The following is a 57,359-nucleotide window of genomic DNA, read 5'->3' as shown; positions in this document are numbered from 1 at the left end:
GGACGGTGCCACCTTTGATTGGACTTTGACTTTTTGGCAAAAATTACGGGAATAGTACTTACTGAACATTTTGACTATATTTATGCAATGCTAGTGAAATGGATAAATCATACATTTTGACGTTAATTAAGGTGAAATTTTATTCAGTGGGGAGACCCCCACCGAATGAAGTTTCACTTTATTGTCTCCTGCAGGTTTTTCCGTAATATTTTACCTGTTGTATTTTTCGGAAGTTCATCCAAAAATTCAATTTTTGCAGGTACTTTATATTTTGCTAAATGAGCCTTACAAAATTCACGAAGGTCATCTTCCGCAATTGCCGGATCATTTGCAACAACAAAGCTTACGACCGCTTCACCTGAATCCGGATCCGGCATCCCAACAACCACCACTTCTGCAACACCCGGATGTTCGTATAATACTTCTTCAACTTCCCGTGGATATACATTATAGCCACCAACCAGAATCAGATCTTTTTTACGATCGACAATATAAAAATAGCCTTCGTCGTCCATTCTTGCCAGATCCCCGGTGTATAACCAGCCATTCTTTAAGGTAGCGGCTGTTTCCTCCGGCATTTTATAATACCCTTTCATAACATTTGGACCGCGAACAATTAACTCGCCAACTTCGCCCGTTTCCACTTCTTCGCCAAATTCGTCAACAACTTTATTTTCAACGTTGACAATGTTTGCCCCAATTGAACCGGGTTTTCTTGGCCGATCTAACGGATTAAAGCATGTAACAGGGGAAGCTTCCGATAATCCGTACCCTTCTGAAACAATGACATCAAATTTCTTTTCAAATTCCTTCAGTAGTGCAACCGGCATTGCTGAGCCCCCGGATATGCATAGACGGATTCCTTGCAAATCGTTGTCCTTGTCATTTGCACTTTGTAACAAATAATTGTACATCGTCGGCACACCTGCAAAAATTGTCGGGGTATGTGCCCTCGTTATCCGAAACACTTCTTTTGGCGAAAATTTCGGCATAATAATAACAGTTCCACCATTCATAAGTGGTGCATTCAATGCAACGGTTAAACAAAATACATGGAACATGGGCAATGCTGCAATGACACGATCATCCCCATTAATTGTCAAATAATCGGCCACATCCTTTGCATTTGAATATAAATTTTTATGTGTCAGCATTGCCCCTTTTGGTTTTCCAGTCGTGCCAGATGTGTATAAAACAACCGCAACGTCTTCCTCATCAAGTACTGGAGAAATAAACTCCAGGTTTCCTCCCTGGAGAATTTCTGTAAACGATTTCAATTTTGTCGATAAAGGATGAGCTGTTAATTTAAGTTCTGCACCGGTTTCGCACGATATGTAATGATTGACCCCAGGAAGTTTTTCCGCTATTGCTGCAAACTTTTCTACTAAAACATCCATTGTTAGAATTGCCTTTACATCACCATTTTTTAAAATATACTCCATTTCATATGGCGTATACATCGGATTTATTGGTATAACAACTGCACCAATACGGAGTGCACCATACAGTCCAATTACAAAATATGGACTGTTTCCGGCAACCAACGCTATATGATCCCCTTTTCGATAGCCCAGCTGGTGCAAAGCCGATGCAAACTTTGTTACAGCTCCCTCCAATTCCTGGTAGCTTGTATGGTTGTCCTGAAATACAAACGCTGTTTTGTTTGGATGATTTTTAGCAGTAATCGATAATTGACTACTTAAATTCATTTTCAAGCCCCCTCGAGTAATGAATGAACAATCATTCATCATGAAGTAGAATTCATATTAATTATAAAATACAGATAGCCAATTTTCAAATGTAAGCGTTCACAGTAGATAGCGGATGACTTCGAACAAACAATATTGGTCGATATTTCTGCTCTCAGGTTGATGGTTCTGCTCTCGCGTTGATGTTCCAGCTCCCGGGTATATGTTCAGAGTATTTATATTCATTACAGTAAACTATTCACAGATTGTAAGATAAAAAAATTAGGCTGCCCTACTACTAGAGCAGCCTTAAAATACAGAAAGTTCACACGCGCATCAATACAATAAGTCAATAAACCCTTCTTTAGGAATTTTCCCCAAATAGTGTGGTACATCAACGTTGGCAAGTGCTTCCTCAATTGCTTTTCGTTCATGGCGAACACCGATTAATTTTTCCTCCAAATCGGCGACCGCCCCAACACCAAAGAAATCGCCATAAATTTTGCAGTTTTCGATAATCCCCTTTTTAACATTCAAACGTACATCGACAAGACCCGCATCAAATTTGTGGGATGCCTGCACATTAAACGATGGTGACTTACCATAATTCCATTCCCATTTTTGGTAGCGTTCTTTGGAAATTTTATGGACGTTCTCCCAGTCTTCATCCGTTAGTTCATATCTAGGGATATCTTTTACATCGTCTACATCAAAAATATAACGCAAAATAAGCGTTTTAAACTCGTCCATCGTAATTTTTTTGTCAAGAAATTCAGAGATGTTGGCAACACGGCTGCGAATCGATTTAATTCCTTTTGACTCAATTTTCTCCTGTTTAACATTTAACGCCGCAACAACATTTTCAATTTCCGAGTCGAGCATCAATGTGCCATGGCTGAACAGACGTCCTTTTGTTGAAAACATGGCATTCCCGGATATTTTCCGTCCAGCAGCAGCTAAATCGTTTCTGCCTTTTAGTTCAGCAGGTACCCCCAATTTGTTCAGCGCCTCAACGATTGGCTTAGTGAATTTAGCAAAGTTCTGAAAACTGTTTCCGTCATCTTTCGTAATAAAGCTGAAATTTAAATTCCCTTCATCATGATAAACAGCTCCACCACCGGAAAGCCGGCGAACTACTTTTATTCCGTTTTCCTCAACATAATTCGTATTTATTTCCTCAACTGAATTTTGATTTCGACCAATAATAATCGATGGTTTGTTAATATAAAATAGTAAATATGTATCGTTTTCACCGAAATTTTCCAATACATATTCTTCAAGTGCCAAGTTAATCATCGGATCCGTGATTCCTTTGTTATCGATAAATTTCATCTGAAAGCCCCTCTCTAGTATATTAGTCCCTTATCTATTGTAATCGAAGGCAGACAGGCAATCAAAGAATTGGTCCGTTTATTTCTCCCAAACAAGCCCTTCCCGCGCAAGCCGAATTTTCCCATTGAAAACTGTTGCAGCTTCTTCGACTAGTTTGTTTGGATCACCATATTGCGGTAAATGACTCAGAATTAGTTCAGTAACGTTTGCCTGCTTTGCTATTCGAGCTCCTTCTTTGCTTGTCATATGTCCTGCCGCCGCCCCATTCTGATCCGCATAAAAGTTGCAATCTGTAATCAGTAAATCGGCATCGTTAGCAAAATCACTCCATTCCTTTTTAAAAGACGAATCAGCAGTATAGACGATTACACTATCACCATCCGAAATACGCATTCCGTAACAGGTAACAGGATGTTTTGTTTGCAAAAAATTGATCAGGAACGGACCAACCTTCAGTTCACCACTTGGATCATAGGGAATTCCTTCCGTACACTCATGTGTCAGGGTAGCAAAACCTTCCTCATCCTCGGTATGACCGTAAATCGGTAAAATTTCCTTCACCTCACGCAAATAGGACTGGACAAGCCAGGCATACTGCAGAACGCCAATATCAGCAACATGATCATGATGGTAATGAGATAGAATGACCGCATCAAGATCCATGAGATGTTGATAATTTTGCAACTTGGCAAGCGCACCACTTCCCGCATCAATTAGTAATGTAAAATCATCTTTTTCAACCAAATAGGCGGACGTAGCACCATTTGCAGCTGGATAGCCGCCCCAGAAACCAATTACCGTTAACTTCATAAAAATCTCCCCTAATTTATCAAATTTGTTGTAACACACTATTGACAACCGGCATACTGTTATAATACAATACAGTTACGATAACAAAGGAGGATGAACATGGAGAGCATCGTTGAATTTTATAAAAAATTACCAAAGAAGAAATGCCAAAGTTGTGGTCAGGTTATTGAAGAAAAAGCAGATTGCTATGGTAATATTTGTGACGAATGTGATCATCCCGCTCGATAAAAACTGTATGATAACTGTACTATAACATGATAAACCGATCATTAAACAGCTATACATCTAGCTGTTTATTTTTTGTAATTCAAGTTAGAAAACTCATATCATTCTTTTTCACTTTGTATTATACTACTATTTAGAGTAGCGAAATAATAGTTTGAAAGGGGAATTATAATGGCAACTGGAGCAAACGCTAAGCGATTGCAGCGTTCAGAAGTACCGCTTAAACAAACATGGGATTTACGCGATTTATTTACCACAAATAAAGAATGGGAAAACGAATTAGCTGCAATCCAGTTAGAAGTTAGTGTAGTGACCGAATACAAAGGGAAACTGGGAACGGATGCCGAAACACTATTAAACTGTCTTGCAACTTTAGAAAAATTTCAGCAGCGGATCATCCGTGCTGCGACATATGCAAGTTTGCGTGCCAGTGCAGATGGAGCTGATCCAAAGAACCAGGCAGACGCTTCCAAGGTTTCAGCCACGCTGGCAAAAATCGGTGCCGAACTATCATTTGTCGATTCAGAGCTATTAACATTATCGAGCGAAACAATTAATCGATTTTTACAGGAAAAGCCGGAGCTACGAACATATCAAAAAATGCTTGATGATTTATTAGAAAGAAAAGCATATACCCTTACCCCGGAAATCGAGGAAACATTGGCAGCACTTAGTGAAGTACATAATGCACCGCAGACGATTTATGAGCGAAGCAAAGCATCTGATATGCAATTTTCACCGGTACATGATCAAGATGGTAATGAATTGCCAATGTCAGCAGCACTCTATGAAGACCGCTATGAAATAACTGCTGATACCGCTATTCGTCGGCAAGCGTATAATTCGTTCATTAATACACTTAATCAATATAAAAATACGTATGCCGCAACATATGCTACAGAAGTAACCAAACAAGTTACCATGTCACGCCTGCGTGGCTATGATTCGGTTACAGACATGCTGCTTCACAGTCAGCAGGTTACAAAAGAAATGTATCTTAATCAACTGGATGTTATTCAAGAGGAGCTGGCCCCACACATGCGCAGATTCGCCAAGCTGAAGCAAAAGGATCTGGGACTTGCGGAAATGCGTTTTTGTGATTTAAAAGCACCAATCGATCCAGAATTTAATCCGAAAACAAACTACGAAGAAGCAACAGCCACTATTCTGGATGCACTGCAGGTCATGGGGCCGGAATACGTTGAAATCATGAAGAAGGGTGTCCATGACCGCTGGGTTGACCGTTCTGATAATATCGGCAAGGCAACAGGCGCTTTCTGTTCCAGCCCATATGGTGTACATCCATATATTCTCATTACATGGACCGACACAATGCGCGGAGCCTTCGTACTTGCCCATGAATTAGGGCACGCCGGGCATTTCTATCTTGCTGGTAAAAATCAATCATTGGTCAATACTCGTCCATCAACTTATTTTATTGAGGCGCCATCAACATTAAATGAACTACTGCTGGCGAACCACCTGATCGAAAAAACTGATGATAAGCGAATGAAACGCTGGGTTATCGGCCAATTGCTTGGAACATATTACCATAATTTTGTTACCCATTTATTAGAAGGGGAATACCAACGCCGTGTCTATACACTCGCTGAAACTGGTACACCATTAACTGCAAGTGTTTTATGCGAACAAAAAAAGCAAGCAATCGAAAACTTCTGGGGTGATACGGTTACAATTGACGATGGTGCAGGCCTGACTTGGATGCGGCAGCCACATCATTACATGGGACTTTATCCATGCACGTATTCAGCGGGATTAACTGTTTCTACTGCAGTAGCACAAATGATCCAGCAAGAAGGGAAACCGGCAGTCGATCGCTGGTTAAACGTCCTAAAATCGGGTGGCACACTAAAACCGCTTGATCTAATAAAACAGGCTGGTGTTGATATGTCGAAGCCAGATGCAATCCGAACTGCGGTAGCATATGTTGGAGGGCTTGTTGATGAACTGGAGAAAAGCTATGAATAGATGGTAGAATGTTCTTATTACCCTAGTCAGGCAGTCCTGATTAGGGTTATGGTGTTGGGATAAGACTACTCCAGCCGTACATTAATTGGAAGGGGAAGCCTAATTAGAAGGGAACATCGGCATTAATAGTGAACCAATCTGTATCAACAGTAAATCGCTACACATCGACAGTAGATTGCTATACATCAACAGTGAACCGCTACATATCGACAGTAGATTGCTATACATCAACAGTGAACCGCTACACATCGACAGTAGATTGCGGGACATCAACAGTAATGCAGCAACTACACCAAGTGGCAAGTTTTTCTACTTAAAAAAGGACAAGGAGCATACTCTGCCCTTGTCCCATTTACTCTCTTAAAAACGCCAACACCTCCGCTACTGCTTTCTCTCCTTGCTTTATACAATCTGGCAAACCAATTCCTTCATACGAGCTACCAGTTAAGAACAGACCAGGCAACCGATTACTAACTTCGCCACGCACCTTGGCAATTCGCTCCAAATGCCCAACTGTATACTGTGGCATGGCATTTTTCCATCGTGAGACTACACAAAATTCCGGTTTTTGCGTAATATCCATCGTTTTATTTAAATCGTTCAACACGATATCAACAATTTCCTCATCAGACAGATCAACAACACTTTGATCATCAGGACGGCCGACATAGCAGCGTAATAACACTTTCCCATCAGGCGTTGTGGCTGGCCACTTTTTGTGTGTCCAAGTGCAGGCGGTAATCCGAAAATCACTATTTCGTGATACGACGAAGCCGGTACCGTCGATATCTTTTTTGATTGCCGATTGATCAAAAGCAAGTGCGACATTCGCAACTGAAGTAGCTGGAATTTCATTAAAAGTGGTAAAGAAGTCGTATTGGCTGAACATTTTAGGTACAGTATAATGCGGTGTTGCTATAACAACTGCATCTGCCTTATACACTTCGCCACTGTCCAGCAATACGTGATACCCATGGTCCTTCTTCTCAATATGGTCAACCGCGGTATTTAACAGGACCGTATCCCCTAATTGCGTTTCAAGCGCATCAATTAATACTTGTAATCCACCAGCAAACGATAAAAACATTCCGGGCTTTTTCTTCTTTTTCTTTGCTGGCTTCGGCATTGTTTCGCTCAAACCTTTAATTAAACTGCCATACTTTTGCTCCACTTGATAAAAGTTGGGGAATGTTGCCATTAAACTCATTTGATCAATATCTCCAGCGTAAATTCCGGACAGAAGTGGTTCAATTAAATTTTCCACTAATTCATTGCCAAACCGGTGCCGGAAAAATCCGCCAAGCGATTGATCTGTCTGCTGTTTTCCCTTTGGCAGGGCTAAATCAAATCCAGCCCGAACCTTCCCCTTCAAAGAAAAGATTCCCGAGAATAAAAATGGACGGACTTGTGTTGGTATCCCCATAAACGACCCGCTTGGCATTTTGTGGAGCTTGTTACCGACTAAAATATAGGATTGGCCTGTTCCATTACGCACAAGCTGATCACGTAAACCGAGGTTCTTTATAAGTTTAACCGCAGGCTTCTTCCGCTCCAAAAATGAGTCAGGGCCCTGTTCAATTGTAAAGCCATCACGTCTGTACGTCTTTACTTTGCCGCCTAACCGGTGACTTGCTTCAACCAGCTTTACATCGTATGGCAGCTGGTTCGCTTTAATCTCTTTTTGCAAATAGTATGCAGCAGTTAATCCTGTTATCCCGCCACCTACAATGACAATCTGTTTTTTTTCCCCCATTATGCTTCACTTCTAACTTTTTTTAGCACGATAGTTGCAAGCGTCTTGATAAATTTCGGATGTACATTTGGCATTTCTGGGCGATAATAGTTGGCTCCTAACTCTTCACAAACAACTTTACATTCATAATCATTATCATATAAAACCTCTAAGTGATCAGCAATAAATCCCACCGGTGCGTACACGAAGGAACGATAGCCTTTCTGTTTATAAAGATCGCGCGTCAAATCCTGTACATCAGGTCCGAGCCAGGGATCAGGGGTGTTTCCTTCACTTTGCCAGCCAATTGCATAATTGGTAATCCCGGTTTTTTCGGAAATTAGCCTTGCTGTTTCCTTTAATTGGTCTGGGTAGGGATCGCCATTTTGTAAAATCTTTTCTGGCAAACTATGTGCGGAAATGACCAATACTGCCTTTTCTTTTTCAGCCTCAGGCATTTTTTCGTAAACAGCATTAATTTGTTCTGCCCAAAAGCCGATAAAGCCTGGTTCATCATACCAGCTTTCAACAGCGTAAATATTCGGTTTACCATACTTTTCCGCTGCTTCGCTGGCTCTTGTGTTGTATGATTTGACACTGAAAGTCGAATAATGTGGTGCAAGAACAATAGATACGGCTTGTTCAATCCCGTCATTAGCCATTTGCTCCACTGCATCCTCGATAAATGGTTCAATATGTTTTAAACCAATATATACATGAAATTCATACTCTTCCTGTGAATCGTTTAAGGTTGTTTCTAATGCTTTTGCCTGTTCTTCGGTAATTCTTGCAAGTGGCGAAATGCCGCCAATTGCTTTGTATCTATCTTTCAAATCCTTAAGCATCTCATCCGTTGGTTTTCTGCCATGACGAATATCCGTATAATAGCGCTCCACATCTTCCTCTTTATATGGTGTTCCATAAGCCATGACAAGTAACCCCATTTTCTTTCTATCCATTTCCAACATCCTTCCTTATCCATTGCCTATCTTGTTTTTATTACGCTTGAATACGTTTGAACCAGCTCAGTTAGTTTCTTTAATGTTGCAGGAGTAATCTCCGGTGTCACACCATGACCAAGGTTAAAAACATGACGACATTCACTTTTTCCTTCATCAAGAATCGCTTTTGTCCGCTCCTCAATCGTTTGCCAATCAGACAGCAGAATAGCAGGATCCAAGTTCCCCTGCAGCACTTTCGTTACGCCCATTTGCCTTGCTTCCGTAATGGAGGTGCGCCAGTCTAGGCCAATAACATCAACCGGCAAATCGTTCCATTCCATAAGTAAGTGTCTGGCACCGATACCGAACAGAATTAACGGGACATTTTCTTTTTTTAATTCCGTAAAAATCTGCTTCATAACAGGTTTAATAAATGCCTGATAATCAGCTCGATTAAGCGCCCCTACCCAGGAATCAAACAGTTGGATTGCTTTTGCTCCAGCATTAATTTGTGCTTTGACATAGGTGATAATCATGGTAGCCAGCTTATCCATTAAGGGAAACCAAACCTCAGGGTGCCGGTACATAAAGGCCTTCGTCTGATTGTAATTTTTCGAAGGACCCCCTTCAATCATATAGCTTGCCAAAGTAAAGGGTGCACCGCTAAAACCAATTAACGGAACGCTTAGCTGTTCTTCTGTTAAGAGGCGAATGGTGTCTAACACGTATGGCACATCCGCTTCCGGGTTAATCACACCTAAATTATCCACATCATGGGAGTTTTGGATGGGATTATGAATAACCGGGCCAACATTTTTTTTGATTTCCACGTCGACTCCAATAGCTGGTAGTGGTGACATAATATCCTTGTACAATATCGCAGCATCCACCCCATAATGTTCAACAGGTAAACGTGTTACATATGCACACAATTCCGGCTGGTGGGTTATTTCAAATAATGAATATTTCTTTTTTAATTCCCGGTATTCTTTTTGTGACCTGCCGGCTTGCCGCATAAACCAGACAGGCGTATAATCCGTTTTTTCTCCCCTGTACGCTCTGATGATCGTGTCATTGATCTGTTTTGCCATTTTATTCACCCTTTTTCACACGTTAACTTACTTCAATTAAATAATAGAACTAGCCTATTGTGATCTTTTGAACTTCACCATTTACTATAACGATTTCCATACCAACTGTATAGCATTGCCCGTTAATTGTCATTAATTCGCCGTAAATTGACGGCTGCTCAGAGCAAAAACAGAGCATAGTAGCCGCTGCAGCTGGACGTAGCTTACGCTGCCATAAGCTGAATAGGTTCTTAATTTATATACTTTTGTATCTCATAAAGAAAGCTCAACGGAATTAGATCGTTTTCCTTCCATCTTTGTTAAGGGATTATATGGAACTACATAGTAATGATATGATGAAAAAAACGGTACGTCATCAACAATAAACTCGTTGGCATCTTCTACCGTGCCAATTCGTTTGTCCAATCCATCGTCATTTTCCTGATAAATATGATATACGACACGATCATCCTGCGCCCTGTTCCAAGTTATTTTCCCTTTGACAATCGAGAAACCGCCAAATATATGAGTGGCTTCTGCTTTAATGGATTCCGGAAGTGTAATCGGCTCCGGTACAGCTTTTACATTTTCAGGCTTTTTAAACGTTCCTTGTAGTGAAGATCGCTTATCCAATTCGGTTAAAATTGCTTTCGTCAGCTTCGTTGGATATTCACTGCCAACAGTCAAATAGTGATTTTCATCCGATTTGTCGTATCCCATCCATAATGCACTAACATACTGTGGTGTATACCCGACGAACCAGGCATCTTTATAATACTCTTCGGCGTACGGATGCTGGGTTGACCCAGTTTTCCCTGCCAATGCTTTTTGGTATTCACCCGCTTGTGCAGTTCCATTGTTAACTGCTGTCTGCAAAATTTCCGTCATGCTCCAGGCAACTTGTGGACTAAATACTTCCTCAGATGGGGGATCCGCCTGAAAAATAAGGTCATTATCCTGATTATAAATCCGATCAATTGTATGGGCATCGGTAACTTGTCCATTGTGAGTAAATGTACGATAGCTTTGTACCATGTCAAGCGGGGTTAACCCCTGCTTTAACCCGCCAAGGGCAATCGCCAAACCATCATCAGGCAAGGATATACCCATTTTTTCCAGATATCCTTTTGCATCGGAAATACCAATATTCTCTAACAGCCAGACAGCTGGGGCATTTTTTGATTCGACAAGCGCCTGATAAAGTGAAACGGCTCCATCATACTGACCATCATAATTTGTCGCAGTATACCCATCATAGGCGACTTTTTGATCTGGTATTAGTGAATACGGCTGATATTTTTCACGCATCATTGCTGGAGCATACACAGCAATTGGTTTCATTGTCGAACCAGGCTGACGCTTCACGGTTACCCGATTCAGTTCACCAGGTTCATAGTCTCTTCCACCAATCGCAGCGACAATGGCACCGTTTTGTTGATCCATCATGACAAAGGCACCTTGAACCCCTTTTGTATTGCCCGGGAAATAGTCCTCCTTTTCAAATTGTTCATAGGCAATTCGTTGGGCTGTTTCGTCCATATTTACTACGATTCGATACCCACCGCGCTTTAATTCATCAATCGACAATTGGTGCTCTTTAGCAGCTTCTTTCATTACCAAATCAACATAACTGTCAACTGAAGGGGTACTTTTTTTATCTTTCACATGCAATCCCAATGTTTTTCCCTGCTCGGCCACCCTTTGTTTGGTGGAAATTATCCCGGCATCATCCATCGCTCGTAGTACAACATTTCTTCTCGTTAATGCCTTTTCCGGGTGATTAATCGGGGAATAGCCATTTGGCGCCTTGGCAAGTCCCGCTAAAAGGGCCCCCTCTGACAATGTTAATTCACTTGCCGATTTAGAGAAAAACAGTTGTGATGCAGTTTCAATACCGTAGACACCGCGGCCAAAGTACATTTGATTTACATATAGTTCAAGTAGCTTCTTTTTTGAAAAATGACGTTCCAAGTAGATTGCTGCCATTACTTCCTTTGTTTTGCGCATCCATGTTTTATCATTGTGCAAAAACAAATTTTTAGCAAGCTGCTGGGTAATCGTACTCGCTCCCTCCACTTTTTCCATGGCAAGAATATCTTTATAAACAGCTCGAAAAGCCGACTTGAAATCAACACCAGCATGCTCGTAAAAACGTCGATCCTCGATGGCGATAAAGGCATTTTTCACATGTTCCGGAACGTCCTCAATCGCAATTGGATCCCTGTTTTCATGATATAATGACGCGATAACTTCCCCGTCTTGTGTTTCAAACGTTGTTGTCGCATCCAACAGTAAATCCTGTTCATCAACAACCAGGCTCCCACCATATACGATGACACCATAACCAATTAATGCTAAAATCAAAATAAACCCGGCGATTAGGATTGGCCATTTAATCCGATTCGGTATTGCTTTCCATTGTTTCTTTATTGAATTCTTTTTTTCCATGGTTCACCTCTAAGCACTAACGAATATATTATACGACAGAATACAACAATCCGAAAGTAATAACATTTATTACTTTATAATAATTATAATTCCACTAGATTAATATGTATCTGAACAGGGTACAACTAAACTATATGTTTTTACCTGAGAGGAGTTAATCGAACATGAACGCATACATGACCAATGGAACGTATGACTTTTTACGTAAACTGGAGGAAAAATACCCGGATATACCGTTTTATTTTATGGCAGGATCTTCAGGTACTCTAGCTTATTATGAAGGGCGCCATAAAAATGTTTTTGCCGCCGGCCGTGCGTATGAGGTATTAGAGCAGGGCGGCGATATGAGAGAAACAGGGTTTGTTGTGATGAACAATATCCCGGTAACGGACGATGGAACGGCAATGTTTGAAGAACGGTTCAGACAGCGAAAAAGCGAATTGGACAGCATGCCCGGCTTCCAAGCGTTCCGGCTGCTTCGTCCCAAAAAAGGGAATACGTACGTCGTTATAACACAATGGGCTTCGGAAGCAAATTTCAATAACTGGAAGGATTCTGACGCTTTTAAAAACCAGCACCAGCACGGATTGGCAAAACCACCAGCGTTTTTTGCAGACAAACCATTTATTACAAGCTATCAGATGATTAAAGAGGAAAAATAGGAAGGGCAGGCATAACAAGAGATTTGTTATGCCTGCCTGCTATGTTCATTTATGTGGAGGATCTTTATTTGCCAGTATGCTTGTCTAGGAATTTCTGGTACATTTCTTCCGTTTGTTCTTCATTCTTACCTTCCCCGCTTATTCTGTCCACTTCTTTTCCATCTTTATAATAGACAAGTGTTGGAGTTCCTTCAATACCGAACCTGTCCCAGTCATGTTCAAACTCCCAAAGGTTTAATTTCTTCATATCAACTCCAAAATCCTCTGTCATCGGAACAAGGATTGGTGTTACTCGCTTGCAGTGTGGACAAGTAGGGCTGTAAAAATAAACGAAAACATCTTCCTCATTTGTTAATTTCTCGTCTAATTTGTCAGGTGTTATCTGATTTTGGTATAACGGGTCATCCAATTGATCGATTGTTTCCTGTTTTAAATTTTCTTTTCCGTACGGGTTGTCACTTTCATCAACTGCCTGCTTATTTTTAAACACCGTTACGAAATAAAGTGCAGCAAACAAAACAACAATGACAACTGCAAAAATAACCATTTTCTTCTTCATCGAGATTATTTCCCCCTTTGCTGTTTAAGTAGAATCATATGGAGTACGAAAATGACAATAAACGCTACTCCCGCTAAAAATGGTATCGTAATAAAGCCAAGGTAATTCACATATTCGGTATTACAAGGGATGACTCCGCATGACCCGCCGGTTTCCTGTAGTGCGGGCAGTTTTTGAATCAGATAATGATAGATGGAAACAAATATGCCAATCCCGCTCAAAATAAGACCTGGCAAAGCAATAGAAAGATCCTTTTTGATTGCAGCAGCACCATAAATAATCACTAATGGATACATCAGAATTCGCTGGTACCAGCAGAATTCACAAGGGACATACCCCATCACTTCAGAATAAAACAAACTTCCGGCAAGCGCAATAACGGCCTGTCCCCATATAATGAGCAAAATCGTCTCACTAGATTTGGAATTTTCCATTTATGTATTCTCCTCAAATTCAATATACATAGGTATTATACAAGCGATAGATGAAAAAGACAAAAATGAGGATTTTTTAGGAAATTTTAGGACTGTAACTAAAACTTTAAAAGCAACCCTTTTTCCAATACATAAAGGATATGGCTGGACTTTTCCATATCCACCTTTTCGTTTCGAATTGCATACAGGTCCCAAATTAACGTATCAGCTTATTCCGATGAACATAAACCGCTGCCTGTGTCCGGTCATTTACACCTAGCTTCCCTAATATATTACTGACATGCGTTTTGACGGTTTTAATTCCGATATACAATTTTTCACTAATTTCCTGGTTGGTCATCCCATTACCAATGCAGAGAAGTACTTCCAGCTCCCTATCCGTCAGATCCTCATGGGCTTTTTTCTGTATCGAGCGAATATTAGTCATCATTTTGCCGGCAACCTTAGATTCGATCACGGTTTCCCCTTTAGCCGCCTTTTTGATGGCGTCGGTAATTTCCTCAGCAGAAGATGTTTTTAAAATATAGCTGAACGCCCCCGCTTCAATTGCCGGGAAAACTTGTTCGTCATCATAATAGCTTGTCAGAATAATAACCTTACAATTCGGTAACGCCTTCATAATTTGTTGTGTTGCTTCAATTCCTGTACCATTTTCCATCATTAAATCCATTAGTACAACGTCCGGTTTTTTCTCCAGTACGAGTTTTGCCCCTTCATTTCCGCTTGCTGCTTCTCCAACTACATCAAGCTCCTCATCTGTTCGCAAGTAGGCAATTATCCCTTTGCGAACAATTTCATGGTCGTCAACTACCGCTACACGGATCATATTTTCTGCCCCCTTAAATCATGCTTAAACAGCGCATGTTCAAAAGCCGCCGCTAATCATTTGGTGACTTTTTGAACATCCTCAACAAGGAATGCGAATATCAATATACGTTCCCTCACCCTTGTTTGATCGTATAATAAATGTTCCACCTAATTCCTCAGCACGTTCCTTCATCGTTTTTAACCCATAGGATGTTTTTCGATTAGTATCCCGTTCAATATCAAAGCCGTTACCATTATCGCTAATATGCAAAAACAATTCATTATCCCGTTTTTTTAACCGTAATGTAACTTCGGTCGCATTCGCGTGGCGTAATGTATTGGAAAGCGATTCCTGAATCGTCCGGAATACATGCTCCTCTGTCGTTTCGGAAAGCTTAAGATCATCATCAATGAATAGATGAAAATCAAGTGAACTTTTCTGTTTTAATTCGGTGATCAATTTTTTGACTCCCGTAGACAGCGCCTCCCCTGATAAATGTACAGGACGAAGGTGCAGCAATAATGCCCGCATTTCGGTTTGCGCTTTTAATGCTGCAGTTGCCACTTCCTGCATTTGTTCTTTGGCAATTTCCGGCTTTTTCTCCAGTTGCCTAACTGCAGCCTCTGACATCATCGTCAAAGCAAACAGCTGCTGGCTAACCGCATCATGCAGGTCACGTGCTAATCGCTGCCGTTCTTCAATTACAGCAGCCTTATGTGCTGACCTGGCAAAATCTGCTTTTTCATCCGCCATTCGCTGTAATGATTTTACTTGATTTTGCAGTTTTTCACCTAACGCATTCAGCTCATTCGCAATCCTCGTAAATTCATCGTCTTCGGTAAAATAAACACGGGAATGATAGTCACCGTTAGCAAATTGAGTAATCAGCACCGATAAATAATCCAAACGCTCTTTTAGATCACCGCTTGATTTAAACCCAGCGTAAAAGGAAATAATGGTACCTAAAAACCCTGATAACAACACATAAACAAATATACTGGCAGCATTCAGCCACGCTGGTTCAAACAATACGTAAATGGACAATAGCAGAGATAGAAGTGTTACTGTTGTTAAAAACAAACCGTATAAATGAGAGCGAATATAGCTGAAGCGTATACTGCTAAATCGTTTAATCATAACTCCTCCCCCTTTACACCGTATCTACACGGATTGATCCTGCTTTAAGTTTTACCGTTATATCCAGTTTTCGGTCCGCAATATCATAATCAACTGACTCATAGAAAATGCTGTGATTAATAACGCCATCAGCAGTTTGATCAATTATTTTAATTTCGCCCGCCTTCACCGATGCATCAATGCGAAAGGCCACATGCTCCGGCAGCAATATTTGCACATCACCGGCCCAGCTATTAATGGTGATTGGAATTTCCTTTTCCGGAATGAACGCTTTCGTGAAATCAATATAATAGCTTCCTGCAGCAGTCCATAAATTCATCGGCTCGACCTTCCAATTAGGCTGTTTAAATTCATGGTCTCCTACAGATAGACGGCGTACCTTTTTATCATAAAATTTCTTTTCTTTATCATCTTTTTCACTTACAAACGTCTTGTGCCTTCTTCCTGGCTTTATAATACTGTATCCGACATAAATAATTAATAATGGCCAAAGCTTCACAATATCGGAAAAGGTAAACTCAATGATTCCTAATTCGCCTAAAAGCAAAAGGCTGCCAAAAATAACAAGTAATGAACCAAAGATCCAGCTGCCGCCCTTATACTTAAACTCATCGATAAATAATTTCAAACCAAGAAGCATAATAACAAGCGGGATAATCAGACCCCAATATTCATCTATCTGGAAATCAATAATCCCGATATTGGCCAAAACAAGGACTGCGCCAAGAATTATTAACCCAAGTGCTAATATATAACGAAACATCATCTCACCCTCTCTTTTTCTGTTCTTGCTCAAAAAGTTGCCCAAATTGGAAACAAGCCAACGAAGAGCAGAGATTCATAGCTTAATATTTGGTAACGTTTTTGAACATCCTTTTAACACGCATTAACGGGCTGTAATACCTCCACTGATTGAAGTCTAACTTTATTGTTGATAACCGAGAATCCGTTTATTTCGCAGGCTCCCCAGTGCAAGTAACGTAACAACAACTCCGCCAACAATGATGATCATTTGTATCCTTGCACCGGCTGCAAGCAAGAAGGATGTTAAAACGTAAGAAACGGGAACTAAACCCGTTGATACGGTCATTAAAAAACTCATCATTCTGCCCAGCATTTTTTTATCCGTCGTTTGTTGCAATATCGTGAGAATAGGAATGTTAACTACCTGCATGAAAAATCCCAGCAAAGCAACGAAAACAGCGGTAACCACAAGATGAACGAAAAACCCGGTCAGCATATAGAGAACACCTAGCAAGACGAGACCTGTCAGCATTACAGCACCTGTTTTCCGGATTGTGATCGCTGCCAGTGCAACCGCTCCAAGTAACGATCCAACACCCATTGATGCTTCCACTAATGCCAAACCAGCTGCATCTCCAGCAAAAACATCTTTCACCATAATCGGCATTCCCATCGAGTATGGCCCGGTAAAGAAAAGGTTTAAAAATAATGCCAAGAACACAATGGAGATAATCAGCTCATTTTTTCTAGCATAGTGAAACCCCTCCTTTAAATCCTGCCACGGTGAAACCTTTTTAGCGGCTACTTCCCTATCAGGCACCCGGATAAAGAGTACAGCAATGGAGGATAAAAGCAGCATAACCAACGCCAGCGAAAAAACACCGCTAAAACCTAAAATCGCAATCATGCTGCCACCTAATGCAGGTCCTAATATTGGACTAACCTGGCTGGTCATCTGAATAAACGAATTGCCACGCTGAAGTTGATCGTCATGAAGAAGAATTGGTGTCAACGAATTCAATGCGGGGTAACTGAATGCATCCGATATCCCGAACAATGCGGCCAAAACAATTAAATGAACAACACCTGCAGCGTCAAACCAAACAAAGCCTAACAATACTGCAATTAATATGGCTCTCGAACTATCAGATAAAAACAAAATGGTGCGTTTATTAAAGCGATCGGCAATTAGTCCTCCGACCATAAGCAAAAGCAGTCTTGGAATAGAAGCTTCCAGAAACAGCATACCAGAGCAAAGGCGCAAGCGCCCGGTTAGCGGCGTATATGCTGGACTGAGCCGTAGGAGATAAAGGAAACACGACGACCGGAGGGAGTCGATGTTGACTTATCGTACGAAGGTGAAGGAAGCATACTAGCCGCTGGGCGCTGGAGCCGGACGTGGCCTACTCTGATATGAGCGGAATAGAGCCCAGACGCTCTATACTTTCTTACCTATAAATAAAAACGATTGTCCGTGATTGTCAGCATCAACCACTCCGCACCGATTAAATAAACATAATACCCTGGTGCAGAAAATAGTGCTGCCAGAAACAGAAATAGAAAATTACGATTTTTTAGAACAGGAACCTTTGCTTCATTTATACGTTCCACATGTCCGGATTCCATTATTATTTTGCCCCCTCGATTGTATCTTGCTTCAATCATATCGGAAGGAGCAATAGCAAGTAACGACCTGCAGATTGGATTAGCCTCAGCCTTAAGACGGAGTTGTCCGTGTTCGTAACTGCTTTAGATATTCATACAACTTTATCCATATTAAGACGAATAATAAACCAAACCCAAAGCCCGCTAAAACATCAGTCAAATAATGAACACGGATCATATAGCGGCTGATTCCGATTACGATAATCAGGATTGGCAAACCAGTTTTCACCGTAATGACAGCTTTTTTAGACTTCAACTTTCGGGTTATAAAATAAAGCAAAAGTCCATAGCACACCATGGAAATCATCGCATGCCCTGACGGAAAGCTGTACCCCTCCGCCTCAGCTGCTGCAAAAATACGCGGACGTTCCCTTGCTACCATTACCTTAATCGCAATATTAATGACATAACTAAGCAATGTCCCGCCGGCAAACATCATTCCCGTGAACCAATCACGATACATCCGCCACAACACTGCACCCATGATGATCGTTAACGGGGTTAAGAATGTCCCTGATCCAAGCTCTGTCAACCACCGGCAGAGGAAATAAAATTTGGTGCCAGCCAAGTTTTCAACAAAATCTCTTGACCATTGATCAAGATACGGAACCGTACCATGATCTATTTTTATGATCCAAAGGGTTGTTGTGCATAATAATAATACCAAAAGAAAAAGATAAAAGTAGCGTCTTTTTTTGTGCATTAAATTATTCCTCCCTGTTTTATACTACCGTAAAAAAGAGGTTTAAACTATTACTTTTGGGGAATTTATGAATATAGGCCAAATAACAAATAAGGTTGGGATAAAAATGAAGGAAGAATTAAAACAATTAATTGATGGATTAAACGTAGATCTGGCACATGAATATGGTGCAGCAATTCAATATACGTACAGTGCATCTGTCGTATCAGGGTTATATCGTTCTGCACTAAAACCATTTTTCGAAAGTGAAATAGATGATGAAATGGGACACGCCTCATACTTATCAGAAAAAATCAGCGCTTTAGGTGGAACACCAACAACAAAAGCTGCTGAAGTCGAACAGCCAACAGAAGTAAAAGCCTTATTGGAGGCAACATTAAAAGCGGAAAGTGAAACCATTGAACGCTATGAACAACGGAAAAAACAGGCCGCAGATTTAGGTTATACGGAACTTGTAGTGAAGCTGGAAGATTTAATTGCTGATGAAACACATCATAAAGAAGAAGTGGAGCGATTACTAGCTGATCCGAGATTTTCCTAATATAGACCACTCCCTTTTTACGGATGGCAAAATATGCCGTCCTTTTTTCTTTTTTTGCGGTAAATAAATTTGGTGTGCTGTTTATAACGATATTACGGGATTAGTCAGAACTGGCTTTGATTCTTAAATTATACCAGCGCCTGCCTTTTGGAGTTTATCGGCGATTTTTACACATTTTATCGGCGATTTCCTGATTTACCGGCGCATTGAATTTTGTATGAGCGCTCCAGCAGAAACATGCTTTTAACAATTTTTCGTTTCGAATGGTATACTAATTGAAAAGTGATGCAGGAGGAATAATCTATGCTGGAAAAAATCAAAAAGGCAATTGATGATCTTTACCCGGAAATGGTCAAAACGCGCAGATATTTGCATCAGCATCCCGAATTATCATTTCAGGAGACAGAAACGGCAAAATTTATTGCAAGTTTTTATAAAACACTGGGGATTTCCTATCAGGAAAATATTGGTGGATACGGCGTTGTGGCCACATTAAACGGCGGTAAACCCGGAAAAACAATCGCACTTAGAGCTGACTTTGATGCATTGCCAATTCAGGAAGAAAACGAAGTACCATATAAATCAACTGTGGATGGTGTCATGCATGCATGCGGACATGATGGTCATACCGCGCAATTATTGGCACTTGCAAAAGCAGTTCGACCATTTCAGGAGGAACTCCCCGGAACTATTGTCTTTTTGCATCAGCACGCAGAGGAATATGCACCGGGTGGGGCTAAACCGATGATTGAGGCGGGGGTACTAGACGATGTCGATGCTGTATTTGGCACTCACCTTTGGGCAACGACCCCGTTTGGTGTTCTCCAAACATCAAAATCGGCTTTTATGGCAGGTGCCGACCGTTTTGAGATCATTATTCAAGGGAAAGGCGGACATGGCGGCTATCCGCATGAAACAAACGATGCGCTTGTAATCGGTTCGCAGCTTGTCACCCAACTCCAGCAAATTGTTTCACGAAGGATCGATCCATTAAAAACAGCTGTGATAACTGTCGGGCAGCTCGAAGCAGGCAGTGCCTTCAATATCATTGCGGATAAAGCAAAACTGGTTGGCACCGTCCGTTATTTAGATGCAGCAATTCAAGAACAAATCATTGCCGAAATCGAAAATATGATAAAGGGTGTGTGCATGGCATGCGGTGCAACATACACGTTCCACTATGACAAAGGTTATCCGCCAGTTATCAATCACCCTGAAGAAGCAACATTAATCCTGGAGATTGGCAAGCAAATGGAGGAAGTCGTCTCCAGTGATGAAGTTGTCCCCGTTATGGCCGGAGAAGATTTTGCCTATTATATGCTGGAGAGGCCTGGTGCTTTTTTCTTTACAGGTGCTCAAAAAGAAAGCAATCCATACCCACATCACCATCCGAAGTTTGATTTTGATGAGCGCGCAATGCCAATCGCAGCCAAAATACTAATAACAGCATATTTTAAGTATCAGGAACAAGGGTGAATCAAAAGGTTATCTCATGGGTGGGCACTATCCATAAGAGATAACCTTTTTAACGTCAGTTGATATTCTCACTCTCCGAACGATGTTCTCCCCCTCCGGTTGATGTTTTTGCTCTCCGGGCGATGTTCTCAATCTCCGGGCGATGTTCCCGCTCTCCGGGCGATGTTCCCGCTCTCCGGGCAATGTCCCCCTCTCCGGTTGATGTTCTCGCCTTCCTCCAATGTTCACGTCAGTTTCTGCTTTACATAACCGGTAATAAACAAATAGTTAAAAATGGATCCACCAGCTATGGTGAGGACAAAACCAAGGTAATCATCAAGTACAAGGAACAAAACAGCATAAATAAACGTTTGGACGAACGTCAGCAAATACAGCCATTTTAATACTGCCTGCTGTCTCCTTTGGATTGGGACGGGATATAGGTCAAGCCAAATAACCGTTCGATGATGCTGATACAGTGTCATCATCTGAAAACTGCTTAAGTATAAAAATAACAGGGCAAAAATAATTCGTATCCAGCTGTTGGGAACAAAATAGATTACAATTCCGCCAATGATAATTAAACGCAAATACATCCCCAGATAATCACCGCTTCTGACAAACGTGATCCGGTACAAGTAATCAAATGTGAACTTTTGCAAAAATGGCACCCGATCAACAACTGATACAAGCCATTGCCTTCTTTTCACCCGATTTTTCAAATGTGGTACGTCAGTAAACATATTGGCAATCCGGTAAAAGAATTGCATCCGGTTTTGATCTTTTTCCACTAAAAGGTCCCACACAATCCCCGCTTGCTTTCTGGAAACGCTCAGGTCGTATAGGAAAACAACAATAAACAGTACTGTCGCAACAGCTGCTGGAATCATATTGCCATTAACAAAAAAGTAAAATACTGCACAATTTAGCAGCACCCGGGCAAGCGTGTCAATCCGACGTATTCCTGGATCCCGCACCTTCAACATCCACCAGTTTGCCAGCAAGTTCCAAACTTTAAAAATCAGTACAACGGCGATTGTGATAAGGTAGAGACTGCCGCTACGATCTGGATAGGAAGCAAAATACAGCGGGCCAAAAGCGGCAACAATCAACAATATGACATACAGTTGGATGACAAAGCTGTAAATCAGCGAATTACGAAAATAGGCACCCATTTTATGTTCGGCCGCAATCAAGAAAATCAGGTCAGGTTCCTGCAATAATGTCCGGGCAGGGCTGTAGCTGACAAGCAAACCGAGCGTAATTCCAATAATCCACGCGGTTGGAAAATTGGCTGGAAGCCCAGCAAGCCACTGTTGATAATAATAGGCAGCAGCTGCAATAAAAAACAGCATCGCGAACGCCAGATGTCCATTAAATATATATTTTAAATAGCGGTTTGTCTCCTTTAAATGGGCCGAAAAACGTTTTTTAAAAAATGCATGGGAATCAAACATGGCTTTCTTCCTTTGTCAATTGAACATACAGATCATCGAGTGTTGCTCCTGGCATCTGAAATGCTTTACGCAGCTCAGCAAGCGTACCAATTGCCCGGATTTTTCCATCGTGGAGGATAATAAACCGGTCACAATAACGTTCAGCGGTTGCCAAAATATGTGTGGACATTAACACTCCGGAACCTTTCTGCTTCATTTCATCCATTAACTGCAGATACGACTGAATCCCCAGAGGATCCAGCCCGACAAACGGCTCGTCCACAATATAAAGGAGCGGTTCAATTAAAAATGCACACATAATCATTACCTTTTGCCGCATCCCTTTGGAAAAATGCACAGGAAACCATTTTAGCTTTTTCTCCATACGAAATTCCTTTAAGAGCGGCTGTAACCTTTTTTCAAAAATATCCTCCGGGACGTCATAAGCCATCGCAGTTAGACGAAGATGTTCATACAGGGTCAGTTCATCGTACAATATCGGCATCTCAGGAATATAGGCCATTTGCTTACGGTAGACTTCCGGATTTTCCTGAAACGTTTTTCCATTTACAGAGACAGTTCCTTTTTTTGCTTGCATTAGGCCAATAATATGTTTGATGGTTGTACTCTTCCCGGCACCGTTCAATCCGATCAGGCCAATAATTTCATTGGGATATACATCAAATGAAATGCCGTGCAGCACATTTTTATGCGTATAGCCACCGTGAAGGTTATCAATATGCAATAGTGGTTTCATAAGGCTCTCCTCCCAAAGCAAACGTAAAATGCCCGTTCACTTGCGTTCAACAATATTCACTTACCTAAAATTTTACCATTTCTCATCGGCAATGCCAAAACAAACCGTGCACGGAAATTCGACATGGCTTTTCCAAGTCATCTAATTGTTTAATTTTAAATATCTCATTAGTCAATCCTAAAAAATTTGTTCTTGGTGTATAAATGTGTATTACCAACACAAACTAGTTATTGAAGAACGGGGATGCTTCACTACAACAATTTTTTCGTGTAAAACACAAATGAGGTGTTAGTGATGGGAAATGCTAATCTGACTTTGTAAATTAACACAAAAATGAGGTGTCAGTGAAAGATAATCTAATGAAATAAAACCCTTCTGCCAGAATTCATCCCAAGGAGTCCCTTGAGATGCTGACAAAAAGGTTTTTGTAATCAAGTTAAGCGGCCAAAAGGCAATTAACGGAATTACGAAAAGTCCCCAACGTTAGATAAAATCGCAATCTCCGTTCTTCTTAAAGCAGGCTAGTCCCGCCAAGGACTAGTCCTGTTTGTTTTTTGGAATGCTTTTACGTTTTTGGAGTTGTTTGCTCCATTCTGAGCGATACCCGAGTTTCCGGATAAATTCTTACATATCCCCAGAAAAGTGTCTTCAGCTTCCCGCAAAAAAACACAGAAAACTTTACATATTCAATCCTTCCTATATACAATAGGAGATAATACATAAAGGAGTGAATGGTATGTCACATGAAGATTGCATTTTTTGTAAAATTATAAACGGTGCTATACCGTCTGCAAAAGTGTACGAGGATGATCATGTTTATGCGTTTCTCGATATAAGTCAAGTAACAAAAGGCCACACGTTGGTTATTCCGAAGACACATACGAAAAATATCTATGAAACACCTCCAGAAGTCGCAAAGGAATTATTTGCCCGTGTTCCTAAGATTGCTAAAGCGATTAAAGAGGTGTACAAACCAATTGGGATGAATCTGTTAAACAACAATGAAGCTCCAGCTGAGCAATCGGTATTTCACCTGCATATTCACATCATCCCGCGTTATGGTGAAGGTGACGGTTATCAATTAGGCTGGACAACCCATGATGATGCATATTCATCTGATGATTTACAACAAATTGCCAAAGAAATCAACGCTGGCATTAAATAGTTTAAAAATTAATACTTCTAATTCATCGATACATTTGTTATAATGAATATACGTTTCTGCAACTGGCGATGAGTGCACAGTTGGGAAAATCTTAAGAATAGCTGAGAAGAGGAGAGGTACAATTGAATACGAAGGTTTTAATTATCTTATCATTGTTTATGGGGATTGGTGCCGTTCTCCATGCAGTCGTTCCGGCAATTTTGTTCGGAATGAAGCCAGACATGCTATTAACGATGATGTTTTTAGGGATTATGCTGTTCCCTAAAACGAAATATGTTGTCCTTTTAGCAATTGTCACAGGGATACTTTCCGCACTGACAACGATGGCACCTGGCGGACAAATTGCCAACATAATTGACAAACCGATTACAGCAGCACTATTTTTCGGATTGTTTTTACTTATCAAGGATAAAGTCAACGGAAACATAAGTGCACCTATTTTAACAGCAATTGGTACGATCGTTAGCGGATCTGTGTTTATTGCCTCGGCATTATATATCGTCGGATTAATGGATGGAGCATTTCCCGTATTATTTGTAACGATTGTCCTGCCAACTGCTCTAGTAAACACTATTGTGATGGTTGTTATTTATCCAATTGTTGGGCGTATTTTAAAACGATCACGGCCAATTACAGTATCGTGATTATGACATAAGCATACAAAACCTCTGGCAAACGTATGTCAGAGGTTTTGTACCGAAATGAGCTTGTTTCACTAAAAAACCACCAAAAATCTAATGTTTTTCTTATACTTTTTACCGTAAAAGCTATATAATAAAAGTACAGGGGAAACCTGACTCCCGCCTTTTTGGAAGAAACGGAAACCAGTTTAAACTATTAGTGGTCATCCCGAAAAACTTATATTCTCTTTAAAAACACGTTTCATTTACGTGCAGGAAAAGGAAAACATAACTAAACAGGTCTTGAAAGGAGCGTCATCACTATGGCTAAAGGCAGTTCATTATTACTAGGATTTGTGGTTGGAGGCGTAGTAAGTGCGACAGCGACACTGCTTAGTGCACCTTCCTCCGGTAGAGATTTACGAAATCGAGCAAAGCAGCAAGGGATCGAATGGAAACAGATGATAGCTGATCTTAAAAGCGATGGTAAACGATTAAAGGAACAAATCACCTCGACATCAAAAGAAGGTGCATCATTAATTAAAGAGTTAACCCGAGAAATGAAAAGCTCTGTTCAGGACTGGAAAAAATCAGTCGAACCACATCAGAAAAATATCCAGCGATACTTAGAACAAATTGAGTCCAGTTTGAAAGACCTCGAAGATAAAATGCAAAACCAGACAGAAAAATATTAAACAGAGGTCAGTGAGAAGATTGTGACAACTTGAAAGAACCAGAGAATCCTGTTCAATCTAGGGAAGTTTTATCAGTTTAATTTAAAACGGTCTATCCGGTTTCCCGGATAGACCGTTTTTGGTAACTTATTCAGCCGGCTGCAGATCTTCTATAGAATCAATATCCATATATTCCGGTACGACCAGGCCTATTTTGGCACCTTTTAAATTTTCACCTAGATCCTCAAACTGACCTTCATATTCCTCATAAAAATCTTTGTGTGTTATAGGCATCCAAGCAGCTAGTGTTGCATCCCCATCACCTTTTGCTATTGCCTCAAAAACAACTGCAACATCTACAGGTGTAACGGTTACATTAAAACCCTTCGACCGCAAAACCTCAGCAACGACATTTGCAGACGCACGTTCTGAATCCCATGGGGTTGATACTAATTCGATTTCTGTACCATCGACATCATCGACACCTTTTGTCCATTCAGCAACAACATCCGGGTGTTCTTCCACCCATTTTTTAGCAACCTCTGCGATTTCGGTTCCTGTTTCTGTTGCTTCAAGCATAATACTTTCCATATCTTCTACTTCCCAGTGAAATTGATCGAGTAGTTTATATGCGTTAGGCTTATCCTCTTTTAACCCTTTACGGGCAAGTGTTTTAATCAGTTCTGTTTTTCCGTAAACACCTTTTGGATCATCAAGATATTTCATGTCCGGATACTTGGCAAACATCCAATGTGGGTTCCATCCCGTTATAATGATCGGTTCTTCTTTATCAATCGCCTCTCCAAGTTTTGTCATCATTGCTCCGGTAGATGATTGTTCCAGGTTCCAGCCTTTCAAACTGTCATATTTCTTTATTGCCTTTTCAGTTGTAACTGTAATCCCTGCTCCAGGCTCAATACCAGTAATTGAATAATCAACAGCTTCACTGTAATTAGTTTTACCGCTACCAGATTTTTCGGACTCGTTGTCTGACCCGCATCCAGCAGCAATAAGTGTAAGTAAAACTCCAATTAGAAAAGAACCTGTCACCAGTAGTTTTCTATTTATCATCTAAGTAAATTCCTCCTTAAAAATTTAGGCTGATACATTAAAGTGTATCAGCCTGATTCAATTCCTTATTCCATTAGTTTGCTCGGGACTATTCTATTATTCTGCGCCCTTTGTCCATTCCGCAACTTTATCCTGGTTATCTTCAACCCATGCAGCTGCAGCTTCTTCAGGATCTGTACCATTGTTAATGTCAAGCATGACACTTTCAATATCTGCTGGCTCCCAATGGAACTGATCCAGAATTTTATATGCTTTTGGCATATCTTCTTTAAATCCTTTACGAACCATTGTTTTAATTTCTTCTGCCTCACCAAATGAACCTTTTGGATCTTCTAAATATTTCAGGTCATATTTTTGGAACTTCCAGTGTGGAGACCATCCAGTAACAACAATTGGTTCTTCGTTTTCGATTGCTTGCCCTAAAGCAGTAGCCATCGCACCACTAGAAGAAGTTTTTACTGTCCAGCCGTCAAGATTGTCATAATCTTCCACAGCTTGTTCAGCAGCTTTTACAACTCCTGCACCAGGTTCAATACCTGTAATTGTTTTATCTGCCTGGGAGTCTAAATCTTCAATTGAATTAACATCCATATACTCTGGTACAACTAATCCAATTGCTGCACCTTCCAAATTTGTACCCAAATCTTCTAAATCACCTTTATACTGTTCATAAAGATCACCATGTGTTCCAGGTAACCATGCGGCTACCATACCATCTGTTTCACCGGAAGCGACCGATTCCCACATAACTGCATTATCAAGCGGAGTTACCTTAACATCGAACCCTTGATCTTCTAATACTTTTGCAATAACATTTGTGGAGGCAACTTCTGTATCCCATTCAACATAGGAAAGTTCAATCTCTTTTGATGCTTCTGATGAATTGCCGTCTGATGACCCTTCATCTGATGAAGAACCATCGTCCGACCCGCAGCCTGCAGCGACTAATGATAATGAAAGTCCAGCAGCAATGCCAAGACGTTTCCAGTTAAGTTTAAACATAACTATAAATCTCCCCTTTTTTGTTTTTAATATATGGAAACTTTTCATATTGAAAAGATTACCAGCCAACCTTATTTTTTCGCGTTCATGCTTTGTGTAAAACGGTCAATGATAATGGCCAGAATAACAATTCCGATTCCCGCCACGAATCCAGTACCAACCTGGGCACGTTGTAATGCAGAAAGCACCTCTGTTCCAAGACCAGGGGCACCGATCATCGATGCAATAACAACCATTGATAATGCAAGCATAACCGTCTGGTTGATCCCTGCCATAATGGTTGCCTTAGCCATTGGAAGTTCTACCTTAAACAATTTCTGGGCACCAGTACTCCCGAACGCTTCTGATGCTTCGACAAGCTCTTTTGATACTTGGCGAATGCCTAAGTTGGTGAAGCGCACTGTTGGTGGTGTAGCAAAGATTAACGATGCAAATATGCCGGGAACCATCCCGATTCCGAAAAACGCTACTGCAGGGATCAAATACACGAATGCAGGCATTGTCTGCATAAAGTCTAATATCGGTGTAATAATTGCTTCAGCTGTTTTACTTTTGGACATTAAAATACCAATAGGAACTCCGATAATGACGGATAAAACACTGGAAATTAATACTAGCGCAAATGTATTCATCAAATGCTCCCAGAGTTCTTGATTGTATATTAACCAAAGACCAACCACCGAGAAAGCAGCTAAGCCAAATTTCTTACCAGAAATAAAGAAAGCGCCGATAGCAACCAATAGGATAATAATCACTGGAGGAATAGCTATCAGCATATTTGCTATCCATTCCATAAAACTGCCAAGATTATCTTTAATCGGATCAAATAAGAACGAAAAAGTGTCCGTTAACCAATCGGTAAATTCCTTTGTTTTTTCCGCTATTGGAATCTCGGGAACAAATTCCAAAACTTTATCAAGCATCTACATTCACCTCGCCTTCTCCAGCAAGCGCCGAAATTACCGCACCACGTACAATAATTCCAAGTAATTTTCCCTCTTCAACAACGGCAACAGGGATTGGTGAATTATAGATAATATTGAAGATATCATTCATGGCGGTATCTTTAGCAACACGTGGAATATCATTTTGAATAATTTCCCTAATATCACGGATATCCTTTTTCCTTGCCTCTGATGCATCTTCAGCCGTCACATATCCTTTTAAATTCCGTTTTCCATCGACGACGAAGATACTGGATATCCCTTCTTCCCGCATTCGCTCCAATGCGACACGCGGCCCGTGCTTTTCAAGATTAATCGTCTCCGGGCGTTTCATGATATTTTGCGCTGTTAACACCTTCGAACGGTCTACATCCTCAACAAATTTTTCTACATAATCATTTGCGGGATTGACAAGAATATCTTCCGGTGTACCGATTTGGACGATCGAACCATCCTTCATCAGAGCAATTCGGTCACCTAGTCTGAGTGCTTCATCAAGGTCATGGGTGATGAACAAAATGGTCTTTTGCATACTTGCTTGCAAATCGATTAGTTCATCCTGCATTTCTTTGCGGATTAACGGGTCAAGCGCAGAGAAAGCCTCGTCCATTAACAGTACTTCCGGGTCGTTGGCAAGTGCACGCGCCAACCCAACACGCTGCTGCATCCCGCCGGATAACTGACCAGGATTCTGATTAATATAGTCACCGAGCCCAACCATTTCCAAAGCTTCTTGTGCTTTTTTCTTTCGGGTTTCTTTCGGTACGTTTTGAATCTCCAATCCGTACTCGGCATTTTCCAAAATGGTTCGATATGGAAACAGAGCAAAGCGTTGGAATACCATGCTTAATTTTTCCCTGCGAACCTTTCGCAATGATTTCTTATCCATTGCAGCCAAGTCTTCTCCGTCAATTAAGACATTACCCTTCGTAGGTTCAATAAGACGGTTGATTAACCGGACTAACGTTGATTTCCCACTTCCGGATAGCCCCATAATAACGAAAATTTCTCCTGCTTCTACAGAAAAAGAAGCCTTATTTACCCCCACTGTACTACCGGTTTCTTTTAAAATGGCTTCTTTTGACTTACCTTCATCCAAAAGCTTTAGGGCTTGTTTTTGATTTTTCCCAAATACTTTGGTTAAATTCTTCACTTCAATAACCGGCATAAAAGTTCACCTCTCTTAAGCAATTTATATTTGTTTACCGTATTGCGGTTCTGGTCAAAGCCAGGTATTGCCAGACCCGGTCGGTACACGTACGGGAACTCCGCCTGATTCTGCCAATATTTCTAATGAAGCATGCAATTCGTCTTACTACTTTTCTATCAGATTTATGTCATGCGTATATCTATTAAACTACTGTATATAGTTCAATAACGTTTCATCAGATTCCGTTCGGCTTTCACTCACTCTACTACTATATACTGTTTGACGTGTACAATTCAAACATTAAATTTCACTGATTTTGTATGTTTATTCCGTACAGTTTATTCTGTACATACTTTCCGTTTGGTTTACTCTTAATTCCTAAGGTTTCCTCCCATTTACTACCCAATGACTGATTTTCAATATTTTTCATTTTGATGTAACCTTTTTATAGTAGTGTTTAGGAGGATTTTATGAATCAACAGCAAAATGAAATGGTGTTAAATAAAATTATAAGTGAGTTTGCCAAAACGATTGAAATGTTTGATTTATCTCCAGCTGGAGCGCGTCTGTTCGCTTTTTTGTATTTGAAGGAGCAGCCCATGACATTGGATGAAATGAGCGAGGCTTTAGGGAAGAGCAAAACATCCATGAGTACAAGTGTTAGAAATTTATTAGATTTAAATCTCGTTACACGTGTCTGGAGAAAAGGAGTACGAAAGGATTTATACCAGGCAAATACACATTTGTTTAAATCTTTTATGAATGCTTCTATTGCAAAATGGATTGATGCAACCAGCCATCAAAGGGAATCACTGGAGGAAATGTTTGATAAAGTTCAGTTGCAGAGGGCCGACGAAAAGCATAATAAAGAACTTGTCACATTAGAAAACAGACTAAAACAAATAATTGAATTCCATCAGCAAATTGAGAAAGCGTTCCAGAACATGAAAAATGACTAAATCCGGCTCGTATAAAACCGCACCAGGTGTGTCCTCAAACAAAGGGCCTCCTCTCTTAAACAGGCCCTTTTTAGGAACAAAGGCGCAAGCGTCCGGTTAGCGACGCGTTGGAGCCGGACGTGGCCTGCTCTGCTGTAAGCATAACTGCGCCTCGAATTTTATACTTTCTTTAGTTTTAAGTAAAGAAGGGATGGATTAGTTTGCCAGGAAGAGCCACATCAGTGAAAGCGGAACTTAGGCTTTGACGTGCCAGTTTTAATCGGCCTTCCTTAGACCAGACGCGCTTTTCGCTTTTGTGCTAAACCTCCTATCGGCAACTTCCCATTATTTCCGTTCAATAATTTTTATAAATTCACCCATTAAAGAAGGGAAATACCCTTCTCGTTTTAATGCAAAAATCGTATCATTCGGATCCAGTTTTTCCGTTAACATGCCGCCAAAGTGGACTAATAACGATGTGAAATCCAGAAAACCTTCCTCTTTTTGTGATTCATACTGTTCATTCAGCTTGTCCAACAGGAGAAAAAGATTGTTATATTCCTGGAAGGTGATGTTGTGTTCAATGATTAATTTAATAAAGGGATACTGCTTAATGTCAATCAGCTTTGATAATAATTGCAAATGAAAGTGTATTGTATCGTCATTCTTCAATTCGTCCACCCATACCCCCCCTTATTCAATCAGCCATAACTTTCTTACAAATTCAGGCGTAAAAGTGCTTGTTCAAAAAGTCGCCGAATCGGGTCTTGAAGGTCGAGGCGGCGTAGCTCCCGGCACCGGGCTTGCACAGGATGTGCTGACTTCTGCGTTGCCCACAGGACGTGGGCGGTTTTAGCAGAAGATCCCCTATGTCTTTGGGTACATGAGGAGCGGAAAAGCAAGCGGGCGACACGATTCGCCGCTTATCATTTGGTGACTTTTGAACATCCTCTAAAAAAGATTTATTTTATACAAAAAAACTATTGCTTTTTAGCTGAAATCGTACTATTATTCTTGAAGGAAATATCAAACCATCACGAATGTTTAGCAAGGAGGGTCAAGAATGAACTGTTGGAAATCGATTAACTTTAAAAAAGAATTTGGCCTGACCCGTATTTATACCATTTCATTTTTGATCAGTTTATTGACATTTATTTTCCTTTATGTACCGCTGTCAATTATTCATGGAACAACAAGTGTTAACGAATCTGGCATCATTCCATTTGGCATTGCCTTTATTCTATTACCTGCAATACATTCGTTTATGCATATTCTACCATTAATCATGACCAATAAACGAGCAAAAACGAGTGATAAAGCAAAAAAAGTAATGCTGCCAAACTTGACGTATTATCCGAAATCCTATTTATCAAAACAATTATCATTAATGGTCGCACTGGCACCGACCCTTTTCATCACTATACCAGGTATTGTGGCAAGTTATTTGTTTGTAGATTACTATGTTTACATTCTATTATTTACGGCTTTCCATATTGGAATATCGTTTTCCGACTTTCTATATGTGATCCACATTACCAAAGCACCAAAAAAAGCGTTAATTGAAAATGAAAATGATGGTTTTACAATACTTGTAAAAGCACAGGAGTAAGAAAAGTGGAAGCGCCCGGTTAGCGACGTATGTGCTACGCCCTGCCGCAGGAGATAAAGGAAACATGCCCCTACAAAAGGGGTAGACGTGAGTTGGACGCAAAGTCCGCTCTTAGTCGGCCTTCCTTAACCCGAACCGATGTTGACTTTCACCACAAGGGTATAAGTGCGACTAAGCCTCTGGTTTCACCAATCGGCAAGTCTTCTTTATCGTACGGAGGCGGGTGTTGCACACTAGCCGCTGGGCGCTGGAGCTGGACATGGCCTTTCTTGATCATGAATTAATATCGCAAAAAATATATACTTTACTTTTAAAAAAAGGATCTGTTACGACTAAAGATCCTTTTTTTATGTAAATAAACAATCTGCCCTGTTCATTATGTCTATATTTTGGTACAGTTATTAATATAATATTATAAAAGGATGTTCAAAAAGTTGCCAAATAATCGGCGGTTAACCCAGGCGCTTCCTTGTTTCCCCACTCCTTTGAAGACTGAATACGATGAAAATGCGGGGAAGCTTTCCTCAGTGCTCATGTATCTAAGAGATAGGGGGCTTCTGCTAAGCGCCTAAATTATTAGCCTCTGCAGAAGTCAACAAGTCCTGTACAAGCTCGCTCCTTGGCAAATGCTTTTCCTTTCCCGTAGGGGTCGCACTACATTGCCTCGACCTTCAACCAATTCGGCAAACTTTTTGCATCCAGCTTATAAATCGTAATTCTTGATAAGCTTTAGGGGGTTTTACTTGTGATTATCTTTTTTGTATTTTATGCGCTTTTTATCCTGCTAATCTTTAACTCATTAACCAATAGCTTTTGTTTAAAGTTGGACATGAACCAGCATAAACAATCGCGTGTTTTCCGCATGATCAATATTATGATCATTATTTTACTCGTGTCATCTTATGTTAAGGTAATAAACGTAGTAGGTTAATCAATCGGACAATTTTTATAAAAAAATAGTAAAGTATGCCATAGGACTGTTTTTTTTTTGACTAAAAGTGTGGTATATTTATCATTAGTTTCAAAAACAAAAGAAACAATCAGATTAGGAGTGTTCGATGAAATGAAAAAACTAGTAGTTGCCCTCACGTTATCAGCTGGTGTTCTTGGACTGTCAGCATGTTCCAACGACACATCATCAGATGCAGTTGTAAAAACAGATGCCGGTAATATAACAAAAGAAGACTTTTATAATGAATTGAAGGATCAATATGGTGATCAAATCTTACAGCAAATGGTAACCGAAGAAGTATTGGATGATAAATATGATGTGTCAGATAAAGAAGTTGATAAGGAAGTCAAAAAAACCAAGGATCAGTTAGGTGACCAATTCGAAATGGCACTACAGCAACAAGGAATTAAAGATGAAGATGCATTCCGGAAGCTGGTTCGGTTCAGTCTCCTGCAGGAAGCTGCCTTATCGGAAGACATTGATATTTCAGAGGACGAAATAAAACAGCGGTACGACCGGATGAAAACGGAAATTAAAGCACAGCATATCCTGGTTGCGGACGAGAAAACCGCTAAGGAAGTGAAGAAGAAACTGGATGAAGGCGGCGATTTTGCCAAATTGGCGAAAGAATATTCAACCGATAAAGCAACTGCTGAAAACGGTGGTGATCTTGGCTATTTCTCTGTCGGAAAAATGGATCCTGCTTTTGAAGATGCAGCCTATAGTCTGGAAAAAGGTAAAATCAGTGATCCGGTAAAATCACAACATGGTTATCACATTATTAAAGTTACGGACAAGCGTGAATCAGAAGAAGATATTGGCAAATTTGAAGATATGAAAGATGATATTCGCCGCGAAATTTTAAACCAAAAAATTGATCCGCAGAAAGCACAGGAGAAAATTGATGGTCTGTTAAAAGATGCTGATATTAAAGTAGAAGATAAACAATTTAAAGATTTATTCAAAACAGCAGATGACAGCAAAGACGAGAAAAAAGAGGGCAAATAATAAAAATGGGGGCAGCAGTTGCCTCCATTTTTTTATTAGGAAATAGGTTGTCCAGGACTTGCTTATATAGTGCTGATACTTATCCGTCAGACGATATCCTGCGCTGCTCTTCTTTTTGTTTTCGTTCCTCTTCCAATCGTTCCATATAGACATTTCCTTCCCGCTCAATAAACTGCTGTTCCAGTTTTTTCTCCGCACGTATTGCCCGGTAAGCCATATATCCGCTCAAAAATATAAAAAGTATCATCATAAATACCCACCAAGGTACTCCAGCAATCATGTACTCGTCCCCCTTGTCCATCATCTATCACATATATATGTAACAGAGCGGAAAATAATAACCCCAAATTGCGAGCACGAGAAAAACCAGTAGTTGTGCAACTAAGGAGACCAGATGTCAGAGGTCGGATTTGCAGAAATACCTGGCCTGATGACCATTTTCTTGATTCTCTGTATATAGCAAATGAAGTTTCATTTTATTCATCGAAAACTGGTTTATAGAATTGGCGATTGTCCATCGCAAATAGTCTTTCGGTAAATTCCCCGGGTTTCACCTTAGTTAATGCCCGATTGAGCATATTCATTTTCGCATCGATTAAATCAATTAAATGAAGTATCTCCGCTTCACGAACTAATGGAGGTTTAGGGCTCCCCCATTCTGCTTTGCCGTGGTGGCTTAAGACGAGGTGTTTAAGAATCAGCACTTCCTCCCCTTCAATTTGCAGTTCATTTGCGACACGCCCGATTTCCTCCACCATCATTGGAATATGGCCAAGCAGTTTTCCTTCGATTGTATACGTGGTTGTGACGACACCCGACAACTCTTTCAGTTTTCCTAAATCATGCAAGATAATTCCGGAATACAATAAGTCCTTATTAATCTCCGGATACAATGTATGGAATTCCTTTGCCAAGGCAAGCATACTGACTATATGATGTGCCAGTCCGGAAACATATTCATGGTGGTTTTTCGATGCTGCCGGATAGGTTAACAAAGGTTCCTGATATTTTTTAATAAACGCTCGGACAATTCGCTGCATTGCCGGATTTTTCATTTCAAAAATCGCTTCCGTAAGTTTTTCCATCAATACATCGCGATGAACGGGGGCTTTTTCGACAAATTGCGAGACGTGTACATCATCTGTCGGCTGGGCTGGCTGTATTGCCATAATTTTCAATTGCAGTTTACCACGAAATTGATTAATCTCACCATTCAACCTGACAATTTGTTCTGGCACGAATATTTCTTCATCTTCTTTTGTAGCATCCCATAGTTTTGCCTCGATTTCCCCTGTTGCATCACGCAAAATCAAAGTAAGAAACGGTTTCCCGTTACTTGCGACACCTCTTGTTGCTTCTTTGATTAGAAGAAAATCATCTATTTTCTCTCCTATACCAGCATAGCCAATCCCCTTATTGACACTCTTGTTCATATTAAAATCCTCCCCCATAAGTGTAAAAGAAAAAGATTGACTCAAACATATTGCAGAAAGTCGTTTGTTTTTATGTCAATCTCAGTTTACAGCTGTTTTATTTATTTTTTGGAATGTATTCAAAGATTTTGCCTGATTCAACTACCTGGATAAATTTCATCAGCCATTTATAATAGTTTTGTGCGTAGCGCAGTCGTTCCATATCTTCATTGATCTTTGCTTTTAATGACGCATCATTTGTTTGCAGGAGAATTGCTTCTAATTCCTCCATCGTTTCCTCCGCTTCCTCGATATTTGTTTCCGTGGTTTGACGCCATCTGTTTCCAAACAAGGAGGTAAATGATTTATACCAGTCATCCTCTGTCTGGTATAGATCTTTACGGATTCCCTTTTTAAATGTGGATTCAACCATTTTCATTTCCGACAATGCCCTGACACCTGTCGACATACTCGTTTTACTCATCTCCAGTGCCTCACGCATATCATCCAATGTCAACGGTTTATCCGCAAAATACAATACACCATATAACCGCCCAACTGAGGAAGTGATACCATATAAATTCATATTTTTAGCAATAACCTGAATGAATTTTTCAATTGTTTCTTCATATTTTTCCCAATCCTTTGATACATGTTCTTCTGCCAATGGATTTCCCTCCACAAGGTTATTAATCATTAATCTGGAAATAGTTTATCATTATTTATCAAGAAATGCGAACAGTATTTTCTAAATAGACAATTTCACCATTATAAACCGTATCTTTTAGATCTTTTTTACAGGTTAATAGAATTACTTGCTGACTTTCGGCGATCTTCGTTAAAATCCGCATGATATTTTTTGTCCGATATAAATCAAAATGAACAAATGCATCATCAATAATAAATGGCAGTCGATGTTTTTCACTCATCACTTCGCTTATCGCAATTCTTAATGATACATAGAGCTGATCGGTTGTTCCTTGTGACAGTTCATTCACCGTGTAGTGGATATCATTTGCCGATACTACTTGAAAAAGCTGCCCTTCAGTTGGAGCAAACACCTCTTTGTACGCGTTATTGGTTAGTTCGGCAAAGTAAGCAGATGTCTTTTCGATGACCTTAGTTATATATTTTTCACGGTAATTTCGTTTGGTATCGGCTAACAATTCTTTCGCTGTCTTCAACACCGCCCACTTTCTGGCCAATTCTGCTAACTGCTCCTGTTCCATACAAAAGCGGTGCAGTGTACTGGAATAGGTAACAGACGATTCCATCCTTGCTAAATCGGCATTTCGATCTGCAAGTTCCTGCCGTTTTGCGTCGAGTTCGGATTCGATGCGTTGGATCGCGGCAGTATGTGTCTCCTGTTCTTCTTTAAGCTCGTGTTCTATTAATAATTCCGTCTTGATTCGTTCCAATTCTTCCTCGGCAAAAATGGATAGCAGCTGATCGGTAATCTCGGCAAGTCTTGTACTGATTTTCTGTTTCTCTTCCCATTCTTTCGCTTTTTGGAAAAAAGCTTCCTCCGTTTTAACATCCGCTGCCTGGTATAATCGTTCCCGTTCCTTTTGATAGACGGCCATTTTTTGTTCGACTATTTCCTGTTCTTCTATATTCTCCTTAATCCAGCCGTTATATTGAGCAATAAGGTCATTTGCTTGCTGGTAGTCCCTTGCAAGGTTCTCCAGCATGATCATTTTCGCTTCAACACTTCCGCTTAATGCTTCCCCATTTCGTTCCTGAAAAAACCTGTTTATGTTTTGTTCAAGTGCAGCTTTTTTTTGACGTAATTTCGATTGTTGGTGCTCCATTTGTCCAGCTTCCTCATGCAACTGCAAAATGTTTTTCAGCGAATGATAAAATGGCACCCAATAGGATATGTCTATATCGCAGAGGAAAGGATAATTATCATATTGCTGCTCCATTTGCTGGTTGATCCGGTCTTGCTTTACATCTAACGCATTCCGCCGCTCCGATAATTTTAAAAACTGTACGTCAACTGATTGGAGCTGATCCTGAATAACAGCCAGATCGGTTTCGTTCTTCGTATGAAAAGCAAGCAGGGATTCCGCTTCTTCGTATGTTTTCTGGGTTATCGCCGGTTCAGGGAATTGTGCTTGTCTCCATTGTAGCATCCTTTCCGTTTCCTTTATCGAGTGTTTTCTAAAGAACCACTGGCCAAAACCGATGATCAAAGTAATTAACATAATACCAAGCATCGGTTTATTATCAAAAAACAATAAACCGATACCATTAAGCATCGCAAGGATTAGACTTCCTGCTAAAATAGTATTGGCAGATTTCTCCTTCCCGCTTTTCATTTGTTGCCATTCCCGTTGGTTGCTCGTATCATTCATCATATCGGTTTGTTGCTGATAGGCACGAATGGTTGCGGTTAATTCCCCGACACGCTGCTCTGGCAGCAGGTGTGATTTTAGTTCTTCCTGCTGGGTTTGTAATTCATCCCGCTGTCTTTTGGCAACACGTTCTTCTTGTTCCTGCTGGTTCCATTCCAATTCCAGTTGATTGGTTTCACCGGCAAGACTGTTCCAAGTTTCCTCCGTATGAAAGGTTAATGTGATCGATGCTAAATCTGGTAATGTAATACCGGTGTTTAATTGGTTAAGTAACGTCGTTATTTGCATTTCTTTTTGTTTTTGCGCTTCACGAAGTTTATTCAGCTCTTTTTCTATGTCCAGAAACGCCGCCGATTGCTCCAAAAGCTGTTTCACCTGCTTATATGTTGCTTCATCAGCCTTGGTTTCTTTTAGCTGCTCGGTTTTCGCCCGGTATTTCGTCAAATTTGCTGCTAATCCGGAATACTCACTTTGTAAAGGCAAGAGCTGCTCCTTCACCACATTATAGCGATCCCTAACATCTTTAGGAAATGGAATGGCGTCCGGGAACACTGCTAATTGTTTTGCATAATGATGGTATTGATGAATCAGTGGCAATGCATGCAGCTTTTTTTCGATAGCGGAAAGGCAAGATTTTTCTTCGTGCAGTTTAATTTTCAATCGTCCAATCTCCGTTTCCAATGTATCCAGCTTTTCTTTCTTATCCCGGTAAGCTGCTTCATCCTTTTCATACGCCGATAAGCTAGTATGTAATTCATCTAACGTTGCAATTTGCTTATTTATTATCGGCTTTTTCCCGTAAGGCTTAAATAATTCAGCCAATTGTGCGTCTAAACGCTTTTCAATCGCTTGGATATTTCTGGACCCGGTTAACCCAATACTCAGTAAAACATCTCCCAGATCTTCTTCTTTCATTTCGTTTAATACAAATAAATCTGCTGCAGAAAAGGAGAAGATGGACTGATAGGTTGGAAAAGTCATCCCTTGCAGGCGATTTTTAAGCCATTCTTCATCATGCTTATTTCCGTCGCCGGTATAACATAGTGCCGCCCCATTCCTGGCCGCATCGAACCGTTCGATCGTATACTCACCTATTTCTTCGTCATAAATCGTAAGCCTTCCACCCATTTTGGCACCTGTTTTTGGTCTGAAAAATGCCCGTTTCTTCGGTGGCAGTCCGAATAACATAAACAGAATAAATTGATAAAGCGTTGATTTACCTGATTCATTTTCACCGTACAAACAAGTAAGGCTGTCTTGTGAGAAATCAATTGATTGATCATACCATTTTCCGAATCCATCGATCGTTGCCCGTGTTACAATCATTGTGATTCACCACCATTATGTAAAAGTTCCCGGATAAGGTACTGTTGTGCTTCCTTTTTGATCGATTCTTCCTCGTGATCCTGCATCCGCTCAAGATATTTTCGTGCTTCCCTATGCTGATATAAATCCTTCACAAACGGCTGAATAGAAACGTTCGCTGTATGGCGCATTAATTCACCAACAAAATGCTGCCCCTGTTCTTCCATTGATTTATCTATTCCATTTCTTGTGCTGTTCAGTCGGCATTGGTAAATATAGACCCATTTCGTTTGCTGGCTGAGTGACTCATTTATTAGTTCGGTTAGATCATCGATAAGCCCGTCTGTTTCCCATTGCCAATGCACAGGGTTTGTACTTGTTAAATAGAGTGTAATTAATTGAGCTTCTGGAATAGACCGATCGATAATCGTATTGCGAATCACAGTTTCCAGCTCATGTGGCTGTTTACACTGCGAAATATCTTTCGTTATCGTATTAAAACGAAGTGCATGCAACGGCACAAATGACAGCTTCGCGCCAGATTTAGACAGCACAACATGGTAACAGCCCTTTTCACCCGATTCCTTACGATTGCGCCCCTGGATATTACCGGGGTAAACAATTGGCGGCTTTTCGGATAAAACAGCCCGCTTGTGAATATGCCCCAGTGCCCAGTAATCAACGCCTTTGCTGGATAGATCTGTCAGATGAAACGGTGCATATACATCATGCTCCGTATTACTACGCAAGCTTCCGTGGAGCATTGCAATATGAAACGGAACGGTATCATCGTTAATGGTGAATTGTTTCGCTTTGTTTTCGTGCACAGCACGATTTTCATAACTGAATCCGTAAATCGCTGCTTGCTTCTGTCCGTTTTTTTCATATGTAAAATGACGAATTGTTTCATCCGGAAAAATAAATACGTTTTCCGGATATTCAATCGGATACTTATTTCCATTCCGGTAATCATGATTGCCGTATGACAGATAGACATTGATATGATGGTGCTTTAATTTCTTAAAAACATCACGTAATCTTATTTGTGCTTTCAGGCTTTGTTTTTCATTATCAAACAAATCCCCAACAAGCAGAACAAAATCAACTTGTTTATCAATTGCAGTGTTCGCCAATCGGTTTAGTGCAATAAAGGTACTTTCTTGAATTTCTTTAAAAATCGCTTCTGGAACACGTGCCAATCCTTTGAATGGACTATCCAAATGCAGATCAGCAGCGTGAAGGAAGGAAATTTGTCCTGGCATTTTACCACCACCTTTTATACTGATTTTATCAAAGGCGGAATAAGAATGCACGTTCGAGGTTAAATGCTAGGTAAAAGTTTAATTCTCTTTCATTGTGGTCCCTATATTCCGGACGACGTATCTGTTCTTGAGTGGATGGGCACGCCCTGCCGTTGATGTTCCCATTCTCCAGTCGATGGTTGCCGCACTCCGGACGATGGTTTCATTCTCCAACCGATGTTCCCGTTCTCCGGTCGATATTCCCGTTCTCCGGTCGATGTTTCCGCGTTCCGGCAGATGTTCCTGTTCTCCGGCCGATGTTTCCGCGCTCCGGCCGATGTTCCCGTTCTCCGGTCGATGTTTTCGCGCTCCGGACGATGTTTCCGTTCTCCGGACGATGGTTTCATGCTCCGGTCGATGTTTTCGCGCTCCCCGCCGATGTTCTCATGCTCCGGTCGATGTTCTCACCCTCCGGTTAATCCCAACTTTCTCCGATCCACATTTATCCCAAAGAAAAAACCACTATCACAGTGGCCATTCCTCTTAAAATAATTATTCTTTCTTCGCCAGCTTCATCGCTTTTTTCATATCCTTCAATGTCCCGGAGTTACCGTACATCAACACGCCGCCTTTGTATACTTTTGCCCCGAATAATGCTAGCAGCAAAATCGTTGCGATCAATATTCCAAGTGACAATGCGACTTCCCAGGTTGGAACGTCGAGCATGCCAACACGCAGAAACATCAGCATTGGACTAAAAAACGGGATATACGAGCTAATTTTTACAAAACTAGCATCCGGAGCATTTAATCCATACATTGCAATCATGAATGCTGCTACAACAAGGAACATCATTGGCATCATTAGTTGTTGTACATCCTCAATCCTGCTTACCAACGATCCAAGCGTAGCCGCCAATGTTGCATACAACAAATAACCAAGAACAAAAAAGACAATGGCATATACAAATAATGATAGCGAAGCACCTTCAATACCGAAATACTTGAACATGCCACCTGTCAATTCATCCTGTTTTGCAGTTATCAATGCATAGCCTACTCCAATAATCAAAACAATTTGGGTCAATCCTAATAAGGCAATTCCGACGATTTTGGCAAACATTTGTGTTACCGGTGATACACTGGATATTAGAATCTCCATCACCCGGGAGGACTTTTCTGTCGCTACATCCTGAGCAATCATTTGTCCGTAAACCATAACGGTTATATATAGTAAAAACAACATGACATAAACGATTCCCCGTGCTTGACTGAGTTCCTCACCAGTTTTAGCACTTTTATCCAGTGCAACAGTTTCAAATGTAACAGGTGCATAAATCTCCGCGAGTTTCTCCTGATCAATGCCAGCCTGCTGGGTAGCTGCAGAAATTTTTAATTGTTGTAATTGCTCTTCCATTGCAGTTTGTATTCCTGCTTCGGTAATCGTATTTGCGTAATAGGTAGCCTCTGGTAATTGATTTTCATTTAAGGCTAATGTAACTAATGCCTGATAATCTTCATCCTGTACCGCTTTTTTTCCTTCCTCCACGGTTCCGTCAAAGGCAACTAATGCGATATCTTCTTCGATATTTTCTACATTCGCTTTTAATGGTCCGAACAATTCACCTGATTCATCGAGAACAGCTATTTTTTCTGAGCTGTCATCGGAAAACGCATCAATAATTGTTTGGATATTGGCAATCGCAAAAATGAACAACAAGGAAATAATGGTACTGATTAAAAATGATTTTGTTTTAAGCCTTGTTGTGTACGTATGGGATAAAATAATCCAGAATTTATTCATAGGAGGCACCTACTTTCTCAATGAAAATATCGTTCAATGATGGTTCCTCAAGGTCAAATTTTCGAATAAATCCTTTTCCTTGAAGTTCGGCAAAAATCGTTTGTGATACATCCTCATTTTCGATTTGCAGCTCACAGCCGTCCGTTAAGGCCTTATATTTCACAACACCAGCATGATCCTGCAAAAAGTCAAGCGGAAACTCTGCATGAATCACCAAGTTTTTCTTGCCAAACGAACGTTTAATGTCCCGTAATGAACCATGAACAACCTGCTTCCCTTTATGCAAAATACATAAATGCTCACAAAGCTCTTCTACATGTTCCATCCGGTGTGATGAAAAAACAATCGATGTCCCTTGTTCTTTCAATTCGACAACTGCCTTTTTCAGCATTTCTACGTTTACCGGATCAAGCCCGGAAAATGGTTCGTCCAGAATAAGCAGCTTTGGCTTATGAATAACCGCAGAGATAAATTGAATTTTTTGCTGGTTACCCTTTGATAATTCTTCTACCTTTTTATCGAGATACTCCGGAACCTTAAGACGGTCAAGCCACCATTTTAACTCGGTGATCGCTTCCTGTTTTGTCATTCCGCGCAACTTTCCAAGATAGATAATTTGATCCCGTACTTTTAATTTCGGATAAAGTCCGCGTTCTTCCGGTAAGTAACCAATTAAATGGCTCTTATTATAGCCGATCGATTCCCCGTTCCAGGAGATTTCCCCTTCCGTAATATCCAGGAGTCCAAGAATCATGCGAAACGTGGTTGTCTTCCCCGCACCATTTCCGCCAAGAAATCCAAACATCTCTTTTTCCGGGATTTCCAGTGACAGGTGGTCAACCGCGGTATGGTTTCCAAACCGTTTTGTTACTTCTTTTAATGATAATGTCAAATTTACTCTCTCCTTCCCCGTTAGGTGTTACGTTTAATTTGTATAATGGTTTCATTTTTTAATGTTTGCTGTTTGCATAGGCGCTGGTTATCATCAGTGTAATATTATGAAGCAAATAGATAGCCGTCAGCAGAAAAAAGCTAAACCCAATGCCGTCAAACATAATGACAACTGGCCATGCAATTAACATAATAACAAGCATGGCATCCCAGGATCTTGCCTTTGCCTGACTTTGGATTTTGTAATAGCGTTCATCATAGCGATAATTTTTCTTTCCAATATGACGCTGAAAGAAAAAGAGGCCGATCAAAAATACATAATTACCTAAGAGTATCAGAACTACATAAGGATCATCCAAAAAAGATTGACTAAACATTCTCCTCCCCCTCGAAAACAAATAATTCTTCAATCGAACAGCCAAACACTTGCGAAAGTTTATGTGCCAGAACAAGCGAAGGTTTGTATTTGCCCTTTTCCAGCGAAATGATCGTTTGCCTGGATACCTTCAACTTTTGTGAAAGCTCATCCTGTGTCATATTCATCGCCGTTCGCTTTTCCCGAATGAACGTTTTCATTTTTATCTCCTACTTTTTGTGAAGTAAAGTCAACTTTACAAAGAGTATACATGAGATTATTCCCTTTGTAAAGCCTACTTTACAAACTTTTTTTATTTTGATAGCAGGATTTTACTTCGTTTTATCGAATACTATAATGTAGTGCATTCAGGAGGTAATTCAAAAATGAGGACTTACGTATTAACCGTGTTTGCCAAAAACGGTGATAAACTGCTTGATGAATCTTTCACGGCAGAAAACGATAATGAAGCAAAAAAAGTTGGAGAAGCACGACTTGCTGAAGAAGGCTACAGCGAGCATACCCACCGCTGTGTGTCACCAGAAGCAAAACTGATTTTGTTTCACCGGTAGCACTAAAAAGGGGGGGATGGTCATTATGTTAAATGAAGACCCCTCCCTTTTTAGGGACCCCGTTAATTCCAATCATATTACCTGACCACAAATATGTAGGCAGGATTTCCGATTGGCCATTCTTCTTTTCACTTATAAAACCACTCGATTAATAAAAAATTAATACGATGCTAAAACTATTACAACCATATGCTTTTAACTCTAAAAAGAACGACCACTTCAAGTCGTCCTTCTATCTCACTTCCCGGAGAACACCGGCTTCCTTTTTTCCAAAAATGCTTGTACCCCTTCTTTGTGATCGCCTGTATTGCGCAGCTCCCATTGTGTCTTCTGCTCTTCCTGTAAATAATAGTGGAGTGTATCTTTTTGTTTGGTATGATACATCATTTTGGTTTTGATCATCGCAACGAGTGGGGTGGTTAACAGTTTTTGCCCCAAATTTGTTGCGTAATCTACCACTTTTTCCTCAGTAATCATATCGACCAATCCCATTGCCTTCGCTTCCTGCCCTTGTACTTGCTTCAATCCCCAGGTGAATTGCTTGGCCTTATGTGTGCCAAGACGTTCCTGCAACAGAAAATGTCCACCGCCATCAGGGGCCAATCCAATGCCGATAAACAGCATTCCTAATTTAGCTTCACTTTGTGCTACAACATAATCTGCCGTTAATGCCAAGCTTAATCCTAACCCAGCAGCAGATCCTTGGATAGCGGAAATAACAATTTTAGGCATCATATACAATTCCATCGCAATTTTTGCAATTGTATTCATGACATCATCAAAAAACTCCTTGTTGGCAAAATCCTTCATCATCGAAATATCTCCGCCAGCACAAAAAGCATTGCCCATTCCAGCCAGCACGACAACATGATCATCGCTTTTTTCTGTTTCTTCCACCACTTTGAGTAACTCTTCAAGCATCTCTTTATTGAGTGCATTGTAGCGTTCAGGCCGATTTAAATAAATAAAGGATATTCCGTCAACGCTTTCATGAAAAACAGTGCTCATGATAACCCCACCTTTTTATTCTTCCATCTTTCTATACATATTCGCGGTTCTTGCATTAAATCCTGCATGGCAAGAAAAACTGGGCAGCACCATCTTGTCTAATGTTTTTTTTGAATCGTTGTGAGTGCAAACATCAACAGTGAATTACGAAACATCGGCAGTGCATATCCGAACATCGACAGTGAATCACAAAACATCCACAGTACATGCGCGAACATCAACAGTGAATCACGAAACATCCACAGTACATTTGCTAACATCGATAGTGAATCGTGAAACATCGGCAGTGATGTAGGAGGAGTAATGTTATCTTTTCATAAAAAAGGACCCGCAAAATGCAGGTCCTATCATATGTATTATTTTATTCTCCTTGCTGAGCAGGATCACCATAAAGTTCTTCTAACGGTTTCGTGATAATCCGGCTAACATCGTTAATAACCAGATTCAACCGCTGCTCCTGTTCCATTAATTTGGAAATATCACCATGCTGCTGCACAAGTTCAACAACTTTCCGTGCTTGCTCAACCTCTTCTTCTGAAATTTCCTCACCTTGCATTTGCTTTTCTTGAAGTTCCATCTGTGTGTTACGAAAATTATCAAACATTTGCTTGGCCGATGCATCATTCATTACTACTTCGTAAGCTTCTTTCAAATCGTTGAATTCATCGCTTTCCCGAATCGCTTTTTCCAAATCGTAAGCACTATCGTAAATATTAGGCAATGTGCTTCCTCCTTTATTTTTTACTAAAACAACTATAACAGACGAATAACCTCATGTATACCATTTCAAGGAATTGTATAAATTTATGCAATCCTTTTCCCCTATTAATGCTATAATAAAAACAAACATACCATCATTGCAAAAGAGGATTTTTTATGATTAAAAAATTACAAGCTATCTTCCCGTCTCTCACTGCCTTAGCAGATGCAAACCATGTTGATAAAAACACATATAAGTGGTTTATTACCGCTGAAAATGAGGTTATTGGCATTAAAAAGCATGAATTAACCGAAAAAAATACGTTGCTGTTATCCGCTTTTTTAACACCTTATAAAACTTGGCTGCCACAGAAGACGTTGAAGGAGCAGCAATGGACACAGATTATCGAAAATAATGAACCCCCGGATGATAGTAAAAATATAAATGCGTACAGATTTATTTACTTCTGCTTTCCCCTGAACAAACTGGAGCCAAGTGCTTTCAAAGAAGCGATTCATGCGATTTTTACACGAGAAGTGCCGATTTTGTGGGAAAATGAACATTCCGGAATTATCATTGAGGAAAAACCTGAAACTATTTCCTATGAACAAATTGTCGAAGTGCTGATGAGTGATTTATACGTAAAAATTAACTTTTATGTTGGGTCATACTGTTCTGACCTAAGAATGGCAAGGCAATATTACCAAACTGTCCTGACAGATGGCAAAATTGTATTAGAACAAACTGGAAAGGCCGTCGTTTCCTGTATTGATGCAATTCCATACTTATTTATAGATCGAACAGACCATGACTTTCTCGTAAACATCCCGGAAATTGTCTTAAAAGAGGTCATCGATGACGATCAATTATTACAGACAATTGAAACATTTATCCACTGCAATTTAAATATCTCGATCACGGCCAAGAAATTATACCTGCACCGGAACAGCTTGCAATACCGTGTTGACAAATTTATTGAAAAAACCGGAATCGATATCCGGCAATTTCATCAGGCTATGACAGTACAGCTTGCGTTGCTTGCTAAAAAATACATGGACTAGCAAGCATGCACAAAACCCTTGTAAATCTTTGTGCATGTTTACCGTTTTCTTTTAGGCAGCCATTGTATACAATAATATTAAAAGGGCTTACATTGGGGGAATAAAAATGGCTGAGTTACGTTTAGAACATATTCAAAAATCATATGACAAAAAGACAACTGCGGTAGATGACTTTAATCTACATATACAGGATAAGGAATTTATCGTTTTTGTCGGTCCATCAGGCTGTGGAAAATCTACAACATTACGGATGATTGCCGGACTGGAGGAAATCACAGGCGGAGAATTATACATTGATGACAAGAAAATGAACGATGTTGCACCAAAAGACCGTGACATCGCGATGGTTTTCCAAAATTACGCATTATATCCACACATGAACGTCTATGATAATATGGCATTTGGCTTGAAGCTGCGCAAATTTAAAAAGGACGAAATTAAACAGCGCGTGGATAACGCTGCTCGAATTTTAGGTCTGGAAGCTTATTTGGATCGGAAACCAAAAGCACTATCTGGTGGTCAACGGCAGCGTGTTGCGTTAGGTCGTGCGATTGTCCGGGATGCGAAAGTGTTTTTAATGGACGAACCATTATCCAACCTGGACGCGAAGCTTCGCGTGCAAATGCGTGCCGAAATTCAAAAACTGCACCAGCGACTGCAAACGACAACAATCTATGTTACCCATGACCAAACAGAGGCTATGACAATGGCGACAAGGCTTGTTGTCATGAAAGACGGCATTATCCAGCAGGTTGGTGCACCAAAAGATGTCTATGACAACCCGGAAAATATGTTTGTTGGCGGATTTATCGGATCTCCATCAATGAACTTCCTTACTGGCAAGCTGAAAGACGGATTATTTGAATTAGGAGATGTAAAAATTAAAGTTCCGGAGGGTAAAATGAAGATCCTGCGTGAACAAGGCTTTACGAATAAAGATATTGTATTAGGAATTCGCCCGGAAGATATTCATGATGAACCAGTATTTATTGATGCCACACCAGATACGAAAATTACAGCAACGATTGATGTTGCTGAACTAATGGGGGCAGAATCATACCTGTACTCGAAAGTTGGGGAACAGGACTTCATTGCCCGTGTTGATTCCCGTTCAGACATAAATGGCGGCGAACGAATCGATTTAGCGTTTGATATGAATAAAGTGCACTTCTTTGACCCGGAAACAGAACTGCGAATCCGCTAATTGCCGATTTCCGGGTGAAAAACGCTCACCAAAAGCAGAGTTTCTATTGCTATCAAAAATTTCATGTATAGTTTCCTGATTTCCAGTAAATAATACCACCAAAATTATAGAGGGATGCCGTAATTGACATCCCTCTTATGATAGTGAGCTTTTTACTCACCGCAGCCATCATTATTGTGGTTGTTGTCCTTGCATTTGTTGTTGTGCAGCTGTTACAAGACGTTTTGTGATTTCTCCACCAACAGAACCGTTAGCACGAGAAGTAGTATCAGCGCCTAAGTTAACACCAAATTCCTGAGCAATTTCTGTTTTCATTTGGTCAAGTGCTTGTTGTACGCCAGGTACAACTAATTGGTTTGAATTGTTGTTGTTAGCCATGTCTTTCACCTCCTGTAACCATATTGTCTGCACTTCTACAAAACTTATCACAGATTTTCACTGGTAAATTGTGCTTGCAATTTGAGTAACTATCGGAGTATAGACAGGCTCATTTTGTATTCAACAGAGAAAGCCCATCCAATTCAAACTCGGATGAGCTTTTTATAATAGTCAAAAACGGATTCCCTTTGGAGAAATCGGCTGCTACTTACCGATCAGCTGATCTCCAACTTCTACTTAGGATGTGTCATTTCTTTCGGATTTACATATTGGTCAAATTCCTCTTCTGTTAACAATCCCAGTTTTACTGCTGTTTGCTTTAAAGTGGCATTATCACGGAATGCGGTTTTCGCTATTTTGGCTGCATTTTCATAGCCAATATGCGGATTCAATGCTGTAACAAGCATTAATGAGTCGGTTAAATAGTTATCAATTTGTTCTTGATTTGGTTCGATTCCTTGGGCGCAACGTTCATCAAAGGAAAGCATGCTGTCCGCTAATAGTTGACTTGACTGTAAAAAGTTGTATGCAATCACAGGCTTGAATACATTTAATTCAAAATTCCCTTGGCTTGCTGCAAAACCAATTGTTGCATCATTTCCCATTACTTGTACTGCAACCATTGTCACAGCTTCAGATTGGGTAGGATTTACTTTACCAGGCATAATAGAACTTCCCGGTTCATTAGCTGGAATCGTCAGTTCACCAATTCCACACCGTGGACCACTTGCCAGCCAGCGAACATCATTAGCAATTTTCATTAGATCGGCGGCCAATCCTTTTAACGCACCATGCGCGTAAACAGTCTCATCATGACTCGTTAATGCATGGAATTTGTTTGGTGCAGAAATAAAGTTTTTCCCTGTCACTTCATTAATAGCCGTACATACTTTTTCTGAAAAATCCGGGTGTGTATTAAGACCAGTACCGACCGCTGTTCCGCCAATTGCCAATTCCTTTAAATGATGCAAGCTTTCTGTAATCATTGTTTCTGATTTCTCAAGCATGCGGTGCCAGCCACTAATTTCCTGCCCTAACGTTAATGGAGTCGCATCCTGTAAGTGAGTCCGGCCAATTTTCACTATATCCTGAAATGCATCCATTTTTACTTTTAACGTATCTTTAAGTGCATGTAATGCCGGAAGTACAACATCTTCTAATTTTAACACCGCAGCAATATGCATAGCAGTTGGGTACGTATCATTTGAGCTTTGTGATTTATTTACATCATCATTCGGATGAAGTTTCAGTTCACTTCCCTGCTCGCCTAGCCACTTGTTTCCAACATGTGCGATTACTTCGTTTACATTCATGTTCGATTGGGTGCCACTTCCAGTTTGCCAAACGACTAATGGAAAATGCTCGTCCAGTTCGCCCGCAACAACAAGATCCGCTGCATAAGCGATTGCTTCCGCTTTTTGTTTCTCCATTAAGCCCAATTCACTGTTTGCCCTGGCAGCACTTTTCTTTAAAATCGCAAACGCCTGGACAATCTCGAGCGGCATTTTTTGACCGCCAATAGGAAAGTTTTGCTTACTCCGCTGCGTCTGTGCTCCCCAATATTTATCAGCAGGTACTTGAACCTCCCCTAGTGTATCTTTTTCAATACGATATTCCATAAGTGTAGCCTCCTATGTAAACCTTTTACTATCACCTTCTATTTTAGTATAGCACTTGTTACAAAACAATTTATTTGTAGAGGATGTTCAAAAAGTCCGGTAAAAATGACGCATCGAATTTCTTCCTTGGCGGAAGGGGATCTTCTGCTAAAACCGCCCACGACAATCGCCAACAGCAGAAGTCAGCACGTCCTGTGCAAGCCCGCTCCTCATGTACCTTTTTATGTACACTCCGGTGCTCAAAGCTACGCCGCCTCGAACTTCTCGGTCCTTTTTATCCTCCTTTTTGACCACGCATTTGTAACGAAAATCTGAACGATGCTGAATTGGCACAAAATTGTCCAAGCTTTTTTTACCAATTTGCTTGATATGTCTTTTATAATATAACTAACCACACACAACATCGAAGTCTTAAGAAAAGCGCAAGCGCCCGTTTAGCAACGTACAAACTGGAGCACTCCGCAATGAGATAAAGGAAACACGGTGAGCTGGAAGCGAACCGATGTTGACTTATCGTAGTGAAGGAGTGTGAAGTTTGCTAGTTGCTGGGCGCTGGAGCTAGACATGGCCAACTCTGACGCAATCAGAATAGAGCCTAAATTTTTATACTTTCTTTACCGATCAAAAAATCGAAGGGGGAATTTCGATGCCGAATACTTGGACACACATATTGTTTTGTGAAGATGTTGTCGATTCAATTGAAAATCCAACTCCATTTTCAAACGATGAGGCATATATGAAGCTTGGTGCACAAGGACCGGATCCATTTTTTTACTATAATTTTTGGCCATGGATCAAGAAAGAATCGGTACATGATATCGGCATGGCTTTACACACAAAACATTGCGGTGATTTTTTAATGGATTTAATTAGCTCAGCTAAAGTGATGAAATCTCATGTACAGGCATTTGTGTTCGGATTTGTCACCCATCACATTTTGGACAGAAATGCACATCCATATATCCATTACCGGGCAGGTTATAAAGGGAACGATCACCAGCGGCTGGAAATATTGATTGACACATTAATGATGGAAAAATATCATCATTTAAAAACATGGAAAGCACCCGTGTATAAAGAAATTGATGTTGGGCATTCATTAGACAAGGACATTGTGGAGCTGCTTGATAAGACAATTCGTGCACACTACCCGGTTGTAAAACAAGTAACCGGAAATTATATTCAAAAGTCCTATAGAGACATGAAATTGGCGTTAAAGTTATTGGCGGATCCTTATGGCTGGAAAAATGCACTATTTAAATCACTTGTCTCAGCCTACTCCCATCAGCCAGTTAAAACGGATACAGACTATTTGAATTTAAACGGAACAACATGGCGCCATCCTGCCACAAATGATCCCAGTACCAAAACGTTTATTGACCTTTATGAGCAAGGACGTGCAGAAGGGATGGAAATAATGACTTTAATCGTCAATTACTGGCAGGATCGTAATATAGATACAAAACAAAGGATTGCAGATTTAATCGGTAACATCTCTTATGATACCGGCAAAGCTCTATCTTTAAACTTGGAAAACAAATATAGTGACCCAATCGTGTAATGACAAAGCGCGCATTGAAATAGCCGGTTACCATGTCGTATAACCGGCTGTTCGCGTCATCTTACCTTGGTTTTACCTCCACTTTTCCTACAGGAGTTGTATGCCTCCGAGCCTCTTCAACACCTTTTTCGATATTCACAAATCGTAACAGGATAATTCCTGCAATAAAGAAGAAAACAAGTGAAACAATTGCCAGTCTGCTTGAACCTGTCAACTGACCGACCACCCCAAATAAAAACGGACCGAAAATCGCAGCAAATTTTGATGAGATCCCGTAAAATCCAAAGAACTCCGCATGTTTATCCTCCGGTACCATGCGACCGTAAATCGATCTGCTTAATGACTGGGCACCACCTTGGACGATTCCTACACAAATCGCCAGTAAATAAAAATGCAGTGCGGATGACATAAAGTAGCCGAGGATGACAATCCCCATATACGCGTACAGTGTAATATATAATGCTTTTTTAGCGGTAATTTTTTTCGCCAGCCAGCCAAAGAAAAAGGTACAGGGAATGCCGACAAATTGAGTAATTAACAATGCTGCAATTAATGCATTGGCATCAATCCCGATATCCCGCCCGTAAATTGTCGCCATTTTGATGATCGTTGAGATACCATCATTGTACATCCAGAAAGCCAACAAAAAGATTAATAAGTGCTTATACTGTTTAATCTCTCTAAACGTTGAGGTAACCCTGGCAAAACCAATTTTCATATAGGATTGATTACGTTTAACGGCAGTCTTTTTCTCTTCTCGAATATTTTTAAAAAGCGGCAAGGAAAAAATAAACCACCAGACCCCAACCGTAGCAAACGACACCTGGCTTGCGACGGTTGCATTAGGCATGCCGAACCATTGATATTTTAAAATCATCAGAATATTAATCGCGAGCAGGACTCCCCCGCCTATGTAGCCAACTGCAAATCCACCTGACGATACTTTATCAATATCCTCTTCATCGGCAATTTCAGGTAAAAATGCATCATAAAAAATATTAGCGCTTGAAAACCCGATTGTGCCGACAATTAATAGGATAGATGCAAACAGGTAGTCGCCTTCTCCAACAAAGGCAAGCAAAACACTTGCAATAATCCCCATGTAAGCAAAAAAACGTAAAAATTTTTTCTTAGCTGCTGAATAGTCACTAATTGCCCCTAAAAACGGAGCCAGCACCGCGACAATTAAGACAGCGATCGATTGGGAGTACCCCCAATAGCTCGTCGCCAGCGATTCCTTAAGTCCGACGGCTGCAACATCGTAATAAAACACTGGTAATACGGCAGCCATAATGGTTGTGGCAAAAGCTGAATTACCGAAGTCATACAGCATCCAGCTAATTACTGTTTTTTTATTTTTCATCTGATTCGAAACACCTCTCTTCTATACCAGCATATCAGAAAGGACAACGAAATAGGACAATATTTTTAAAAATTTTATCCATGACAAAAGTACTATATTCACTATATTTGCTTTAAAAAAAGCCCCACCTACCTCAGGTGAAGCTAATTTACTCAAATCTATTCCCAAATAAAATGCTTATATTCTTCACTTAACTTTATAAATTCCGTTTTATTTCCTTCATCAATCGATTTGTTGATAGCAGCTTCCAATTGTGCTTTATTCCAGTTAAAACATAATTCATCGAGTAATAACCTGGACGATAGCTTCAATTCATACGGGATTTCCCGTTTAGCATGCAGAAGGTTGCCATCATATCGATAATAGCGGTAGACTACTTTCTGTTTTTTCATGGAACACAGCCCCTTTGTTCCTTTTTTCTATTATCCCAAATTTTGTGAATAATTTCAAGTAAAAAGATGCAAGTTTCTAGAGGATAAAGTCCAAACTTTATTCAGGGTGGTTTTCGATGCACTGGACGTTACAACAGGGCAGGCGTACTTAGCCTGCCTGCTCCACTAAACGTTAGTGGAACCAATCGGAACTTTACGATGCTGGACCCCCTTATCTTCCTCTATTCTTTTGCACATTTGAAGAGGGATATCGTACTGCGTTTTTCGGAAATTCTTATTCTTTCTACATTCTTTTGCAGACTTAGAAATGCCGTTAAAGCGGGGTAAACTCGAGTTCCATTACCAAATCTTATCCTGGAGAAAGATTTCTATTCGAACTCTGTCACCAGATAAATATCCTTTTTCAAATCTTTACTACATGAAACTTACTTTACATGAATCAATACATATAACCAGGCGCTTGAATGTTTCTCTAGACCCAACACACACTACTTTGATAGACTGTTTAAGAAATATAGATGCTAACAAAGTAACATACTCAAGACGGAGGAAATTGTTAATGAATCATGCAAACGACCTCAAAAAAGGAGAAAAAGGAGCCTGGATAAGTATTGCCGCCTACCTTTTTTTAGCTGTAACAAAATTAGTCATTGCTTCCATCGGCCAATCAGAAGCGTTACGTGCTGATGGATTAAATAATTCAACTGATGTGATCGCCTCCATTGCTGTTCTTGTTGGGTTAAAAATCTCCCGAAAGCCTCCTGATGAAGATCACCATTATGGACATTACCGTGCTGAAACAATTGCATCATTATTCGCCGCATTTATCATGATGACAGTCGGCCTGCAAGTTATTTTTGATACATGCAAAAAAATGATTTACGGCCATACCGTACAGCCTGATATGCTAACAGCCTGGACAGCAATTGGGGCTGCGATTATTATGTTTCTCGTTTATCGTTATAATGCTAAGCTTGCTAAGAAAGTTCAAAGCAGCTCCCTTCATGCGGCGGCACAGGATAACCGATCTGATGCACTCGTTAGTATTGGAGCTTTTATCGGTATCATTGGAGCACAATTCGGTTTATTCTGGCTGGATCCGCTGGCAGGTTTTCTTGTAGGTATTATTATCTGTAAAACGGCTTGGGAAATTTTCAAGGATTCTACACTAACACTTACCGATGGCTTTGATGAAAAACAATTGATGAAAGTAAAGGCAAGTATTGCGAAAGTTGCTGAGGTGAAAGAAGTTTACGATGTTAAAGGCCGGATTCACGGAAATCAAGCTTTTATAGACATCACAATTTTGGTCGACCCAAATCTTAACGTAAAGGAAAGCCATGATATAACTGAGCGGATTGAACGATTTTTAGCCGAAAAACATAACATTTCATACGCCCATATCCATATTGAGCCATATCCAAAAAAACATGATTAGAGCATACCGGTTTTCTTTTTTGTGAGAGAACCAGTATGCTTATTTCGTTTTGTTCATAAGATTAGAAACTTCGTGCCTAAAACAGGAACTTTCCATAATACGTATTTTTAGCATCAAGCTTTATTCCAGCTTGCCAGCAGTTGTTCAATACTTTCCCAGCCATATGCCGTTTCCTGGTAAGTTCCTTCACCAATTGTCGTTTTCTCCTCGCCAACAGGTTTTGCATCATATCGCTTATAAAACCTGCTTGAAGGATTCTGTGTTAGTACCCAAACAAGCAGTGATTGATAGCCATGTTCCTTCATTTCTTCGGCAAAGGCTCGTAACAGCATTGCACCTAACCCTTTACGCTGATATTCGGGCAATAAATAAATCGTATAAATCTCACTATCATAATTAAACCGTTTCGTTCGTTCTGGTCCGCCCGAAACGAAACCCACTGTTTTTCCATCAGTCTGTATAACAAACGTACATTGTTCCTTTTTCTGCATTCGTAATACCGCTTCCCATAATGTTTTGCGATTTTCGTATGTAATATTGGATAAATCCTTCTCATCAACCAAATCAGTATACGTATTCTTCCAGCTTGTAACATGAATATTCGCAATTGCCTCTGCATCAGCATAACTCGCTCTTCTGATTGAAAACATATACTTTCGCCCCCTGCTGTTGTTCAACTTCTATTTCTCTATATAATGGCAAAAAGAAACACGGTAATAATTGCACCAATAACAACTAAAATAACGTTCAGTCCAATATATGCCAGTATAATTGCAACAACCCCGCCAATAATCCCCACGTGTGGTTCCCCGGCTTTGACCGACATAATTCCCGGAAAAATAAGTGCACCCAAGGCGGCATACGGAACAGCATTTAACCAGCGATTCGCCCAATCCGGAAAATGTACTTTATCGACAATATACGCCGGAATCATTCTTGGGATCATCGTTACTAGTGACATACCAATAATAATAGCAACAATCATGACTGATCCCCCTTTAGCAAATAAATTCCGCTTAACCCGCCTAAAACAGTCCCAAACACAATTGCCCAGCCATCACTCATGAACTGAGTACATATTGTATTAATTAGCATAGCAATAATGGCAATTAGCCCAACCTTTATTTCCTTTTTTACCGACGGGACCAAGAGACCGATAAACATCGCATATAAAGCGATTCCCATGCTTTGGCTAAGTTTTTCCGGGATGATTTCGCCAAGTACTCCACCTAAAAATGAGCCAAATACCCATGAAAAATAGGCCGTTACGATCAAAGCTGTATAAAAAAGTGCTCCTTTTTCCACTTTTGCTTCTTTCGGGTGTAACGATGACACAGCAAACGTTTCATCGGTCAACCCTAATGATAAAGGAACTTTCCAGTTTAGTCCAATGCCCCGTAATCGGTTCATAAATGATAGGCTCATTACAAAATGGCGGAAATTAAGTACGAATGTCGCTACAATAATTTCCACCGCCCCAGCCCCGACGGCGATCATGTTAGCTCCCATAAATTGACTAGCACCAGCGAATACAAGTACACTCATCATCGTTAATTCTACGAGTGACATCCCCGCACTTTTAGCTAATACACCATATGTAATTGCAATTGGCAAATAGCCAAGCATGATCGGAAAGCCAACCGCTATCCCTTTTTTAATCATATGTATTGCCTGTGACGTGTCTTTTTTCTCTATCGTGTTTGTCACCATCTTCTTGTGTCCCCCTGCTTAGAAAATTGAAGTTATTATAACTGATATTTTACACGTTAAAAAGTATTTGGTCTCAAAAAGTATGTGTAAAATTATACTCGGTAGTAATTGCGGTACTTTTTGATAGCCAAAAAAGAGAAGGCGCTCTATCATTAAAATGTATGCTTTGCACGGCATAATACATTTTAGAAAGAGGCCTTCTCATGGATCATATTATATCAAAGCTGTATGAATTAATAAAGAATACAACGAATCTGGTGGAGTTTGAAGAAAGAGCTCAAATTTTAATGTATAACTTCTTTTCCTCTTTGATGGGGCGCATGTTCAGTGAATTAAATCAAGTCATTGTAGCACAAAGACGTGCAGATGACTGGAAAGTGGAAACCACAGATTCAAGAAGTGTACAATTTATGTTTGGGACGGTTACCTTTGATCATACGTTGATGAGGGATAAAAAAGGAAAGGCAGTCTATCCATTGGATGAGTGGATTGGTCTGCGGGATAGGCAACGATACAGTCCATTGGTGGAACTGAAAGTAGCCGAAATGGCGAGTGAAAGTACTTACCGGCAAGTGGCCCGTACTCTCAAGGAATGGACACCTGTAAGCTTAAGTCACCAAACGGTAGGAAATATGGTAAAGACTGTGGGTAAAGCCCAGGCAGAGATGGATCAAGAGATGGTGAAAGAGTTGGATGAAGCAGCGTCCCTGCCAGAAGGAA

General features: G+C 40.4%; 58 protein-coding genes. 18 read left to right on the top strand and 40 right to left on the bottom strand.

Going from position 1 to position 57,359, the window contains the following annotated elements; translation table 11 throughout:
* Positions 1-173: 173 nt before the first annotated feature.
* The 3 genes from IEX12_RS15835 to IEX12_RS15825 form a co-directional block, all read right to left on the bottom strand.
* The gene (locus IEX12_RS15835; RefSeq protein ID WP_188725480.1) at positions 174-1,709 is read right to left on the bottom strand and encodes a fatty acid--CoA ligase family protein; all 1,536 of its coding nucleotides are present in this window, start codon (positions 1,707-1,709) and stop codon (positions 174-176) included.
* Between the two features lie 315 nt (positions 1,710-2,024).
* Entirely contained in the window at positions 2,025-3,020 is a 996-nt protein-coding gene (lplA, locus tag IEX12_RS15830) for a lipoate--protein ligase (protein ID WP_088049688.1), read from the bottom strand.
* 78 nt (positions 3,021-3,098) lie between these two features.
* A complete protein-coding gene (locus IEX12_RS15825) occupies positions 3,099-3,830 on the bottom strand; it encodes an MBL fold metallo-hydrolase (RefSeq protein WP_102415530.1) in 732 nt (243 codons plus the stop codon).
* A 99-nt stretch (positions 3,831-3,929) separates the two neighbouring features.
* Here IEX12_RS15825 and yhfH point away from each other — a divergent pair, with 99 nt between their 5' ends.
* On the top strand, positions 3,930-4,058 hold the full coding sequence (yhfH, locus tag IEX12_RS15820; RefSeq protein ID WP_088049686.1) for a protein YhfH: 129 nt from the start codon (positions 3,930-3,932) through the stop codon (positions 4,056-4,058).
* A 168-nt stretch (positions 4,059-4,226) separates the two neighbouring features.
* Positions 4,227-6,044: an oligoendopeptidase F gene (gene pepF / locus IEX12_RS15815; protein WP_188725479.1), complete on the top strand. Its 1,818-nt coding sequence runs from the start codon at positions 4,227-4,229 to the stop codon at positions 6,042-6,044.
* A 352-nt stretch (positions 6,045-6,396) separates the two neighbouring features.
* Here the strand turns inward: pepF and hemY are convergent, their stop codons facing one another.
* The 4 genes from hemY to IEX12_RS15795 form a co-directional block, all read right to left on the bottom strand.
* Positions 6,397-7,797: a protoporphyrinogen oxidase gene (gene hemY, locus IEX12_RS15810; protein ID WP_088049684.1), complete on the bottom strand. Its 1,401-nt coding sequence runs from the start codon at positions 7,795-7,797 to the stop codon at positions 6,397-6,399.
* Positions 7,797-8,735, bottom strand: a complete 939-nt coding sequence (gene hemH, locus IEX12_RS15805) for a ferrochelatase (protein ID WP_088049683.1) — start codon at positions 8,733-8,735, stop codon at positions 7,797-7,799. The genes hemY and hemH overlap by 1 nt, the downstream gene beginning before the upstream one ends.
* Before the next feature lie 26 nt (positions 8,736-8,761).
* Positions 8,762-9,808 carry a uroporphyrinogen decarboxylase gene (gene hemE, locus IEX12_RS15800; protein ID WP_088049682.1) on the bottom strand — a complete coding sequence of 349 codons (1,047 nt, stop codon included), beginning with the start codon at positions 9,806-9,808 and terminating at the stop codon, positions 8,762-8,764.
* Positions 9,809-10,060: 252 nt separating this feature from the next.
* Positions 10,061-12,235 (bottom strand): transglycosylase domain-containing protein, encoded by a 2,175-nt coding sequence (locus IEX12_RS15795; protein WP_088049681.1) that lies wholly within the window; start codon positions 12,233-12,235, stop codon positions 10,061-10,063.
* Positions 12,236-12,399: 164 nt separating this feature from the next.
* Between IEX12_RS15795 and IEX12_RS15790 the strand changes: the two genes are divergently transcribed.
* Positions 12,400-12,897, top strand: a complete 498-nt coding sequence (locus IEX12_RS15790) for an antibiotic biosynthesis monooxygenase family protein (protein WP_088049680.1) — start codon at positions 12,400-12,402, stop codon at positions 12,895-12,897.
* 64 nt (positions 12,898-12,961) lie between these two features.
* On the opposite strand, the gene IEX12_RS15785 is transcribed toward IEX12_RS15790, so the two are convergent.
* The 8 genes from IEX12_RS15785 to IEX12_RS15750 form a co-directional block, all read right to left on the bottom strand.
* Positions 12,962-13,456, bottom strand: coding sequence for a thioredoxin family protein (locus IEX12_RS15785; protein WP_088049679.1), 495 nt, complete (start codon positions 13,454-13,456; stop codon positions 12,962-12,964).
* Between the two features lie 5 nt (positions 13,457-13,461).
* Positions 13,462-13,890 (bottom strand): disulfide oxidoreductase, encoded by a 429-nt coding sequence (locus IEX12_RS15780; protein ID WP_088049678.1) that lies wholly within the window; start codon positions 13,888-13,890, stop codon positions 13,462-13,464.
* Positions 13,891-14,086: 196 nt separating this feature from the next.
* Positions 14,087-14,716 (bottom strand): response regulator transcription factor, encoded by a 630-nt coding sequence (locus IEX12_RS15775; protein ID WP_088049677.1) that lies wholly within the window; start codon positions 14,714-14,716, stop codon positions 14,087-14,089.
* Between the two features lie 81 nt (positions 14,717-14,797).
* Entirely contained in the window at positions 14,798-15,835 is a 1,038-nt protein-coding gene (locus IEX12_RS15770) for a sensor histidine kinase (RefSeq protein WP_088049676.1), read from the bottom strand.
* A 13-nt stretch (positions 15,836-15,848) separates the two neighbouring features.
* On the bottom strand, positions 15,849-16,598 hold the full coding sequence (gene liaF, locus IEX12_RS15765; protein ID WP_230856054.1) for a cell wall-active antibiotics response protein LiaF: 750 nt from the start codon (positions 16,596-16,598) through the stop codon (positions 15,849-15,851).
* 162 nt (positions 16,599-16,760) lie between these two features.
* Positions 16,761-17,783: an MFS transporter gene (locus tag IEX12_RS15760; protein ID WP_230856056.1), complete on the bottom strand. Its 1,023-nt coding sequence runs from the start codon at positions 17,781-17,783 to the stop codon at positions 16,761-16,763.
* A 248-nt stretch (positions 17,784-18,031) separates the two neighbouring features.
* Entirely contained in the window at positions 18,032-18,205 is a 174-nt protein-coding gene (locus IEX12_RS15755) for a hypothetical protein (RefSeq protein ID WP_230856058.1), read from the bottom strand.
* Between the two features lie 91 nt (positions 18,206-18,296).
* The gene (locus IEX12_RS15750) at positions 18,297-18,947 is read right to left on the bottom strand and encodes a phosphatase PAP2 family protein (RefSeq protein WP_088049673.1); all 651 of its coding nucleotides are present in this window, start codon (positions 18,945-18,947) and stop codon (positions 18,297-18,299) included.
* Positions 18,948-19,053: 106 nt separating this feature from the next.
* On the opposite strand from IEX12_RS15750, the gene IEX12_RS15745 reads away from it, so the two are divergent.
* On the top strand, positions 19,054-19,488 hold the full coding sequence (locus tag IEX12_RS15745) for a ferritin-like domain-containing protein (RefSeq protein ID WP_088050954.1): 435 nt from the start codon (positions 19,054-19,056) through the stop codon (positions 19,486-19,488).
* Positions 19,489-19,791: 303 nt separating this feature from the next.
* Positions 19,792-20,964, top strand: coding sequence for a M20 metallopeptidase family protein (locus IEX12_RS15740; RefSeq protein ID WP_188725478.1), 1,173 nt, complete (start codon positions 19,792-19,794; stop codon positions 20,962-20,964).
* Between the two features lie 224 nt (positions 20,965-21,188).
* Here the strand turns inward: IEX12_RS15740 and IEX12_RS15735 are convergent, their stop codons facing one another.
* Positions 21,189-22,400, bottom strand: coding sequence for an ABC transporter permease (locus IEX12_RS15735; protein WP_088049671.1), 1,212 nt, complete (start codon positions 22,398-22,400; stop codon positions 21,189-21,191).
* Complete coding sequence (locus IEX12_RS15730; RefSeq protein ID WP_088049670.1) at positions 22,393-23,136, bottom strand: ABC transporter ATP-binding protein; 744 nt, start codon at positions 23,134-23,136, stop codon at positions 22,393-22,395. Before IEX12_RS15730 ends, IEX12_RS15735 begins: the two co-directional genes overlap by 8 nt.
* 736 nt (positions 23,137-23,872) lie before the next feature.
* Between IEX12_RS15730 and IEX12_RS15725 the strand changes: the two genes are divergently transcribed.
* The 3 genes from IEX12_RS15725 (at position 23,873) to IEX12_RS15715 (ending at position 25,616) form a co-directional block, all read left to right on the top strand.
* The gene (locus IEX12_RS15725; RefSeq protein WP_088049669.1) at positions 23,873-24,301 is read left to right on the top strand and encodes an HIT family protein; all 429 of its coding nucleotides are present in this window, start codon (positions 23,873-23,875) and stop codon (positions 24,299-24,301) included.
* A gap of 122 nt (positions 24,302-24,423) precedes the next feature.
* The gene (locus IEX12_RS15720) at positions 24,424-24,945 is read left to right on the top strand and encodes a tryptophan transporter (RefSeq protein WP_088049668.1); all 522 of its coding nucleotides are present in this window, start codon (positions 24,424-24,426) and stop codon (positions 24,943-24,945) included.
* 299 nt (positions 24,946-25,244) lie between these two features.
* Complete coding sequence (locus IEX12_RS15715) at positions 25,245-25,616, top strand: YtxH domain-containing protein (RefSeq protein WP_088049667.1); 372 nt, start codon at positions 25,245-25,247, stop codon at positions 25,614-25,616.
* Between the two features lie 126 nt (positions 25,617-25,742).
* Here IEX12_RS15715 and IEX12_RS15710 read toward each other — a convergent pair whose 3' ends face one another.
* The 4 genes from IEX12_RS15710 to IEX12_RS15695 all read right to left on the bottom strand — a co-directional run bounded on the left by IEX12_RS15710 (position 25,743) and on the right by IEX12_RS15695 (position 29,780).
* Entirely contained in the window at positions 25,743-26,666 is a 924-nt protein-coding gene (locus tag IEX12_RS15710) for a glycine betaine ABC transporter substrate-binding protein (protein WP_088049666.1), read from the bottom strand.
* Positions 26,667-26,762: 96 nt separating this feature from the next.
* Positions 26,763-27,668 carry a glycine betaine ABC transporter substrate-binding protein gene (locus IEX12_RS15705; protein ID WP_088049665.1) on the bottom strand — a complete coding sequence of 302 codons (906 nt, stop codon included), beginning with the start codon at positions 27,666-27,668 and terminating at the stop codon, positions 26,763-26,765.
* A gap of 71 nt (positions 27,669-27,739) precedes the next feature.
* Positions 27,740-28,591, bottom strand: a complete 852-nt coding sequence (locus IEX12_RS15700; RefSeq protein ID WP_088049664.1) for an ABC transporter permease — start codon at positions 28,589-28,591, stop codon at positions 27,740-27,742.
* Positions 28,584-29,780, bottom strand: coding sequence for a quaternary amine ABC transporter ATP-binding protein (locus IEX12_RS15695; protein WP_088049663.1), 1,197 nt, complete (start codon positions 29,778-29,780; stop codon positions 28,584-28,586). The genes IEX12_RS15700 and IEX12_RS15695 overlap by 8 nt, the downstream gene beginning before the upstream one ends.
* Before the next feature lie 452 nt (positions 29,781-30,232).
* Here IEX12_RS15695 and IEX12_RS15690 point away from each other — a divergent pair, with 452 nt between their 5' ends.
* On the top strand, positions 30,233-30,721 hold the full coding sequence (locus tag IEX12_RS15690; protein WP_088049662.1) for a GbsR/MarR family transcriptional regulator: 489 nt from the start codon (positions 30,233-30,235) through the stop codon (positions 30,719-30,721).
* Between the two features lie 324 nt (positions 30,722-31,045).
* Here IEX12_RS15690 and IEX12_RS15685 read toward each other — a convergent pair whose 3' ends face one another.
* Positions 31,046-31,381 carry a DUF1878 family protein gene (locus IEX12_RS15685; protein ID WP_088049661.1) on the bottom strand — a complete coding sequence of 112 codons (336 nt, stop codon included), beginning with the start codon at positions 31,379-31,381 and terminating at the stop codon, positions 31,046-31,048.
* Positions 31,382-31,763: 382 nt separating this feature from the next.
* Here IEX12_RS15685 and IEX12_RS15680 point away from each other — a divergent pair, with 382 nt between their 5' ends.
* The 3 genes from IEX12_RS15680 (at position 31,764) to IEX12_RS15670 (ending at position 34,269) form a co-directional block, all read left to right on the top strand.
* Positions 31,764-32,309, top strand: a complete 546-nt coding sequence (locus IEX12_RS15680; protein ID WP_188725477.1) for a DUF3267 domain-containing protein — start codon at positions 31,764-31,766, stop codon at positions 32,307-32,309.
* A 745-nt stretch (positions 32,310-33,054) separates the two neighbouring features.
* A complete protein-coding gene (locus tag IEX12_RS15675; RefSeq protein WP_088049659.1) occupies positions 33,055-33,240 on the top strand; it encodes a hypothetical protein in 186 nt (61 codons plus the stop codon).
* Positions 33,241-33,372: 132 nt separating this feature from the next.
* Positions 33,373-34,269 carry a peptidylprolyl isomerase gene (locus tag IEX12_RS15670; RefSeq protein WP_188725476.1) on the top strand — a complete coding sequence of 299 codons (897 nt, stop codon included), beginning with the start codon at positions 33,373-33,375 and terminating at the stop codon, positions 34,267-34,269.
* Between the two features lie 79 nt (positions 34,270-34,348).
* On the opposite strand, the gene IEX12_RS15665 is transcribed toward IEX12_RS15670, so the two are convergent.
* The 9 genes from IEX12_RS15665 to IEX12_RS15625 form a co-directional block, all read right to left on the bottom strand.
* A complete protein-coding gene (locus tag IEX12_RS15665; RefSeq protein ID WP_250889881.1) occupies positions 34,349-34,549 on the bottom strand; it encodes a sporulation YhaL family protein in 201 nt (66 codons plus the stop codon).
* 196 nt (positions 34,550-34,745) lie between these two features.
* Entirely contained in the window at positions 34,746-35,702 is a 957-nt protein-coding gene (yhaM, locus tag IEX12_RS15660) for a 3'-5' exoribonuclease YhaM (RefSeq protein WP_088049657.1), read from the bottom strand.
* A gap of 97 nt (positions 35,703-35,799) precedes the next feature.
* Complete coding sequence (locus IEX12_RS15655; RefSeq protein WP_230856060.1) at positions 35,800-36,348, bottom strand: GbsR/MarR family transcriptional regulator; 549 nt, start codon at positions 36,346-36,348, stop codon at positions 35,800-35,802.
* Between the two features lie 58 nt (positions 36,349-36,406).
* Positions 36,407-39,364: an ATP-binding protein gene (locus IEX12_RS15650; RefSeq protein ID WP_188725475.1), complete on the bottom strand. Its 2,958-nt coding sequence runs from the start codon at positions 39,362-39,364 to the stop codon at positions 36,407-36,409.
* The gene (locus tag IEX12_RS15645; protein WP_088049654.1) at positions 39,361-40,605 is read right to left on the bottom strand and encodes a metallophosphoesterase family protein; all 1,245 of its coding nucleotides are present in this window, start codon (positions 40,603-40,605) and stop codon (positions 39,361-39,363) included. Before IEX12_RS15645 ends, IEX12_RS15650 begins: the two co-directional genes overlap by 4 nt.
* Before the next feature lie 531 nt (positions 40,606-41,136).
* Positions 41,137-42,387: an ABC transporter permease gene (locus IEX12_RS15640; RefSeq protein WP_088049651.1), complete on the bottom strand. Its 1,251-nt coding sequence runs from the start codon at positions 42,385-42,387 to the stop codon at positions 41,137-41,139.
* Complete coding sequence (locus tag IEX12_RS15635) at positions 42,380-43,279, bottom strand: ABC transporter ATP-binding protein (RefSeq protein WP_088049650.1); 900 nt, start codon at positions 43,277-43,279, stop codon at positions 42,380-42,382. Before IEX12_RS15635 ends, IEX12_RS15640 begins: the two co-directional genes overlap by 8 nt.
* 58 nt (positions 43,280-43,337) lie before the next feature.
* Positions 43,338-43,655, bottom strand: coding sequence for a DUF2178 domain-containing protein (locus IEX12_RS15630; RefSeq protein WP_088049649.1), 318 nt, complete (start codon positions 43,653-43,655; stop codon positions 43,338-43,340).
* Positions 43,648-43,854: a helix-turn-helix transcriptional regulator gene (locus IEX12_RS15625; protein ID WP_088049648.1), complete on the bottom strand. Its 207-nt coding sequence runs from the start codon at positions 43,852-43,854 to the stop codon at positions 43,648-43,650. The genes IEX12_RS15630 and IEX12_RS15625 overlap by 8 nt, the downstream gene beginning before the upstream one ends.
* Positions 43,855-44,019: 165 nt before the next feature.
* On the opposite strand from IEX12_RS15625, the gene IEX12_RS15620 reads away from it, so the two are divergent.
* Positions 44,020-44,205: a YhzD family protein gene (locus IEX12_RS15620; RefSeq protein ID WP_088049647.1), complete on the top strand. Its 186-nt coding sequence runs from the start codon at positions 44,020-44,022 to the stop codon at positions 44,203-44,205.
* Positions 44,206-44,442: 237 nt separating this feature from the next.
* Here IEX12_RS15620 and IEX12_RS15615 read toward each other — a convergent pair whose 3' ends face one another.
* Positions 44,443-45,213, bottom strand: coding sequence for an enoyl-CoA hydratase (locus IEX12_RS15615; RefSeq protein ID WP_088049646.1), 771 nt, complete (start codon positions 45,211-45,213; stop codon positions 44,443-44,445).
* A gap of 361 nt (positions 45,214-45,574) precedes the next feature.
* On the bottom strand, positions 45,575-45,934 hold the full coding sequence (locus tag IEX12_RS15610; protein ID WP_088049645.1) for a YlbF/YmcA family competence regulator: 360 nt from the start codon (positions 45,932-45,934) through the stop codon (positions 45,575-45,577).
* A 155-nt stretch (positions 45,935-46,089) separates the two neighbouring features.
* Between IEX12_RS15610 and IEX12_RS15605 the strand changes: the two genes are divergently transcribed.
* Positions 46,090-46,974, top strand: a complete 885-nt coding sequence (locus IEX12_RS15605; RefSeq protein ID WP_088049644.1) for a PucR family transcriptional regulator — start codon at positions 46,090-46,092, stop codon at positions 46,972-46,974.
* 106 nt (positions 46,975-47,080) lie between these two features.
* Positions 47,081-48,178, top strand: coding sequence for an ABC transporter ATP-binding protein (locus IEX12_RS15600; RefSeq protein ID WP_088049643.1), 1,098 nt, complete (start codon positions 47,081-47,083; stop codon positions 48,176-48,178).
* Positions 48,179-48,349: 171 nt separating this feature from the next.
* Here IEX12_RS15600 and IEX12_RS15595 read toward each other — a convergent pair whose 3' ends face one another.
* The gene (locus IEX12_RS15595) at positions 48,350-48,556 is read right to left on the bottom strand and encodes an alpha/beta-type small acid-soluble spore protein (protein WP_088049642.1); all 207 of its coding nucleotides are present in this window, start codon (positions 48,554-48,556) and stop codon (positions 48,350-48,352) included.
* 233 nt (positions 48,557-48,789) lie between these two features.
* Positions 48,790-50,175, bottom strand: a complete 1,386-nt coding sequence (fumC, locus tag IEX12_RS15590) for a class II fumarate hydratase (protein WP_088049641.1) — start codon at positions 50,173-50,175, stop codon at positions 48,790-48,792.
* A gap of 646 nt (positions 50,176-50,821) precedes the next feature.
* Here fumC and IEX12_RS15585 point away from each other — a divergent pair.
* A complete protein-coding gene (locus IEX12_RS15585; protein WP_188725474.1) occupies positions 50,822-51,736 on the top strand; it encodes a zinc dependent phospholipase C family protein in 915 nt (304 codons plus the stop codon).
* Between the two features lie 61 nt (positions 51,737-51,797).
* Here the strand turns inward: IEX12_RS15585 and IEX12_RS15580 are convergent, their stop codons facing one another.
* Positions 51,798-53,099 carry an MFS transporter gene (locus IEX12_RS15580; protein WP_188725473.1) on the bottom strand — a complete coding sequence of 434 codons (1,302 nt, stop codon included), beginning with the start codon at positions 53,097-53,099 and terminating at the stop codon, positions 51,798-51,800.
* Between the two features lie 158 nt (positions 53,100-53,257).
* The gene (locus tag IEX12_RS15575; protein WP_088049638.1) at positions 53,258-53,491 is read right to left on the bottom strand and encodes an IDEAL domain-containing protein; all 234 of its coding nucleotides are present in this window, start codon (positions 53,489-53,491) and stop codon (positions 53,258-53,260) included.
* Positions 53,492-54,050: 559 nt separating this feature from the next.
* Here IEX12_RS15575 and IEX12_RS15570 point away from each other — a divergent pair.
* Positions 54,051-54,929, top strand: a complete 879-nt coding sequence (locus tag IEX12_RS15570) for a cation diffusion facilitator family transporter (RefSeq protein WP_088049637.1) — start codon at positions 54,051-54,053, stop codon at positions 54,927-54,929.
* A 113-nt stretch (positions 54,930-55,042) separates the two neighbouring features.
* Here the strand turns inward: IEX12_RS15570 and IEX12_RS15565 are convergent, their stop codons facing one another.
* Genes IEX12_RS15565 through IEX12_RS15555 form a run of 3 tightly spaced genes read right to left on the bottom strand, consistent with a single transcriptional unit; the run spans position 55,043 to position 56,639 of the window.
* A complete protein-coding gene (locus IEX12_RS15565) occupies positions 55,043-55,579 on the bottom strand; it encodes a GNAT family N-acetyltransferase (RefSeq protein WP_088049636.1) in 537 nt (178 codons plus the stop codon).
* 38 nt (positions 55,580-55,617) lie between these two features.
* Positions 55,618-55,914 (bottom strand): AzlD domain-containing protein, encoded by a 297-nt coding sequence (locus tag IEX12_RS15560; RefSeq protein ID WP_155554526.1) that lies wholly within the window; start codon positions 55,912-55,914, stop codon positions 55,618-55,620.
* Positions 55,911-56,639, bottom strand: coding sequence for an AzlC family ABC transporter permease (locus tag IEX12_RS15555; RefSeq protein ID WP_088049634.1), 729 nt, complete (start codon positions 56,637-56,639; stop codon positions 55,911-55,913). Before IEX12_RS15555 ends, IEX12_RS15560 begins: the two co-directional genes overlap by 4 nt.
* A 203-nt stretch (positions 56,640-56,842) precedes the next feature.
* Between IEX12_RS15555 and IEX12_RS15550 the strand changes: the two genes are divergently transcribed.
* Positions 56,843-57,359, top strand: a 517-nt coding sequence (locus IEX12_RS15550; RefSeq protein ID WP_188725472.1) for a UPF0236 family transposase-like protein, incomplete at its 3' end; no start/stop codon positions are given.

It is taken from the genome of Lentibacillus populi, from assembly GCA_014642895.1.
In the GTDB taxonomy this organism is placed as follows: domain Bacteria; phylum Bacillota; class Bacilli; order Bacillales; family Amphibacillaceae; genus Lentibacillus_C; species Lentibacillus_C populi.
Note: the sequence above shows the minus strand (reverse complement) of the source record. Positions and strands in the feature narration are given on the sequence as shown.

Coding starts and splice junctions, on each gene's coding strand:
- IEX12_RS15730 (WP_088049670.1), bottom strand. CDS start 23,136: ATGAAACCACTATTGCATATTGATAACCTTCACGGTGGCTATACGCAT.
- liaF (WP_230856054.1), bottom strand. CDS start 16,598: ATGTTTCGTTATATATTAGCACTTGGGTTAATAATTCTTGGCGCAGTC.
- IEX12_RS15670 (WP_188725476.1), top strand. CDS start 33,373: ATGAAAAAACTAGTAGTTGCCCTCACGTTATCAGCTGGTGTTCTTGGA.
- IEX12_RS15695 (WP_088049663.1), bottom strand. CDS start 29,780: ATGCCGGTTATTGAAGTGAAGAATTTAACCAAAGTATTTGGGAAAAAT.
- IEX12_RS15615 (WP_088049646.1), bottom strand. CDS start 45,213: ATGAGCACTGTTTTTCATGAAAGCGTTGACGGAATATCCTTTATTTAT.
- IEX12_RS15760 (WP_230856056.1), bottom strand. CDS start 17,783: ATGGTCGGAGGACTAATTGCCGATCGCTTTAATAAACGCACCATTTTG.
- IEX12_RS15575 (WP_088049638.1), bottom strand. CDS start 53,491: ATGAAAAAACAGAAAGTAGTCTACCGCTATTATCGATATGATGGCAAC.
- IEX12_RS15790 (WP_088049680.1), top strand. CDS start 12,400: ATGAACGCATACATGACCAATGGAACGTATGACTTTTTACGTAAACTG.
- IEX12_RS15565 (WP_088049636.1), bottom strand. CDS start 55,579: ATGTTTTCAATCAGAAGAGCGAGTTATGCTGATGCAGAGGCAATTGCG.
- IEX12_RS15640 (WP_088049651.1), bottom strand. CDS start 42,387: ATGAATAAATTCTGGATTATTTTATCCCATACGTACACAACAAGGCTT.
- IEX12_RS15745 (WP_088050954.1), top strand. CDS start 19,054: ATGAAGGAAGAATTAAAACAATTAATTGATGGATTAAACGTAGATCTG.
- IEX12_RS15570 (WP_088049637.1), top strand. CDS start 54,051: ATGAATCATGCAAACGACCTCAAAAAAGGAGAAAAAGGAGCCTGGATA.
- hemH (WP_088049683.1), bottom strand. CDS start 8,735: ATGGATAGAAAGAAAATGGGGTTACTTGTCATGGCTTATGGAACACCA.
- IEX12_RS15645 (WP_088049654.1), bottom strand. CDS start 40,605: ATGCCAGGACAAATTTCCTTCCTTCACGCTGCTGATCTGCATTTGGAT.
- IEX12_RS15680 (WP_188725477.1), top strand. CDS start 31,764: ATGAACTGTTGGAAATCGATTAACTTTAAAAAAGAATTTGGCCTGACC.
- IEX12_RS15605 (WP_088049644.1), top strand. CDS start 46,090: ATGATTAAAAAATTACAAGCTATCTTCCCGTCTCTCACTGCCTTAGCA.
- pepF (WP_188725479.1), top strand. CDS start 4,227: ATGGCAACTGGAGCAAACGCTAAGCGATTGCAGCGTTCAGAAGTACCG.
- IEX12_RS15725 (WP_088049669.1), top strand. CDS start 23,873: ATGTCACATGAAGATTGCATTTTTTGTAAAATTATAAACGGTGCTATA.
- IEX12_RS15785 (WP_088049679.1), bottom strand. CDS start 13,456: ATGAAGAAGAAAATGGTTATTTTTGCAGTTGTCATTGTTGTTTTGTTT.
- IEX12_RS15775 (WP_088049677.1), bottom strand. CDS start 14,716: ATGATCCGTGTAGCGGTAGTTGACGACCATGAAATTGTTCGCAAAGGG.
- IEX12_RS15700 (WP_088049664.1), bottom strand. CDS start 28,591: ATGCTTGATAAAGTTTTGGAATTTGTTCCCGAGATTCCAATAGCGGAA.
- IEX12_RS15630 (WP_088049649.1), bottom strand. CDS start 43,655: ATGTTTAGTCAATCTTTTTTGGATGATCCTTATGTAGTTCTGATACTC.
- IEX12_RS15650 (WP_188725475.1), bottom strand. CDS start 39,364: ATGATTGTAACACGGGCAACGATCGATGGATTCGGAAAATGGTATGAT.
- IEX12_RS15715 (WP_088049667.1), top strand. CDS start 25,245: ATGGCTAAAGGCAGTTCATTATTACTAGGATTTGTGGTTGGAGGCGTA.
- yhaM (WP_088049657.1), bottom strand. CDS start 35,702: ATGAACAAGAGTGTCAATAAGGGGATTGGCTATGCTGGTATAGGAGAG.
- IEX12_RS15625 (WP_088049648.1), bottom strand. CDS start 43,854: ATGAAAACGTTCATTCGGGAAAAGCGAACGGCGATGAATATGACACAG.
- IEX12_RS15665 (WP_250889881.1), bottom strand. CDS start 34,549: ATGATTGCTGGAGTACCTTGGTGGGTATTTATGATGATACTTTTTATA.
- IEX12_RS15770 (WP_088049676.1), bottom strand. CDS start 15,835: ATGATTAAACGATTTAGCAGTATACGCTTCAGCTATATTCGCTCTCAT.
- IEX12_RS15795 (WP_088049681.1), bottom strand. CDS start 12,235: ATGGAAAAAAAGAATTCAATAAAGAAACAATGGAAAGCAATACCGAAT.
- IEX12_RS15620 (WP_088049647.1), top strand. CDS start 44,020: ATGAGGACTTACGTATTAACCGTGTTTGCCAAAAACGGTGATAAACTG.
- IEX12_RS15755 (WP_230856058.1), bottom strand. CDS start 18,205: ATGGAATCCGGACATGTGGAACGTATAAATGAAGCAAAGGTTCCTGTT.
- IEX12_RS15825 (WP_102415530.1), bottom strand. CDS start 3,830: ATGAAGTTAACGGTAATTGGTTTCTGGGGCGGCTATCCAGCTGCAAAT.
- IEX12_RS15580 (WP_188725473.1), bottom strand. CDS start 53,099: ATGAAAAATAAAAAAACAGTAATTAGCTGGATGCTGTATGACTTCGGT.
- IEX12_RS15690 (WP_088049662.1), top strand. CDS start 30,233: ATGAATCAACAGCAAAATGAAATGGTGTTAAATAAAATTATAAGTGAG.
- IEX12_RS15560 (WP_155554526.1), bottom strand. CDS start 55,914: ATGATTGTTGCTATTATTATTGGTATGTCACTAGTAACGATGATCCCA.
- hemY (WP_088049684.1), bottom strand. CDS start 7,797: ATGGGGGAAAAAAAACAGATTGTCATTGTAGGTGGCGGGATAACAGGA.
- lplA (WP_088049688.1), bottom strand. CDS start 3,020: ATGAAATTTATCGATAACAAAGGAATCACGGATCCGATGATTAACTTG.
- IEX12_RS15585 (WP_188725474.1), top strand. CDS start 50,822: ATGCCGAATACTTGGACACACATATTGTTTTGTGAAGATGTTGTCGAT.
- IEX12_RS15780 (WP_088049678.1), bottom strand. CDS start 13,890: ATGGAAAATTCCAAATCTAGTGAGACGATTTTGCTCATTATATGGGGA.
- IEX12_RS15740 (WP_188725478.1), top strand. CDS start 19,792: ATGCTGGAAAAAATCAAAAAGGCAATTGATGATCTTTACCCGGAAATG.
- IEX12_RS15750 (WP_088049673.1), bottom strand. CDS start 18,947: ATGCACAAAAAAAGACGCTACTTTTATCTTTTTCTTTTGGTATTATTA.
- IEX12_RS15735 (WP_088049671.1), bottom strand. CDS start 22,400: ATGTTTGATTCCCATGCATTTTTTAAAAAACGTTTTTCGGCCCATTTA.
- IEX12_RS15600 (WP_088049643.1), top strand. CDS start 47,081: ATGGCTGAGTTACGTTTAGAACATATTCAAAAATCATATGACAAAAAG.
- IEX12_RS15595 (WP_088049642.1), bottom strand. CDS start 48,556: ATGGCTAACAACAACAATTCAAACCAATTAGTTGTACCTGGCGTACAA.
- yhfH (WP_088049686.1), top strand. CDS start 3,930: ATGGAGAGCATCGTTGAATTTTATAAAAAATTACCAAAGAAGAAATGC.
- IEX12_RS15555 (WP_088049634.1), bottom strand. CDS start 56,639: ATGGTGACAAACACGATAGAGAAAAAAGACACGTCACAGGCAATACAT.
- IEX12_RS15835 (WP_188725480.1), bottom strand. CDS start 1,709: ATGAATTTAAGTAGTCAATTATCGATTACTGCTAAAAATCATCCAAAC.
- IEX12_RS15705 (WP_088049665.1), bottom strand. CDS start 27,668: ATGTTTAAACTTAACTGGAAACGTCTTGGCATTGCTGCTGGACTTTCA.
- fumC (WP_088049641.1), bottom strand. CDS start 50,175: ATGGAATATCGTATTGAAAAAGATACACTAGGGGAGGTTCAAGTACCT.
- IEX12_RS15710 (WP_088049666.1), bottom strand. CDS start 26,666: ATGATAAATAGAAAACTACTGGTGACAGGTTCTTTTCTAATTGGAGTT.
- hemE (WP_088049682.1), bottom strand. CDS start 9,808: ATGGCAAAACAGATCAATGACACGATCATCAGAGCGTACAGGGGAGAA.